This is a genomic window from Nocardioides sp. P5_E3, from assembly GCF_054049275.1.
In genome coordinates this window covers 1-57,099 of the sequence record NZ_JBFUMR010000006.1, presented here as the reverse complement: position 1 = coordinate 57,099, position 57,099 = coordinate 1, and the positions used below count along the sequence as shown (strand labels likewise).

The following is a 57,099-nucleotide window of genomic DNA, read 5'->3' as shown; positions in this document are numbered from 1 at the left end:
ACCGCCAAGCAGATCCTCGACCAGGACGTCGACGTGATCCTGCCGGTCGGCGGTCCGATCTACCAGGGCGCGATCACCGCGATCGAGGACTCGGGCAACGACATCGCGATGGTGGGCGTCGACGCCGACCTCTTCGAGACCGACCCGAGCACCCAGGACTACGTCATGACCTCGATCCTCAAGGGCATGAAGGTCTCCACCTACGAGGCCATCATGGCCGCGGGCAACGACGAGTTCGACTTCGAGCCCTACATCGGCACCCTCGAGAACGACGGCGTCGGCATCGCGCCGTTCCACAACTTCGAGGACAAGGTCAGCCCCGAGCTGGCCGGCGAGCTCGACGAGGTGAGGGCCGGCATCATCGACGGCTCCATCAAGGTCAAGTCCTACCTGGGCTGATCACCAGCACGCTCCACGATGGAGGGAGGCCGACGGTTTCGTCGGCCTCCCTTCTCCGTGTCGAGGCAGGCTCGCGGCCGACTCCCGGCCGCCCCGTACCAGACCCCCGGTCCAGACCTCCGGACCATCCCGACCCCTAGGATGCGATGCCATGAGACTCGTCCTGCGAGGCATCACCAAACGCTTCGGCAGCGTGGTGGCCAACGACTCGATCTCCCTCACGGTGGAGCCCGGTGAGATCCACTGCCTCCTCGGCGAGAACGGTGCCGGCAAGTCGACGCTGATGAACGTGCTCTACGGCCTCTACAAGGCCGACGAGGGCGAGATCGAGCTCGACGGCGAGGTCCAGCACTTCACCGGTCCCGGCGACGCGATGGCGGCCGGCATCGGCATGGTCCACCAGCACTTCATGCTCATCCCCGTCTTCACCGTGGCCGAGAACGTCATGCTCGGCAACGAGACCACCGGCTTCGCCGGCACGCTGGACCTCGCCGAGGCCAGCAAGCGCGTCACGGAGATCTCCGAGCGCTTCGGCTTCCACGTCAACCCCGACGCCGTGGTCGAGGACCTCCCCGTCGGCGTTCAGCAGCGCGTGGAGATCATCAAGGCCCTCTCCCGCGACGCCGAGCTGCTCGTCTTCGACGAGCCCACTGCGGTGCTCACCCCGCAGGAGACCGACGAGCTGATGGACATCATGCGCCAGCTCAAGGAGGCCGGGAAGGCCATCGTCTTCATCACCCACAAGCTCCGCGAGGTCCGCGAGGTCGCCGACCGGATCACCGTCATCCGCCTCGGCAAGGTCGTCGGCGAGGCCGACCCCAAGGCCAGCAACGCCGAGCTCGCCTCGATGATGGTCGGCCGCCCCGTCGAGCTGGTCGTCCACAAGGACGCCGCGACGCTCGGCGACGACGCGCTGGTGGTCAAGGACCTCCGCGTGGTCGACCTGGCCGGCCACACGCAGGTCGACGGCCTCAGCTTCACCATCCGCGGCGGCGAGGTCCTCGCCGTCGCCGGCGTCCAGGGCAACGGCCAGACCGAGCTGACCGAGGCCATCCTCGGCCTCCAGGAAGACGTCAGCGGCTCCATCAACCTCGACGGCGTCGAGCTGGTCGGCCGCTCGACGCGCAAGATCCTCGACGCCGGTGTCGGGTTCATCCCCGAGGACCGGCAGGTCGACGGCCTCGTGCCCGGCTTCACCATCGCCGAGAACCTCATGCTCAACCGCAGCTTCAAGTCGCCGTTCGTCAGGAACGGCTCGCTACGCATCGGCGCCCTGCGCGAGTTCGCCCAGAAGAAGCTCACCGAGTACGACGTCCGCGCCCGCGACATCGACTCGCTGGCCGCCAACCTCTCCGGCGGCAACCAGCAGAAGGTCGTCGTGGCCCGCGAGCTCTCCCGCGACCTCCGGCTGCTCGTCGCCGCCCAGCCCACCCGCGGTGTGGACGTCGGCTCGATCGAGTTCATCCACAAGCAGATCGTCGCGACCCGCGACAGCGGCATCCCGGTCCTGGTGGTCTCCACCGAGCTCGACGAGGTGGTCGCGCTCGCCGATCGGATCATGGTGCTCTACCGCGGCAAGGTCGTCGGCATCGTCGCGGCCGACACGCCCCGCGAGACCCTCGGACTCATGATGACCGGCGAACGCCCGAAGGACCTGAAGGACGTGGTCGCGTGAATGACACCCCCCAGCCCCAGCCCGAGAAGCCCGAGGCGCCCGTGACGGACGACGAGGCGACCCGGGGGGCGACGGCCACGGACACGACGACCGAGGCTCCCGAACCCGACCCCCACGACGCGCGGGCCGAACGCTCGCGGTCCGTGCTGCGCGAGATCGCCTCCGGCGACGTCCTCGCCGGCGTGCTGGCGGTGTTCCTCGCGGTCTTCGTCGGCTCGGTGATGATCGCGGCGACGGACGACGTGGTGCGCGAGACCGCCGGCTACATCACTGCCCGACCCTCGGACTTCTTCACCGCCGTGTGGGAGGCCATCTCCGGCGCCTACAGCGCGATGTTCCGCGGCGCTGTCTACAACTACAACCTCACCGAGCCGGCCCAGCAGTGGCGCCCGCTGACGGAGACGTTCAAGTTCGCCGGCCCCCTGATCCTCGGCGGCCTCGGCGTCGGCCTCGCCTTCCGGGCAGGACTGTTCAACATCGGTGGCCGCGGCCAGATGCTCATCGCCGGTGGCGCTGCCGGCTGGGTCGGCTTCAACTTCGACCTGCCACTGGTCATCCACCTGCCGCTCGCGATCCTCGTCGGCATGGCGTTCGGCGCACTGTGGGGCGGCATCGCGGGTGTGCTGAAGGCCCGCACCGGCGCGCACGAGGTGATCGTCACGATCATGCTCAACTACGTCGCCTACTACCTGCTCTTCTGGGCCCTCACCAAGGAGTGGCTGCTCAAGACGCCCGGCTCGGTGAACCCGAAGTCACCGCCGATGAAGGACTCGGCGACGCTGCCCAAGGTGCTCGGCGACCAGTTCAACCTCCACCTCGGCTTCGTGATCGCGCTCGCCGCGGTCGCTGTCGCATGGTGGCTGCTCAACCGCTCCACCCTCGGCTACCGCATCCGCGCCGTCGGTGAGAACCCGCACGCGGCGCGCGCCTCCGGCATCAACGTCGGCAGGATCTACATCGTCGTGATGATGATCGCCGGCTCCCTGCTCGGCCTCGCAGGCGTGAACCAGGTGCTCGGCACCGTGTCCAGCGGCGTCTCGCTCGACCTCGACGCATCGATCGGCTTCGACGCCATCACCGTGGCGCTGCTCGGCCGCTCCCGCCCGCTCGGCATCCTGGCCGCCGGGCTCCTGTTCGGAGCCTTCAAGGCCGGTGGCTTCACCATGCAGACCTCGGAGAACATCTCGGTGGACCTGGTGCTCGTGGTGCAGTCGCTGATCGTCCTCTTCCTCGCCGCCCCTCCCCTGGTGCGCGCGATCTTCCGGCTCCCCGCCCAGGAGGCCAAGTGAGCATCGTGACCGACCTGCCCACCCCCGAGAGCGGCGGCCTGGCTCCCGACGGCGCCGTGACGCACAGTCGCGGCTCGGGCGCACGCAAGCTCCCGATCGTGCTCGGCGTGCTGACCCTGCTCCTCGCCGGCATCCTGCTCCGCTCGAGCCCGTCGGGTGACACGACGTTCCAGCTCTCGACGGTGACCGACTTCGTCACCCTTCCCGACATCGTGGTGCCGTCCGGCCCCACCGCCTGGCTGATGGTGGTGATCTGCCTGGGGCTCACCGCGGAGGCCGTGCGCCGCATGCTCACCCGCGTGAGCCAGCCGATGTGGATCCCGATCAGCTTCGCGATCGTCTGGATGATCGGCTTCCTCAGCTGGGCGGCCGCCGGCGACCGGATCCGGGTCGTCAGCCTGCTCGGCGGCGCTGTGGCGCTTGCGATCCCGCTCGTCTTCGGCGCGTTGGGCGGCGTGCTCGGCGAGCGCGCAGGCGTGGTCAACATCGCCATCGAGGGCCAGCTGCTCCTCGGCGCGTTCGCCGCTGCCGTCACCGCCTCGATGACCGGCTCGCCGTGGGCCGGCGTGGCGGCTGCCGCGGTGGCCGGTGCCCTCGTCGCGCTGATCCTCGGCCTGTTCGCGATCACCTACTTCGTCGACCAGGTCATCGTCGGCGTGGTCCTCAACGTGCTCGTGGTCGGCCTGACCAACTTCCTGTTCCGCCAGGTGCTCACGCCCAACGCCGAGTCGCTGAACTCCCCCGAGCGCCTGCGCGCAGTGCCGATCCCGATCCTCGGCGACATCCCGCTCATCGGCCCGATCTTCTTCCGGCAGACCCCGCTCGTCTACCTGCTCTACGTCGTCGTCGCGGTCGTGGCCTTCGCGCTCTACCGCACCCGCTGGGGCCTGCGGGTGCGTGCGGTCGGGGAGCACCCGAAGGCCGCCGACACCGTCGGCATCAAGGTCAACCGCACCCGCTACCGCACGATCCTGCTCGCGGGTGCGATCGCGGGCCTCGGCGGCGCCTACTTCAGCCTCGTCTCGGTCGCCGGCTTCAACCGCGAGATGACAGGAGGCGCCGGCTACATCGCGCTGGCCGCCGTCATCTTCGGCAAGTGGGACCCGATCCGCGCGACGCTGGCGGCGCTGCTCTTCGGCTTCGCGACCAACCTGCAGGGAGTGCTCTCGGCCATCGGCTCGCCCGTGCCGAGCCAGTTCATGCTGATGCTCCCCTACCTCGTCACCATCTTCGCGGTGGCGGGCCTGGTGGGCCGCTCCCGGCCGCCGGCCGCGGACGGCGTGCCCTACCGACAACAGTAGGTCAGCTCGAGGAGGGCCCGGCGCCGTGCGCCGGGCCCTTCTTGCTCATCCGGCGACGCGGGGCACGTCGTCCTCGACGAACCGCGGCTGGCAGGCGAACCAACCGGCGAGCACCCCGGGCACGGCGGTGGCGGCGAGCACCACGAGCGGCGTCGTCCACGACCCTGTCGCCTCGCGGAGCAGGCCGAGGCCGATCGGCCCGAGGCAGGCCAGCCCGTAGCCGATGCCCTGGACGAAGCCCGACACGGTCGAGGCGGACTGCGGGGTCCGGGTCCGATGGTTGATGAGCGTCATGCAGAGCGGGAACGTGCTCACGCCGATGCCCAGCGCGCACACCCACAGCACGGTGCCGTCGAGCGGCGAGACGGCCAGGCCGACGTACCCGAGGACCAGGACGACCGAGCACGCCACGACGACCACGAACGGGTTGCGCATGCGGGTGGCGACCTGAGGGACCACCAGGGCTGCGAGCACGCCCCACGCCGAGTAGAGGCCGACCATCGTCCCGCCGAGCGACGCGCTCCCACCGGCATCGGTGAGCACCGCCGGCACCCACGTGATGATGCTGTAGTTGGAGAGCGACATCATGGCGAACAGGACCACCAGCCCCCAGACCGTCGACGACCGACCGACCTTCAGCTTGTCGGCGGGCGTCGCGGCCACGGCCGGCACGTGGTGGTCGGCGGGCAGCTTCACCGCGAGAACGAACCAGACCACCGCGGCCACCGCGGCCGGAACTGCCCAGATCCCCACCGAGACCCGCCAGCCCGCTGCCTCGGCGACGGGCACGGCCAGGAGGGGTGCCACGAACTGACCGGTCTGCATCAGCAGCAGGTACGACGACGTCCACAGGGCGATGCGATCGGCGAACCACGCCTTGATGAGCGGCACGAGCACCACGTTGGCGGCGCCGATGCCCGCCAGCGCCAGGACGGTCGACGCGACCAGCGCTGCGGGCGTCGGCGAGAGCGCCCGCAGCACGAGGGAGAGCGCCGAGAGGCCGAGGGCGGCAGTGGCGGTTCGCTCGAGCCCGTACCTCCTCGTCACGACCGGGGCCAGGAAGCCGAAGACGGCGAACGTGGCCGCCGGCACGGTTCCCAGCAGGCCGGCGAGGGCGAGTCCGAACCCCAGGTCCGACCCGATGATCTCCAGCAACGGCGTGATGCCCGTGACCGCCGTCCGCAGGTTCAGCGCCGTGAGGGCGATCGCGAGCCCGGCCCACAGGGCAAGACGTCCGCGGGTGGCCGGGCCAGATCCTCCGGGGGTGGGTGCGGTGGCGGTGGGGATGGTCAAGACTTGCTCCGAGGTCGCGACGAATGATGGGATCATGGGATGAATCACCCGGAGTCTGGCACACCCCCGCCGGTGCGTCGAGTGGGGCTGATCGACCAGGTCGCCGCGCTCTTCCAGGAGGAGATCACCTCCGGCCGGTGGCCGGTCGGCGAGCGGATCCCCGTCGAGGCCGACCTGGTGGCGGCCTTCGGGGCCGGCCGGAACACCGTCCGCGAGGCGTTGCAGTCGCTCGTCCACGCGGGTCTCCTCAGCCGGGAGCAGGGCCGCGGCACGTTCGTGATCTCGACCTCCGAGCTCAGCGGGTCGCTCGCCCGGCAGCTGGCCGGCGGCAGCAGGCACCACTACCTCGAGCTGCGCCTGGCACTCGACAGCACCGCCGCCTCGCTCGCGGCGCTGCGGCGCACGGACGCCGACATCGAGCAGCTCCGCGAGCTGAGGAACCGGCGCGAGGAGAGCTGGTCGTCCGACGACCCCGACGTACGGGCAGGTGCGGACCTCGCGCTGCACCGCGCGATCGTGGCGGCGACTCACAACCCTCTCTACCTGCAGCTCTACTCGAGCATGACGGACGTCTTCGCGAGCCACATGCGCCACGAGGAGTCCGGGGACGACGCCGCGTCGCACCGCCACCACCACGACCTCGTCGAGGCGGTCGCCGAGGGGGACGCGGACCGCGCGTCCGCTCTCGTCCGGTCGATCTTCGACCCCTTCATGCACTGACGCGGCAGCCCCCCGCCCGGTGCATCCGGGGTCGTCGGATCGGGGTACGGTGCCCTGCACCCGACGGACACTCGGAGGTTCTGATGGTTTCCCACGACGGCGAGCGCTCCTGGCCCGCGGGAGGGGCCCTTGGGGACGGCGCCCGTGACCAGAGCAGCGAGCGCTACTCCTCGATGTTCACCCACCACCCCCACGCCACCTACTCGGTCGACCCGCGGGGCTACTTCACCGACGCCAACGCGCGGTCGCTCGAGATGACCGGGCTGAGCCTCGAGGAGATGCGCCAGACCCACTTCGGGCAGGTCATCCACCCCGAGGACCTGCACCTCATCCAGGACGGCTTCGACCGTGCCATGGCGGGTGATCCGCAGGTGGTCGAGGCGCGGGTCGTGCGCATCGACGGCGAGGTCGTCGACATCCGCTGCACGGCCATCCCGGTCATCATCGGCGACGAGGTCGTCGGCGTGCACGGGGTCACCGAGGACGTCACCGAGGCCAAGCGCGTGCTGCGCGAGCTCGAGGAGGCCAACGCCGCCAAGACGCTCTTCCTGGCCACCGTGAGCCACGAGGTCCGTACGCCGCTCGCCGCGCTGGTGGGCGCGTCCGAGCTGCTGATCGACACCGACCTGCCGCCCGAGCCCGAGCACTTCGCCCGGATCGTGCACCGCTCCGGCGAGCGCCTCATGCACCTGGTGCAGGAGATCCTGGAGTTCTCCGGGCTCGAGGCGCGCCAGACCGTGCTGCGGAGGGTTCCGGTCGACCTGCGCGCGATCATCGACGACGTGGCGTCGTGGGCGGTCCCGCTCGCCGAGTCGCAGGGCCTCGCCATCACCCTGGCCGTGGACGAGGGGGTCCCCGCGACCGGCCTCGGCGACACCCGGCGCATCACGCAGGTCGTCACCAACCTCGTCCAGAACGCCATCGCCTACACCGAGCACGGCTCGGTCGACGTGCGCGTCAGCGGCCGCCCCTGCTCGGCGGACGGCCCGGGCGTCGGCAGCTGGGTGGACGTCCGCGTCCGCGACACCGGGATCGGGATCGCGGACGAGGACCTCCGCACGCTCTTCGACCCGTTCGTCCAGGCCGACCCGCAGTCCGCGGGCGACCGCCTCGGCGTCGGACTCGGCCTGGCCATCTGCCGCGAGCTGGTCGACCTGATGAGCGGTCACCTCGGCGTCGAGTCCACCCTCGGCGAGGGCAGCACCTTCACCTTCGGCCTGCCGCTGCCGCCCGCCTGACGCGTCAGTCGCTGAGCGCCGTCACCGCGGCCTCGGCGAGCACCCGGGCCGCGATGCCGGTGGCCGCCTCGTCGATGCGGAGGTTGCCCTGGTGGAGGTCGTACGTCGGTCCGCCGGGCGTGCGGGTGCCGAGGCGGGCCATCGCCCCGGGGACGGAGTCGAGGTACCACCCGAAGTCCTCGCCACCGAGGCTCTGGGCGGTGGAGACGTGGCCGTGCGGGCCCAGGACGTTCTCGACCGCGGTGCCGAGCAGGCGGGTGGACTCCGCGTGGTTGACGACCGGCGGCACGCCGCGCTGGTAGGTCACCTCGGCGGTCACGCTGTAGGGCGCCACGATGGAGGTGATCAGCTGGCGGATCAGGTGCTCGGCGTCGGCCCAGGCGACCGCGTCGAGCATCCGGACCGTGCCGGCCACCACGCCGCCGTGAGGGATGACGTTGTGGGCCGAGCCCGCGCGCACCATGCCCCAGACGACGCTGACGCCCGCACGAGGGTCGAGACGGCGGCTCAGGATCGCGGGGAGCTCGGTGATGACCTTGCCCAGGGCGAAGGTGAGGTCCTCCGTGAGGTGCGGCCGCGAGGTGTGGCCGCCCTTGCCGATCAGCCGCACGGTCAGCGCATCGGCGGCACCGGTGAGCGGGCCCTCACGCAGGCCGAGGCGGCCGACGTCGAGGCTCGGGTCGCAGTGGAGTCCGAAGACGTGGGAGACACCCTCGAGCGCACCGGCGGAGATCAGCTGCAGCGCTCCACCGGGCATGACCTCCTCGGCGGGCTGGAACAGCAGTCGCACGCGTCCGGGGAGCAGGCCGCGGGCGGAGACCTCCGCCAGCGCGAGCCCTGCCCCGACGAGCCCAGCCGTGTGGACGTCGTGGCCGCAGGCGTGGGCGACTCCGGGGCTGGTGCTCCGCCACGGGTCCGAGATGAGGTCGTCCACCGGCAGCGCGTCGAGGTCGGCGCGCAGGGCGACCAACCGGCCACCGTGGCCGATCTCGGCCAGCACCCCGCCGCCCTCGGGTCGCCGCACCGTCCAGCCGACTCCCTCCAGCGCGGTCACGACCGCGTCGGAGGTGCGCTCCTCGGCCCAGCTCAGCTCGGGGTGGGCGTGGAGGTCGCGGCGGAGGGCGACGAGCTCGTCGGCGTACTTGTCGACGACCTCGGCGATGACGTGGGTGGCAGGGAGTTCGGGTGGCATGACCGACCCAGTCTACGGGCGCGGCCCCTCCCCCGGGCCGGTTGCGCACGGCTCGGGACGGCCCGCGAGCCGTCGGTACGCCTAGGCCGTGCGTCCGTCGTAGGCCGCGAGCAACCGGTCCGCGGCCAGCGGCGCCGGCAGCTCACCGGACAGCACGGCACGTCGTACGTCGTCGCGCACGGCGGCGACCCCGGGCGAGGAGCGCAGCCGCTGGTCGAGCTCGTCGCGCACCAGGGCCCAGGTGAACTCGAGCTGCTGCCCCGCGCGCTTGTGGGCCAGGCCGTCGACGCCGAGGTGCTCGCGGTGCGCCCCCACGCGCTGCCACACGTCGTCGACCCCGGCGCCGGTCAGCGCGGAGCAGGTGACGACGGGCGGGGCCCACTCGGCGTGCCCGCGGACCATGCGCAGCGCACCGGACAGCTCGCGCGCGGCCACGCGGGCGTCGGTCTCGTGCTCGCCGTCGGCCTTGTTGACCGCCACCACGTCGGCGATCTCGAGGATGCCCTTCTTGATGCCCTGCAGCTGGTCGCCGGTGCGGGCGAGGGTGAGGAACAGGAACGTGTCGACCATCCCGGCGACGGTGACCTCGGACTGCCCCACGCCGACCGTCTCGACGAGCACGACGTCGTACGCCGCCGCCTCGAGCACCAGCATCGCCTGGCTGGTCGCCCGGGCCACGCCGCCCAGCGTGCCGGCCGAGGGCGAGGGTCGGATGAAGGCGTCGGGGTCGACCGAGAGCGTCGCCATGCGGGTCTTGTCGCCGAGGACCGAGCCGCCGGTGCGCACCGACGAGGGGTCGACGGCGAGGACGCCGACACGGTGGCCCGCACCGGTCAGCCGGGTGCCGAGCGCCTCGATGAACGTCGACTTCCCGACGCCGGGGACACCCGAGATGCCGACGCGGGTCGCCATCGGTCGCTCGGCCGCCGCGAGCTCGGTGAGCAGCTCGCGCGCGGCCATGCGGTGCTCGGGACGCGACGACTCCACGAGCGTGATGGCGCGCGCGACCGCGGCCCGCTGGCCCGCGCGCACCCCCGCGACCAGCTCGGGGACGTCGATCGGCCGCGGCATCAGTCGGCGTGCTGTTGCCGCAGGCGCGCGATCAGGTCGAGGGCCGACTCCGCGATGACGGTGCCCGGCAGGAAGACCGCCGCGGCTCCCATCTCGCGCAGCGTCGCCACGTCGTCGGGCGGGATGACGCCGCCGATCACGATCATGATGTCCGGCCGACCCTGGTCGGCCAGCGCCTGCTTGAGCGCCGGCAGCAGGGTCAGGTGGCCGGCGGCCAGCGAGGAGACACCGACGATGTGCACGTCGGCGTCGATCGCCTGCTGGGCGACCTCCTCGGGCGTGGAGAACAGCGGCCCCACGTCGACGTCGAAGCCGAGGTCGGCGAAGGCGGTGACCACGACCTTCTGACCGCGGTCGTGGCCGTCCTGGCCCATCTTGGCCACGAGGATGCGCGGGCGGCGCCCCTCCTCCGCCTCGAACTCCTCGGTCGCCTCCAGCACGGCGGCGACGGCACTGCCCTCGGCGGCGCCTGCCTCGTCGCGGTACACGCCGCTGATCGTACGGATCACCGCCTGGTGACGGCCGTAGACCTTCTCCAGCGCGTCGGAGATCTCCCCGACGGTCGCCTTGGCGCGGGCCGCGTCGACGGCCAGCGCCAGGAGGTTGCCCTCCAGGGAGCCTCCGCCGACCGGGCCGCGCTCGGCGGAGGCCGTCAGCGCATCCAGGGAGCGGCGTACGGCGTCGTCGTCGCGCTCGGCACGCAGTCGCTCGAGCTTGGCCACCTGCTGGCGGTAGACGTCGTCGTTGTCGACACGCAGCACGTCGAGCTTGTCCTCGGCGGCGAGGCGGTAGGTGTTGACGCCGATGACCTTCTGCGCCCCCGAGTCGATGCGTGCCTGGGTGCGGGCGGCCGCCTCCTCGATGCGCATCTTGGGGATGCCCTGCTCGATCGCCGCGGCCATGCCCCCGGCCCGCTCGGCCTCCTGGATGTGGGCCCAGGCGCGCTCGGCGAGGTCGTGGGTGAGCTTCTCGACGTAGTAGGAGCCGGCCCACGGGTCGATGACCTGCGTGGTGCCGCTCTCCTGCTGCAGCAGCAGCTGGGTGTTGCGGGCGATGCGCGCCGAGAAGTCGGTCGGGAGCGCGATCGCCTCGTCGAGCGCGTTGGTGTGCAGCGACTGCGTGTGGCCCTGAGTCGCGGCCATCGCCTCGATGCAGGTGCGGCCCACGTTGTTGAAGACGTCCTGCGCGGTCAGCGACCAGCCCGAGGTCTGGCTGTGCGTGCGCAGCGACCGCGACTTGGGGTTCTGCGGCTCGAAGTCGTCGACCAGCCGAGCCCACAGCGCGCGGGCCGCGCGCATCTTCGCGACCTCCATGAAGAAGTTCATGCCGATCGCCCAGAAGAACGACAGCCGCGGCGCGAACTGGTCGATCGTCATGCCCGTGTCGAGGCCGGCGCGGATGTACTCCACACCGTCCGCGAGCGTGTACGCCAGCTCGAGGTCGGCCGTCGCCCCGGCCTCCTGGATGTGGTAGCCGGAGATCGAGATGGAGTTGAAGCGCGGCATCTTCTGCGAGGTGAACGCGAAGATGTCGCTGATGATCCTCATGCTCGGCGACGGCGGGTAGATGTAGGTGTTGCGGACCATGAACTCCTTGAGGATGTCGTTCTGGATGGTCCCCGCCAGCTGCTCCGGCTTCACCCCCTGCTCCTCGGCCGCCGCGATGTAGAGCGCGAGCACGGGCAGCACGGCGCCGTTCATCGTCATCGACACCGACATCTCGTCGAGGGGGATGCCGTCGAAGAGCGTGCGGGTGTCGTAGATCGAGTCGATCGCCACGCCCGCCATGCCGACGTCGCCGCGCACCCGCGGGTGGTCGGAGTCGTAGCCGCGGTGGGTGGCGAGGTCGAAGGCGACGCTCAGGCCCTTCTGGCCCGCCGCGAGGTTGCGGCGGTAGAACGCGTTGGACTCCTCGGCCGTCGAGAAACCGGCGTACTGCCGGACCGTCCACGGCTGGGTGGTGTACATCGTCGGGTAGGGGCCGCGCAGGAACGGCGCGAGGCCCGGCCACGTGTCGAGGCCGTCGAGGCCCTCGAGGTGCTCGGGGCCGTAGACCGGGAGGACGTCGATCCCCTCCGGGCTGCTCCACGGCGTCCCCTCGCTGGTCGAGGAGGGACGACGTCCTGTCACGAGACCCTCGCTGAGAGGCACGTCGGCGAAGTTCTTCGGGATGCTCATCGGGCGAGCTCCTCTCGGATCCGGCCGAGGAAGCCGAGTGCATCGACTCCCACGGCACACGAGTCGTCCACGTCGGTGACGGTCCGCTCCCCCGGCTTCCCGGCCAGGACGACGTACGACGCCCCTGCCGCGCGCAGCGCCGCCACGAGGTCGGCGCCCCACTCGGCGTAGGCCGCGTCGGGGCCCGCGAGGCACACGACGGGCTGGCCCGCGTAGGCCTCGAGCACCGAGGCGACGTCGGCGGTCGCTCCGGCGGCCTCGACGGCGACACCGCCGGCAGCGAACAGGTTGGTGGCGAAGGTGGCGCGCGCGGTGTGCGCGGCGATCGGGCCCATCGTGGCGAGGAAGACCGGGCGCTCGACGGGCTCGGTCCGCATGTCCTGGAAGGCCCAGTCGTAGTGGCGGGCGTAGCGGTGCGGCATGTCCTCGCGCTCGGGCAGCACCTCGCCGAGGTTCGGGAACTCCGAGACGCCGGTGAGCGGGCGGGAGCGGTCAGCCACCTGGGCGTCGCGGGCGGCGCGGACCGCCCGGGAACGCTCCTTGACCCCGGCGCGGGCCTCGTCGGCGAGCGCTCCACCGGCCGCCTCGATGCGGCCGAGCTCGGCCCAGCCGGCGACGGCGAGGTCGTCGGTGAGCTTCTCCACGGCGTAGGAGCCGCCGGCCGGGTCGGTGACCGCGGCGACGTGCGACTCCTCGATCAGGAGCGAGGAGGTGTTGCGGGCGATCCGGCGGCCGAACGCGTCGGGCGCCCCGAGCCGCTCGTCGAACGGGACGACCGTGACCGCGTCGGCGCCCCCGACCCCGGCGGCGAAGGCGGCGATCGTGCCGCGCAGCATGTTGACCCAGGGGTCCTGCTTGCTGGTCATCGGCCGGCTCGTGACCGCGTGCAGCGCCATCTCGCCGGTGGCCCCGGACGCCTCGAGCACGCGGGCCCACAGCCGGCGCGCCGCCCGGAGCTTGGCGATGGTCGGGAACTGCTCGTCGGTGGCCGCGAGGCGGAACTCGACCAGTCGCGCGCCGTGCTCGGCGGAGAAGCCGGCGTCGGCGAGGAGGCGGAGGTAGGCGACGCCGGTCGCCATGGCCCAGCCCAGCTCCTGCGCGTCGCTGGCTCCCTCGTCGTGCAGCGCCGTGCCGTCGACCACCAGCGCGCGGACGCCGAGCTGGAAGCCGCGACGGGCGACCGGCGCGAACAGGTCGCGGGCCGTGACGCCGTCCTCGCGCACCCGGGAGGGCAGCATCTCGATCGTCTGGAGGTCGAAGGAGAGGTTCGTGGCGGGGTGCAGCGCACCCTCCACGCCCTCCAGGAAGTCGGCGAAGGCCTCCACCTGCTCGGTCGAGGGACGGTCGAGGACGACGGGCGCCAGGTCGAGCAGCACGCCGTCGAGCAGCGTGGCCCAGTCGTGCTCCGTCGCCTCGGAGAGGTGCAGCGCGAGCGACGTGGCGCCGTTCTCGAGGTCCTGCAGCACCGCCTCGTTGGCGGCCTTCGCGTCGACGACCTCGACCTGCGTCCGCACGTCCCACGCACCGGTGCGCGACGGTCGCCCCGAGGTGGTGAGCCCGTCGAGGTCGGAGGGCTGCCCGATCGGGGCGACGTCGATGCCGTCGAGCGTCGTACGGCTCAGGGCCGCCCAGACGTCGGAGTCGGGCGCGTCGTCACCGAGGCGGCGGGCCTTGCGCAGCACGGCGGCCGTGGCCGCCTCCCAGGCCGCTGCGTCGTACGTGTCGCCGTCGCCGACGAGCCGGAGGGAGCCCTCCGCGGGCTGCAGCTCCTCGGGCTCGTCGAGTCCACCGTCGAGGCCACCAGGGAGGTCGGTCATGCTGCGCAGGATAGGCCCGCACAGTGGCGAGGGTCACTGGCGCCGGCTATGGGATAGGTCACCGTCCCGGCCCACGTGCCGGAGATTCCCGGCCGGCCGGGACGTCGGCCCCATGTGCTCGCCGCCGCTGGTTCCTAGCGTCGTCGTCATGCCGGACGTCTTCCTCCACGTGGGTCTCTACAAGACAGGGACGACCACGATCCAGGGCGCCCTCGCGGCCACGGCGGAGCAGCTCGCCGCCGCGGGGGTGCTCTTCCCGGGGGGCCACCGTGCCCAGCGTCTCGCGGCCTACGACCTGCTCGGCCAACGTGTGGGCGGCGAGCAGCGCGGCGAGGCCGCCGGGGCGCTGGGCCGGCTGGTCGACCTCGTCGACTCCCACGACGGTCCGACCGTGGTCGTCTCCGAGGAGGAGCTGTCCCTGGCGCGACCGCGCCAGGCGCGCCGACTGGTGCGTGCGCTCGCGGGCCACCGGGTGCACGTCGTGATCGGTGCGCGCGACATGGCGCGGACGCTGGTGTCGGCCTGGCAGCAGACGATCGTCAACGGCGGCACCACCACCTGGGCAGACTTCGTGGCGTCAGTGCGGGGACAGGAGGGCGCGCCACCGAGCGAAGGCGTGTCCTTCCACTGGCGCCACGACCTCCTCCGCGTGGTCGACACCTGGTCGGCGGTGGTGCCGGCCGAGCGGATCCGGTTGGTCACCGTGCCGCCACGGGGCACACCGGGCACCGCCCTCCTGACCCGCTTCGCCGCCGCGGCGGACCTCCCCGCCGGCTGGCCCGGCGAGCGCCAGGTCGTCCGCAACGTCTCGCTGGGCGCGGCCGAGCTCGAGGTGGTGCGCCGGCTCAACGAGGCGGTGGGCGGGACGTTCAACGCCACCCAGCACCGGTTCGTGATCGAGGCCGGCATCCGGTCACGGCTCGCCGGAGCGACCGCCCGGCCGCTGGAGCTGCCGCCCGAGCACCTCGCCTGGACGCGGTCGTACGGCGACCGGCTGGCGGCCGAGCTCGGACGCCGTGACCTCACCGTCCACGGCGACCTGTCCGACCTCGTGCCGGCCGATGTCGCGGCCACCGGCCCCGCCCTCGACGTCGTCACGGACGCCGAGCTGCTCGCCGCCACGCGTGAGGCGCTGGTGTCGGTGGCCCTCGACCACGGGAAGCTGTTCCGCCGCTACCGGCGCGCGTTCGTCGAGCGCGAGGGTCGACTGCCGGGGCCCGCCGAGGTGCTGACCAGCCAGCTCCGGGCCGGCGGGTTCTGGGTGCGCAAGCGGGCCGTCCACCACGCCGACCGGCACCCGCTCGTGGCGCGCGCCTCGAGCCTCTACGTGCAGCGGACCTCGCCGACGTCGCGCTGGTGACACCGCTCAGACCCGCTCAGACCTCCGTGCGGCCCTCGTTGTCCTTGTTGCGCATCCCGATCTTGTTGCCGAGCCACACGAGCGGGTCGTACTTGCGGTCGACCACGCGCTCCTTCATCGGGATGATCGCGTTGTCCGTGATGCGGATGCCCTCCGGGCACACCTCCGTGCAGCACTTGGTGATGTTGCACATCCCGAGGCCGGCCGCGCCCTGCGCGAGCGCGCGACGGTCGTGGGTGTCGAGCGGGTGCATGTCGAGCTCGGCGTAGCGGATGAAGAAGCGCGGTCCGGCGAAGTGCTGCTTGTTGTCCTCGTGGTCACGCACGACGTGGCAGACGTCCTGGCACAGGAAGCACTCGATGCACTTGCGGAACTCCTGGCCGCGCTCGACGTCGACCTGCGCCATCCGCCGCTTGCCGTCGGCGTCACGGGGACCCAGCTCGGCGTACGGCAGCTCGCGGGCCTTGCGGTAGTTGAACGACACGTCGGTGACGAGGTCGCGGATCACCGGGAACGTCCGCATCGGCGTGACCGTGATCGACTCGGACGGCTCGAAGTCGGAGAGCCGGGTCATGCAGAGCAGTCGCGGACGGCCGTTGATCTCCGCGCTGCACGAGCCGCACTTGCCGGCCTTGCAGTTCCAGCGGATCGCGAGGTCGCCGGTCTGGGTGGCCTGGAGCCGGTGGAGCGCGTCGAGCACCACCTCCCCCTCGGACACCTCGACGGTGTAGTCGGTGAGCTCACCGCCCTCGATGTCTCCGCGCCAGACACGCAGCTTCAGGTCGTAGGCCATCAGGTCTCCTCGAAGTACGTCTTGAGCTCGTCGGGCATCTCGGGCAGCGCCTGCTCGGCGAGGGTCACGCCGGTGCCGGCGTCGTCGAGGCGGACGACGAGGTTCTTGTGGCCCCACACCTCGTGGTCGGTCGCGGGGAAGTCGTCGCGCGTGTGCCCCCCGCGGGACTCCTGCCGCGCGAGGGCCGCCTTCGCGATCGACTCCGAGACGACCAGCATGTTGCGCAGGTCGAGGGCGAGGTGCCAGCCGGGGTTGTACTGCCGGTGGCCCTCCACCGACATCTGCTGCGCCCGCTGCTTGAGCTCCTCGATCCGCACCAGCGCCTGCTCGAGCTCCTCGGCGGTGCGGATGATGCCGACCAGGTCGTTCATCGTCTGCTGGAGCTCCTGCTGGATCGTGTAGGGGTTGTCACCCCCCTCGACCTGGAACGGCGTCAGCGCCGACCACTCACCGGCCCGGACCGACTCGTCGGTGATCTCGGGTCGCTGCGCCAGGCCGGCGACGTACGCCGCTGACGCCTCGCCGGCGCGCCGGCCGAAGACCAGCAGGTCGGAGAGGCTGTTGCCGCCCAGCCGGTTGGAGCCGTGCATCCCGCCCGAGCACTCGCCGACCGCGTAGAGGCCGGTGACGGAGCTGAGCTCGGTGTCGGGGTCGACCTCGATGCCGCCCATGACGTAGTGGCAGGTGGGTCCGATCTCCATCGGCTCCTGGGTGATGTCGACGTCCGCGAGCTCCTTGAACTGGTGGTACATCGACGGCAGCCGCTTGCGGATGAAGTCGGCGTCGCGGCGCGAGGCGATGTCGAGGTAGATGCCGCCGTGCGGTGATCCACGGCCCGCCTTGATCTCGGAGTTGATGGCCCGCGCGACCTCGTCGCGCGGCAGCAGCTCGGGCGGGCGGCGGTTGTTCTTCTTGTCGTCGTACCAGCGGTCCGCCTCCTCCTCCGTGTCGGCGGTCTCCGCCCGGAAGAAGTCGGGGATGTAGTCGAACATGAAGCGCTTGCCCTCGGAGTTCTTCAGGATCCCGCCGTCGCCGCGCACCGACTCGGTGACCAGCAGGCCCTTGACCGACGGCGGCCAGACCATCCCGGTCGGGTGGAACTGCACGAACTCCATGTTGATCAGGGACGCACCTGCCCGCAACGCCAGCGCGTGGCCGTCGCCGGTGTACTCCCACGAGTTGGAGGTCACCTTGAACGACTTGCCGATCCCGCCGGTGGCGAGCACGACCGCCGGCGCCTCGATCGTCACGAAGCGGCCGGTCTCGCGCCAGTAGCCGAAGACGCCGGAGAGGGCGCCGGCATCGTCCTTCAGCAGGTCGGTGACGGTGCACTCCATGAAGACGTCGATCCCGACCTGCACCGCGCGCTGCTGCAGCGTGCGAATCATCTCGAGGCCGGTGCGGTCGCCGACGTGGGCGAGCCGGGCGTACTTGTGGCCCCCGAAGTCGCGCTGGCTGATCAGCCCGTCCTCGGTGCGGTCGAACAGGGCCCCCCAGTCCTCGAGCTCCATCACCCGCTCGGGCGCCTCCTGGGCGTGCAGCTGCGCCATCCGCCAGTGGTTGAGCATCTTTCCGCCGCGCATGGTGTCGCGGAAGTGGACCTCCCAGTTGTCCTCCGGCCACCGGTTGCCCATCGCCGCGGCGATGCCGCCCTCGGCCATCACCGTGTGCGCCTTGCCGAGCAGCGACTTGCACACGATCGCGGTCTCCGCGCCCGCCTCGTGCGCGGCGATCGCGGCCCGCAGGCCCGCCCCACCGGCGCCGACCACCACGACGTCGTACCGGTGGCGCTCGATGCCGCCCTCGGCGTAGTAGGACATCTCGTTGCCGGTCATCGGATGCCTGGATTCGTTGATCATCGGAAGCCTTCCGGGGTCCCCGCGGAGTTGTCAGCGGAGGAGCGCAGCGGGGGAGATGAGAACTTCGTGGGGTGGTTCAAAAGAACCTCACGTCCTGGATCCTGCCGGTGGCGAGCAGGAAGATGTAGAAGTCGACGATCGCGACCGAGAACAGCGAGTACCACGCCCACTTGCCGTGGCTGGTGTTGAGCCGTGACACCCAGGTCCACAGCCGGTAGCGCACCGGGTGCTTGGAGAAGTGCCGCAACCGCCCGCCGACGACGTGGCGGCAGGAGTGGCACGAGAGCGTGTAGAGCCAGATGAGGACGACGTTGGCGATCATCAGCAGCGTGCCGAGGCCCATGTGGATGCCGCTGGTCTCACCGTCGCCGAGGGCGTACTCCGCCGGCATGGGCCGGAAGGCCAGCACCGTGTCGTAGGTGAGCACCAGGCCGACCAGCACCGCGGCGTACCAGAACCAGCGATGCACGTTCTGCAGGATCAGCGGGAACCGCGTCTCGCCGGAGTAGGACCCGTGGGGCTCGGCGACACCGCACGCGGGCGGGCTCAGCCAGAAGGCGCGGTAGTAGGCCTTGCGGTAGTAGTAGCAGGTCATCCGGAAGCCCAGCGGGAAGATCAGGATGATGAGCGCCGCGGACAGCGGCCACCAGGCGAACGGCTGGCCGAAGTCGGAGGCGCCCTCCACGCAGTCGCCCAGGCACGGGGAGTAGAACGGCGACAGGTAGGGCGTGGCGTAGTAGTCGCGACCCATGAACGCGCGGACGGTGGCGAAGACGACGAACCCCGAGAACACGACGAACGTCGCCAGGGGCGAGAGCCACCACCGGTCCTGGCGCAACGTCCGCGCATCGATGCGCGCGCGGGTCGGACTGGTCACGCCGCGGTCGGTTGTCGCCATGCGTCCTCCGTGAAGGTCCCGGCAATCCGGGAGGCGGTCCCGGACGACGGTCCCGACTATGACCTGTGTCACGCCTGAGCGGAAGACACCGCGCCCAGCAAAACGTCACACGCCCTCGGCGCGTCGTGCGTCGCAGCGCCGCGATAACGTGGCCGCGTGGCAACCCAACTCAATCCCCCTCGGCTCGTGAAGGGCGCGCGGGCCTCGCGCACCACCATCGCGCTCAAGCTGGGCATGGCGGTCAGCGGCTTCATCTTCCTCGGCTTCGTGCTCGCGCACATGTACGGCAACCTCAAGGCGTTCGCCGGACACCACGCGTTCAACGAGTACGCCCACCACCTGCGCGTGCTCGGCGAGCCGATGCTGCCGCACGAGGGCGCGCTCTGGATCCTGCGACTGGGCCTGATCCTGTCGCTGGTGGTGCACGTCTACTGCGCCGTCGTGCTGTGGCGCCGCGCGGCTCGTGCCCGCACCACCAAGTACGTCATGAAGAAGGACACCGGCGCGACGCGGGCCAGCCTGATGATGCGCTGGGGCGGCGTGACGATCCTGGTCTTCCTGATCTGGCACCTGCTCAACTTCACCATCGGCAAGGTCAACCCGCAGGGGGGCGCGACCAACGACCCCTACCTCCTGATGGTCGACACCTTCGACCTGTGGTGGATGACGCTGATCTACATCGTCGCGATGCTCGCCCTCGGCGCGCACCTCCACCACGGCATCTGGAGCGCCGCGCAGACCCTCGGCTGGACCGGCACCGCGGCCAAGCGCCAGCGCGCCAAGGTCTTCGGCTTCGTCATCGCGCTGATCGTCTCGGTCGGCTTCTCACTCGTCCCGCTCGCCGTGCTCGCGGGCATCATCACCAAGTAAGGGGTCACCGCACGTGAGCCACGACAGCCACGACATGGACATGCCCGACACCGTCACCGCGACGGAGGCCTCACCCTCGGGGGCGCTCGACGGCGAGTACGACGACGCCATCGACTACTACACGCCGGGCGAGCCGCTGGTCGACGGGAAGGCGCCCTCGGGCCCCATCGCGGACCGCTGGCAGAACCGGAAGTTCGAGGCCCGCCTCGTCAACCCGGCCAACCGCCGCAAGCTCTCGATCATCATCGTCGGCACCGGCCTGGCCGGCGCCTCGGCGGCGGCCACGCTCGGCGAGGCCGGCTACAACGTCAAGACGTTCTGCTACCAGGACTCCCCGCGCCGCGCGCACTCGATCGCCGCGCAGGGCGGCATCAACGCCGCGAAGAACTACAAGGAGGACGGCGACTCCGTCCACCGCCTCTTCTACGACACCGTGAAGGGCGGCGACTACCGCTCGCGGGAGTCCAACGTCTACCGCCTCGCCGAGGTCAGCACCAACATCATCGACCAGTGCGTCGCGCAGGGCGTCCCGTTCGCCCGCGAGTACGGCGGCCTGCTCGACAACCGCTCCTTCGGTGGCGTCCAGGTCTCGCGCACCTTCTACGCCCGCGGCCAGACCGGCCAGCAGCTGCTGATCGGCGCCTACCAGGCCCTCGAGCGCCAGATCGCCGCCGGCACGGTGTCGATGTTCACCCGCCACGAGATGCTCGAGCTGATCGTCGCGGACGGCAAGGCCCGCGGCATCATCGCCCGCGACATGGTCACCGGTGAGGTCCAGACCCACCTCGCCGACGTCGTCGTGCTCGCCTCCGGCGGCTACGGCAACGTGTTCTACCTGTCCACCAACGCGATGGGCTCCAACGTCACCGCTGCGTGGCGTGCGCACCGCAAGGGCGCCTACATGGCCAACCCCTGCTACACGCAGATCCACCCGACCTGCATCCCCGTCTCCGGCTCGCACCAGTCCAAGCTGACGCTGATGTCGGAGTCGCTGCGCAACGACGGCCGCATCTGGGTGCCGAAGAACCAGGCCGACTGCGACAAGGACCCGCGCGACATCGCCGAGGAGGACCGCGACTACTACCTGGAGCGGATCTACCCCTCCTTCGGCAACCTGGTCCCCCGCGACATCGCCTCCCGGGCCGCGAAGAACGTCTGCGACGAGGGTCGTGGGGTCGGCCCCGAGGTGGAGGGCGTACGACGTGGCGTCTACCTCGACTTCGCCGACGCGATCGACCGCCTCGGCCGCGACGCCGTCGCCAACAAGTACGGCAACCTCTTCGACATGTACGCCCGCATCACCGGCGAGGACCCCTACTCGGTGCCGATGCGGATCTACCCGGCCGTGCACTACGTCATGGGCGGCCTGTGGGTCGACTACGACCTGCAGTCCACGATCCCCGGCCTGTTCGTCACCGGTGAGGCCAACTTCTCCGACCACGGCGCCAACCGCCTCGGTGCCTCGGCGCTGATGCAGGGCCTCGCCGACGGCTACTTCGTGCTGCCCCACACGATCCGCGACTACCTCGCCGACGGCCCGTTCGAGGCCATCGCCGAGGACCACCCGGCGGTCGTCGAGGCGCGTACGTCGGTCACGGAGCGCATCGACCACTTCCTGACGGTCAACGGCACCCGCAGCGTCGACTCGTACCACCGCGAGCTCGGCAACATCATGTGGGAGTACTGCGGCATGGAGCGCACGGAGCCCGGCCTGAAGAAGGCGATCGACCTGATCCGCGGGCTGCGCGACGACTTCTACCGCAACGTCAAGGTGCTCGGCACCAGCGAGTCGCTCAACCAGTCGCTCGAGAAGGCCGGCCGCGTGGCCGACTTCTTCGAGCTCGGCGAGCTGATGTGCATCGACGCGCTCAACCGGCGCGAGTCATGTGGCGGCCACTTCCGTGGCGAGTCGCAGACCGAGGACGGCGAGGCGCTGCGGCACGACGACGAGTTCGCCTACGTCTCCGCCTGGGAGTGGGCCGGCCTCGACGAGCGGCCCGTCCTGCACAAGGAAGACCTCACCTACACGGCCATCGAGATGAAGCAGCGGAGCTACAAGTGATGTCACCCCACGACGTTCTCTCGCTCCTCCGCTCCGCTCCCCCGCTCGACGACGCCGCGGGGACCCCGACACTCACAAGGACCAACCGATGAACTTGACGTTGAAGATCTGGCGTCAGCCCGACGCCGTGACCGCCGGTGCGATGCACACCTACCAGCTGGCCGACGTCTCCCCCGACATGTCGTTCCTCGAGATGCTCGACGTGCTCAACGAGCAGCTCAACGACCAGGGCGAGGACCCGATCGCGTTCGACTCCGACTGCCGCGAGGGCATCTGCGGCATGTGCGGCCTGATGATCAACGGCGACGCGCACGGCCCGGAGGTCACCACGACCTGCCAGCTGCACATGCGCTCGTTCAGCGACGGCGAGACGATCACGATCGAGCCGTGGCGCTCCGACGCCTTCCCCGTCATCAAGGACCTCGTCGTCGACCGCGGGGCCTTCGACCGGATCATCCAGGCCGGCGGCTACGTCTCGGTCAACACCGGCTCGGCCCCCGAGGCCCACTCGGTGCCGGTCCCCAAGGACGACGCCGACCGCGCCTTCAACGTCGCGACCTGCATCGGCTGCGGAGCCTGCGTCGCCGCCTGTCCCAACGGCTCGGCCTCGCTCTTCATGGGCGCCAAGGTCACCCACCTCGGCCTGCTCCCCCAGGGCCAGCCCGAACGCGACGAGCGCGTGGTCAACATGGTCGCCCAGCACGACCACGAGGGCTTCGGCGGCTGCACCAACATCGGCGCCTGCACCGCCGCCTGCCCCAAGGAGATCCCGCTCGACGTGATCTCGCAGCTCAACAGGGACCTGCGCACCGCGATCAAGCACGGTCACTGAGCGACGTACTGCTGCACCGACGAGGGCCGGGGGTCTCCCCCGGCACTCGTCGGCGTCTCCTGGCGGTGTGTCGCTGCTTCGAGCGGTGTCCCACCCACATTTCGCGCGTCCTGAAATTGGGTGGCGCACCGCTCGGGCGGCGACACGCCGAGTGCCTCAGCCGGGCGGTGTCCGACCCACATTCCGTGCGACGCGAATGTGGGTGACCCACCGCTCGGGCGGCTCACGCTGCGCGGGGCCGGCGTACGAGGTGGGCGAGCGGCTCGAAGAGTGACGACCACTGCGCCCCGAAGACCGGCGGCGGCCCGGTGTAGCCCTCCGCCACGAGCGCGGCGTGGACCATGCGGACGGTGGCCTTCGGCGACCGCATCCGCTCCTTGGTGACCTGTTCGTAGGGCACGTCGTGGCGGCGGTAGAGCGCATAGCGGTCGATATCCGCGTTGTACTGCCCGCGATCATCCTGGTGCTGAATGCCCTCGTACTCGACCACGAGACCGTAGTCCTCGAACCAGAGGTCCGGCGTGAGCTCGACGCCCTCGACGACCTCGATCCGCCGGTTGACCGCCGGCACCGGCAGTTCCGCGAACACGACGTACGCGAAGAGCTCGGCCTCCGGCATGGACCGGCAGCGCCCCTCGAGGTGAGGGAGGGCGTACGCCGTCTCGGACACACCGTGCCGCCACCTCTCCTCGCGCAGGATCTCCTCGAGGAGGCCGAGGTCGAGCGCCCCCCGGTTGAGCAGGACCGAACCGACCGTGATGGCGTCGAGCAGTCGTGCCTCGGCACAGAAGGCGACGAACGCCGCCTCGATGCTGACGGCGTCGTCATCGTTCGGCGGCATCTTGACCGTGCGGTGCAGGAACACTCCGTCGAGCACCAGGTGCAGGTCGCCCTGGACGACGAAGTGGAGCGGCCACCTGTCGCCCGCGTCGAAGCCTGCCTGCCGCAGTCGGGTCGCGCCCGTCGTACGCGCCATCGGTGGAAGCGCCAGACGCGCCGCCTCCACGTGGTCTGCCCACGTCATCTCGCGGCTCCGGTGGACGTAGACGCCCTGATGGAGGCGCCGGAACTGGACGCCTTCGAGCACGCGGGCAGGCACGCCCAGCGCCAGGGCGTGCTCGCGTGTGAACGGACCGTCAAGGAGCTCCGTGGCGACGTCGTGCATGACGCCATGGCGCCACACGCCGGCTTGCCTGCGCCCGCTGTCGTCGTACGACCTGTGGAAACGCCGTCATGCGCACCTGCTGTGGAGACCTCGTGGCCGAGGTTGAGCCCGTCCGACTCGCCGCGGTGCCGTGCCGTGCGGTGCCCCACCCACATTCCGGCGGCCGCAATTGCGGCTGGGCCACCGCCCGGACAAGCGACACGTGCGACACGCCGGCGGGCGGTGCCGGAGCCACCTGCGACGTCGACGGAATGTGGCTCACGCACCGCTCGGGCGGCGGCAAGCGGCGCGGCGGCGCACGGCGAGCCGCGGCGAGCGGGCGCTCAGCTCCGCCGGCGGAGGAGGGCGACGAGCCCGAGCATGGTGGCGGCGCCGGCGGCGAAGGCGGCCTTCGGGGAGGAGGCAGGAGAGGAGGAGGCAGCCGAGGCGGAGCGTACGCCGGGCGCTGCCGCGGCAAGGTCGATGCGGGGTCCCTCGGGCAGTGGGTCGGCGACCCGGTTCGCGTCGCGGAGGGCGCGCGCCTCGGGCGAGGTGTGGGCCCACGCAGCGGAGAGGACGACGACGCGGGAGGTGTAGTTGATCCACACCATCAGGATGAGCGCGATGCCGAAGGCCTGGAACGCCTCGGAGTTGGCCGTGGCCTTGAGCAGGAAGGTGGAGAGCTGCTTGAGGACCTCGAACACGACGGCCCCCAGGAACGAGCCGGACCAAAGCGACCGGCTGGGGGTGTTCGGCTGCGCGAGCAGGCGGAAGAAGGCGAAGAAGAGCAGCGTGCTGGCCGCCAGGCCCAGGCACAGGGCCAGCACCCAGAGGAAGCCCTCCGCGACCACGCCCAGGTCGAGCGCCTCCATGATCGGGGTGAGCACCTTGGTCGCGACGCCGGACACCGCCACGCTCGCGACGAGCACCGAGCCGAGCGCCATCAGGGCGAGCACGTCGCGCAGCTTGCCGACGAGGAAGCTGGGCTGCTCGCGCTCGGGCTCCTCGAAGATCGCCGTCAGCGCGGAGCGCATGCCCGAGAGCCACCCCAGGCCGGAGTAGAGGGTGAGGACGATGCCGACGCTGAAGATCCCCGGGGCCGCGGCCTGCAGGGTGTCGAGCGGGACCCCGCTCTCGCCGCCGACGAGGCCGGGGAGGACGGAGTTGGCCGCGTCGACCAGGGTGTCCTGGGCGTCCTCGTAGACCTTCGTGACCTGGCCGAAGATCGCGAAGGCGAGCGCGAGGATCGGGAAGAACGACAGGAAGGCGAAGTAGGTCACCGCGGCCGCGAGCGCGCTGCCGTTGACCTGTCCGTAGTGCTCCAGGGCGCGCACGAGGTGGTCGACGACCGGACGCCGCTCGCGGAGGTCGGAGGCGCGCTGCTTCACGCTGTCGAGGACGGACACCCGGTCAGCCCAGCGCGAAGTGGTCGGTGGCCCGCCAGCCGGTGTCGGAGTCGTGGACGTAGAGGCTGAACTCGCCGACGGGGAAGCGGCACTCGAACTCGGCGAGCTCCGCGAACGCCCGGTCGAGCGTCTGGTCGTCGAGGTGGTGGGCGATGGTGACGTGCGGGTGGTAGGGGTAGTGCAGATCGACCTCGAGCGGCCCCTGTCGTACGGCGCCCGCGAGCACCTCGCAGCCCGAGATCCCCTCGGCCAGGGTGACGAACACGACCGGCGAGACCGGGCGGAACGTGCCGGTGCCGCGCAGGTGGATGTCGAACCGCGGGACGGAGGACGCCGCCTCGGTCAGGTGCGCGCACACGGCCTGGAGGTCGGCGCCCGGCACCTCGGTCGGCGGCACCAACGTGATGTGGGTGGGGATCTGCGTCGCCGTCGTGTCGCCGACGCTGGTCCGGTAGTCCTGGAGCTCGCTCGCCCAGGGCTCGGGAATCGCGATCGCTACTCCGATGGTGGGCACCTCCGAAACCCTACAGAACCCGATCGCGGCGCCGATCGCCCCCGTGAAAGGATCGACCGCGTGAGTGACACCTTCCGCGCCGCACAGGCTCGCAGCGACGCCATCGAGGAGCAGATGGCGAAGGACCCGGCCTCGCTGCGCATGCTGACCGGGGACCGTCCGACCGGGGCGTTGCACATCGGCCACTACTTCGGCTCGATCCGCAACCGCCTCCGCCTCCAGGACAGCGGCGCCGAGATCTGGCAGCTGATCGCGGACTACCAGGTGATCACCGACCGCGAGGTCGCCGGCGACATCGCCGGCAACGTGCGCAACCTGCTGGTCGACAACATCGCCGCGGGCCTCGACCCCGAGAAGGCCACGATCTTCACGCACTCCTCGGTGCCCGCGCTCAACCAGCTGATGCTGCCGTTCCTCAGCCTGGTCAGCGTGGCCGAGCTGCAGCGCAACCCCACCGTCAAGGACGAGGCCAAGTCGGCCGGCATCACCTCGATCGGCGGGCTGCTGCTCACCTACCCCGTCCACCAGGCCGCAGACATCCTGTTCTGCAAGGCCAACGTCGTCCCCGTCGGTCGCGACCAGCTCCCCCACCTCGAGCAGACCCGTGTCGTCGCGCGCCGCTTCAACGACAGGTACGCCGCCGTGTTCCCGGAGCCGGGTGCGCTGCTGTCCGAGGCGCCGCTGATCCTCGGCACCGACGGCACCAAGATGAGCAAGTCCAAGGGCAACGTGGTCGAGCTGCGGATGACCGCCGACGAGACCGCCAAGAAGCTCAAGGGCGCCAAGACCGACAGCGACCGGGTCATCACCTACGACCCCGACGCCCGGCCCGAGGTCGCCAACCTGCTGACCCTCATCGGCCTTTGCGAGGGCGTCGACCCGGCGGCGGTCGCCGAGGAGATCGGCGACGGCGGCGGCGGCGCGCTCAAGGGTCGCCTGACCGACGCCATCAACACCGAGCTCGCCCCGCTCCGCGCCCGACGCGCCGAGCTCGAGGCCGATCCCGGCTATCTCGACGAGGTCCTCCGCCGCGGCAACGCCAAGGCCAACGAGGTCGCCGAGGCGACCCTCGACGAGGTCCGCGCGGCGATGGGCATGGTCTACGGCTGGGCCTGACGGCGTGACGCAGGTCACACTGACGAGCGATGTGACTCACCAGTAGGTTCCCCTCATCGGCTGGTCCGGGTCCAGCCCAGGAGGGAACCGCCATGCACGTCACCGCGCTCCGCCGCGCGAGCACTTTGCTCGTCGCCCCGCTCGCCGTCCTGCTCACCGCCACGATCGGCGCCGTGGTCGGTACGACGCCGGCGCACGCCGTCGTCGACGAGCCGCCCCGGCCCGCGTTCTACGCGGCCCCCGCGACCCTGCCCAGCGGCAACGGGAACGTCATCCGCAGCGAGCGGATGACGTTCCTGCTCGACCCGCTCGACGCGACGAGCCTGGTCCGCAACGCCCAGCGGGTGCTCTACACGACCACCAACCGCCGCGGCACGGCCATCGCCGTCTCCGGCACCGTCCTGGTGCCGAGCTCGCCATGGGTCGGCGTCGGCTCGCGGCCGGTCATCGGCTACGCGCCGGGCACGCAGGGCATGGCCGACCGGTGCGCCCCCTCCCGCCAGTTCTCGGAGGGCATCGAGTACGAGGGCATCGGCATCGAGGGCCTGCTGCTGCGCGGCTACGCGGTGGCGATGCCCGACTACGAGGGCCTCGGCACCGCCGGCATCCACACCTACATGGACCGGGTCTCGCAGGGTCACGCCACGCTGGACGTCGTACGCGCTGCGCAGCGCCTGACCGGCACCGGGCTCAGCAGCACCAGCCCGGTCGGCCTGATGGGCTACTCCCAGGGCGGTGGTGCGGCCGCGTCCGCCGTCGAGCTCGCCCCCACCTACGCCCCCGACCTCCGGGTGCGCGGCGCGGTCGTCGGCGCGGTGCCGGCCGACCTCGCCAAGGTGGCCACCAACCTCGACGGCGGGCTGTTCTCGGCGTTCGCCTTCTTCGCCCTCCGCGGACTGGCCGCCAGCCACGACGTCGACCTGACGCCGTACCTCAACGCCGCCGGCCGCGCGGCGATGGACGGTGTCGAGCAGGACTGTGTCTTCGACCTGCTCGACAACGCCTTCGTGCGGTCCTCGACGTTGAGCGCGGACGGCCGGCCGATGTCGGAGCTGATGAAGCAGGAGCCGTTCGCCTCGATCATCGAGTCGCAGCGCATCGGCACCATCAGGCCGAGGGTGCCGGTGCTGGTCACCCACTCCGCACTGGACGACACCATCCCCTACGGCGTCGGCCGGGCGATGGCGCGGTCGTGGTGCGCTGCCGGGGCCGACGTCCGCTTCTCGACCAACGTCGCGCCGCTCCACGTCGGCGGCATGGTGCCGCACCTGGCCGAGGCGCTGCCGTTCTTCGAGGCCCGCTTCGCCGGCCTGCCCCAGATCGGCAACTGCTGGTCGCTCTGAGGCTCAGGCCGGCCGGCTCACACGGCCCAGCCGACGTTCTCGGCGACCAGGTCGGCCGCGGGGTAGATGCCCTTCAGCTCCTCGCGTCGCCTCAGCAGGTCGACCACCGCGCCCACGTTGCGGTCGGCCAGCTGGCGGCGGCGCTCCATCTGGCGCGCGATCTTGTCCTCGTCCATGACTCCCCCATCCGGAGATCCTGTGGCGGCTGACCCGCCCTTCATGGATTGGATCGTTACAAGGCTGGGCTACGCAACAGTTCCGCCCGTGTTAACACCACGCAACATCGTCGGAAAAGGCGTGCACGGTTCTGCGCGCAAGGCAGCGCAGATCAGGCGGGTACGGCGTCCCGCTGGCGCACGTGGAGCGCGGCCGAGAGCAGCAGGATGGCCACCCCGGCGATGGAGAGGCCGAGCCCGACGAGGGCCGGGGCGCGGAGTCCCCAGCCGGCGGCGATCACGAGCCCGCCGAGCCACGCGCCGAGCGCGTTGGCGATGTTGAGCGAGGCATGGTTCATCGCGGCGCCGAGGGTCTGGGCGTCGCCGGCCACGTCCATCAGCCGCAACTGGAGGTTGACGACCAGCACCGAGCCGAGCGTCGTGATGAGGAAGACGACGGGCAGGGCGGCCCAGCCGTGCGGGGCAGCGACCCAGAAGGCCAGCATCGTGGCGGCCATGCCGACGCCGCCGATGATGAGCGAGCGGAAGATCGACCAGTCGGCCATGATCCCGGCGAGCCCGGTGCCGGCGACCATGCCGAGGCCGAAGGCCAGCAGGAAGACCGCGACCGACCGCTCCCCCAGCCCGGCGACGTCGGTGACGACGGGCGCGATGTAGGAGTAGACGGCGAACATGCCGCCGAAGCCGACAGCGCCGGCCAGCAGGGTCAGCCACACCTGCGGCACCCGGAACGCCGACAGCTCGCGGCGACCGCTCGCCCCGGGGTCTCCGGGGCAGGACGGCACGAACCACACGACGAGGGCGAGGGTCACCACCGCCAGGCCGCCGGCGGCCCAGTAGGCGGCACGCCAGCCCAGCTCCTGGCCGAGCACCGTGGCGGCGGGTACGCCGATCACGTTGGCGACCGAGAGCCCGAGCATCACCAGGGCAACCGCGCGGCCCTTGCGCGAGGGCCGGGCCATGCTCGCCGCCACGAGGGAGGCGACGCCGAAGTAGGCGCCGTGCGGCAGCCCGGCGGCGAAGCGGGCCACCATCAGCTGCTCGTAGGAGTTCGCGAGCGCGCTCAGGCCGTTGCCGACCGCGAAGGCAGCCATCAGGGCCACCAGGAGGCCGCGCCGCGGGAGACGGGCGCCGAGGAAGGCCAGCACAGGCGCGCCGACGACCACCCCGACGGCGTACGCCGAGATGACGTGGCCGCCGGTCGGGATCGAGACGTCGACGCCGCTGGAGATCTGCGGCAGCAGCCCCATCGTGACGAACTCGGTGGTGCCGATGGCGAAGCCGCCCATCGCGAGCGCGAGCACCGCCAGGCCGAAGTGGCGGGCGGTCACCGACGGGACGTCGAGGTCGGCCGACGAGGGGTCGGCGGGCAGGGCGGAGGTCTCGGCGGTCGTCGTCATCACCTGGCGCAAGGAGGGACGGAGCCGGTTTTGTTCCCCCGGCGCCGTCGGCCGCGGCGTTTCGTGGGCGGGATCACTCCGCCCACGGGGGCAGGAGGTTGACGAGGACCAGCCAGACCGAGGAGAGCAGGGGCGCGCGCGGCAGCCCCTGCTCTCCCGTGGTCATGTCGTCGTCGTGCGTGCGCTCAGCCCAGCGAGGCGATGGCCTCGTTGAACGTGGCGGACGGCCGCATCACCGCGGCGGCCTTCTCGGCGTCGGGGCGGAAGTAGCCGCCGACGTCGGCCGGCTTGCCCTGCACGGCGAGCAGCTCCTCGACGATCACCTTCTCGTTGTCGCGCAGGGTGCTCGCGAGCGAGGCGAACGCGGCCGCGAGGTCGGCGTCCTCGGTCTGCTTCGCGAGCTCCTCGGCCCAGTAGAGGGCGAGGTAGAAGTGCGAGCCGCGGTTGTCGATCGTGCCGAGCTTGCGCCCCGGCGAGCGGTCCTCGTTGAGGAACGTCTCGGTGGCCCTGTCGAGCGTGTCGCCCAGGATCCGGGCGCGCGCGTTGTCGTCGTAGCCGGCGAGGTGCTCGAGCGAGGCGGCCAGGGCGAAGAACTCACCGAGGCTGTCCCAGCGGAGGTAGTCCTCCTTGACCAGCTGCTGCACGTGCTTGGGCGCCGAGCCGCCGGCGCCGGTCTCGAAGAGGCCACCGCCGTTCATCAGCGGGACGATCGAGAGCATCTTGGCGCTGGTGCCGAGCTCGAGGATCGGGAACAGGTCGGTGTTGTAGTCGCGCAGCACGTTGCCGGTCACCGAGATGGTGTCCTCGCCGCGGCGGATCCGCTCGAGGGAGTACGTCGTCGCCTCGGCCGGCGCCATCACCTGGATGTCGAGCCCGTCGGTGTCGTGCTCCTTCAGGTATTCCGTCACGAGCGCGATGAGGTTGGCGTCGTGCGCCCGCGTCTCGTCGAGCCAGAAGATCGCCGGCGTCCCGCTGGCGCGGGCCCGGGTCACGGCGAGCTTGACCCAGTCGCGGATCGAGGCGTCCTTGGTCTGGCAGGCGCGCCAGATGTCACCGGCCTCGACGTCGTGCGACATCAGCACCTCACCGGCGGCGTTGCGGACCTCGACCTTGCCGGCGGCGGGGACCTCGAAGGTCTTGTCGTGGGAGCCGTACTCCTCGGCCGCCTTCGCCATCAGACCGACATTGGGCACGGAGCCCATCGTGGACGGGTCGAGGGCACCGTTGGTCCGGCAGTCGTCGATCGCCGCCTGGTAGACGCCGGCGTAGGAGGAGTCCGGGATGACGGCGAGGGTGTCCTGCGGCTCGCCGTCGGCGTTCCACATCTGGCCCGACGTGCGGATCATCGCCGGCATCGAGGCGTCGATGATGACGTCGGACGGGACGTGCAGGTTGGTGATGCCGCGGTCGGAGTCGACCATCGCGAGCGACGGCCCGTCGGCCAGGCCCTTCTCGAAGGCGGCCTTGATCTCCGCACCGCCCTCGACCTTGTCGAGGCCCGACAGGATCGCGCCGAGGCCGTCGTTGGCGGACAGGCCGGCCGCGGCGAGCTGCTCGCCGTACTGGGCGAAGACGTCGGCGAAGTAGGCGCGCACGACGTGGCCGAAGATGATCGGGTCGGAGACCTTCATCATCGTGGCCTTGAGGTGGGCGGAGAACAGGACGCCGTCGGCCTTGGCCTTGGCCACCTGCTGCTCGAGGAACTCGTCGAGGTGGGCCGCACTCATGAAGGTCGCGTCGACGACCTCGCCCTCGAGGACCTTCAGGCCCTCCTTGAGGACCGTCTCCTGGCCGTCGCTGCCGACGTGGACGATCGAGAGGGTGTCGTCGGACGGGAGGACCACGGACTTCTCGTTGCTGCGGAAGTCGTCGTGGCCCATCGTCGCGACGGACGTCCTGGACTCGCTGCTCCACGCGCCCATCGAGTGGGGGTGGGCCTTCGCGTAGTTCTTGACCGAGGCGGGCGCGCGGCGGTCGGAGTTGCCCTCGCGCAGCACCGGGTTGACCGCGGAGCCCTTGACCTTGTCGTAGCGGGCGCGGGTCTCGCGCTCCTCGTCGGTCTGCGGGTTCTCCGGGTAGTCGGGCAGGTCGTAGCCCTGCGACTGCAGCTCGGCGATGGTCGCCTTGAGCTGCGGGATCGAGGCGGAGATGTTGGGGAGCTTGATGATGTTGGCCTCGGGCCGCGTCGCCAGCTCGCCGAGCTCGGCCAGCGCGTCGTCGAGGCGCTGCTCGTCGGTGAGGCGGTCGGGGAACTGGGCGATCACGCGGCCGGCCAGCGAGATGTCACGGGTCTCGACGTCCACACCGGCGGTCTTCGCGTAGGCGGCGATGATCGGCAGGAACGAGTACGTCGCGAGCAGCGGCGCCTCGTCGGTGTGGGTGTAGATGATCTTGGCCATGGGTACGACAGCTCCTGTAGATCGCGATCTCATCCGGGCATAACTCTTGACGTCAAGATACCTGACGCCGGTGACGGGTGGCGACTCGCCTACCCTCGCACCCCTCCTGTCACGCCGCTAGGCTTCGCGTGGCCTACGAGGGGTACGGCCACCTTGACTCTGGAGGGACTCGCGATGAGCGACACCGTCGAAGACACACCGACCACCGGGCAGAAGTTCACCGCAGAGGTTCTGGGCACCTTCGTGCTCGTCTTCTTCGGCTGCGGCGCTGCCGTCTACAGCGGTGGCGACCTCGTCGCCACGGCGCTGGCCTTCGGTCTCACCGTGCTGGTGATGGCCTACGCCGTGGGTCGCATCTCCGGCGGTCACTTCAACCCGGCCGTGACGCTGGGCGCCGTCCTGAGCGGGCGCCTGCCGTGGAGCCAGGTCGGGATCTACATGGCCGCGCAGCTGCTCGGCGCCCTGCTCGCCGGCGCCGTGCTCTTCGGGCTCGGCCACGGCTTCGAGGGCTTCGTCGCCGAGGGCAACATGGGCCAGAACTTCTTCGGCGACCAGGGCTCCGGCTTCGCCTGGTGGGCGGCCCTGCTGCTCGAGCTGCTGATGACCGCCGTCTTCGTGTGGGTCATCCTCTCCGTCACCGACGCGCGCAACGAGGTCAACGTCGCGCTCGGTCCGCTCGCGATCGGCCTGTCGCTCGCGATGTTCCACCTCCTCGCGATCCCGCTGACCGGCACCTCGGTCAACCCGGCCCGATCGATCGGCGTCGGCGTCTTCGCCGGCACCGACGCGATCGTCCAGCTGTGGCTCTTCGTGCTCGCACCGTTCCTCGGCGCCGCGATCGCCGGACTCACCTACCCGGTCCTCTTCGGCCACGGCGCTGCGCCGGTGGCCGGCTCGGGCCTCAACTTCGGCGGCGGCCGGAAGGACCAGTTCGTGCCGGGCAACTACGAGGCGCAGTGGAACCAGGGCCAGCCGGCCAGCTGGGGACAGCCCGGGGCCGCGTGGGGCGCTCCCCCGCAGCAGCAGTGGGGCCAGCCTGATCCCTACCAGCAGCCGCAGCAGCAGCCCGACCCGGCCTACGGCGCACCGCAGCAGCAGCCCGGCCAGTGGGGCCAGCCGGCCCCGCAGCAGCCGGCCCAGCCCGCTCAGCCCCAGCCCGCTCAGCCCGGCCAGTGGGGCGCGCCCCAGCAGCCCGGTCAGCAGCCCGCTCAGCAGCCCGGCCAGCCGGGTCAGCCCGGCCACTGGGGCAACCCCGACGGCGACGACGACGGCCGCACCCAGGTGCGACGCCCCGACTGAGGCAGGACTGAGGCAGGACTCAGGCCCGTCTGACCGGCTAGCCCTTCACCAGCTGGGCGGTCCAGCCGGCGTCGAGGTCCTCGAGCCCCACGAGGCCGACACCCTTCTCGTACACCGTGCGGGTCGTGGTGTCGGCCTCGTTGCGCAGCTGCACCAGCTCGCTGGACTGGTCGTCGATGGTCGCGCTCGCGCGCGGCAGCCCGGGGACGTCGTACGACAGCCAGCCGTCGCCGAGCCGCGGGTCGGCGGGCATCGCGAGCCCCGCCTCCGCACCGTCCTCACCCGCCCGCCAGGACGCGTCGTCGGTGTCCGAGCCGACCAGCCAGACGTTGCCGGCCTCGTCCTGGGCGTACAGGCGGGTCGCGACGCTCGTCGTCCCGCCGCCGAGGTCCGTCGTGGTCTGCACGGCCGTGGCCTCCAGGCCCGCGACCGGCACCGTGCCGTCCTGCACCTCGACGTCGATGCGACCGCGCGTGCCGGCGTCCTCGGTGAGGTCGTACGTCCAGCGCGTCCCCGGCGCGAGGGCGAGCCAGGGGTTGTCGACACCCTCGACGAAGTCGGCGGGCGCCGGCGTCGGCGTCGGGATCACGAGGCCGTTGATGCCCGGGGAGTCGTACGGCGCGGGCTGGCCGATGCCCGCGCACCCGGTGAGGCCGAGGACGAGCCCGGTTGCCAGCGCAGCCGCCGTCCGCGGACGGCGTACGCCTCGGAGCCCCCTCGTCATGGGCGCCAGCATGCCAGCCGTAGACCAGAGGCCGGCGGCGGATCCGGCGCTGCTAGCGTCAGCCGGACAGACGTCCCGCCTCCCGCACACCTCACGAGGAGTACCACCGTGACCTCCGAACCCCTCAAGGTCGCCGTCACCGGCGCCGCCGGCCAGATCGGCTACAGCCTGCTCTTCCGCCTCGCCAGCGGCGCGCTGGCCGCGGACCGCCCGATCGAGCTGCGACTGCTCGAGATCGAGCCCGCCCTCAAGGCGCTCGAGGGCGTCGTCATGGAGCTCGACGACTGCGCGTTCCCGAACCTCGCCGGCGTCCAGATCGGCTCGGACGCCGAGAAGATCTTCGACGGCGTCAACCTCGCCCTCCTCGTCGGCGCGCGTCCGCGCGGCCCCGGCATGGAGCGCGGCGACCTGCTCTCGGCCAACGGTGCGATCTTCACCGCGCAGGGCAAGGCCCTCAACGCGGTCGCGGCCGACGACGTGCGCATCGGTGTCACCGGCAACCCGGCCAACACCAACGCCCTCATCGCGATGACCAACGCGCCCGACATCCCGCGCGAGCGCTTCTCGGCGCTGACCCGCCTCGACCACAACCGCGCGATCAGCCAGCTCGCGGCCAAGACCGGCGCGCCCGTCACCGACATCACCAGGATGACGATCTGGGGCAACCACTCCGCCACCCAGTACCCCGACCTCTTCCACGCCGAGGTCAAGGGCCAGAACGCCGCCGAGCTCGTCGGCGACCAGGCCTGGCTGGAGAACGACTTCATCCCGACCGTCGCCAAGCGCGGCGCCGCGATCATCGACGCCCGTGGCTCGTCCTCGGCCGCCTCGGCCGCGTCCGCCACGATCGACGCCGCCCGCGACTGGCTGTTCGGCTCCGCGAAGGACGACTGGGTGTCGATGGCTGTCGTCTCCAACGGCGAGTACGGCGTCCCCGAGGGCCTGATCTCCTCGTTCCCGGTCACCACCTCGGGCGGCGACTGGTCGATCGTCGAGGGCCTCGAGATCGACGACTTCTCCCGCGCCCGCATCGACGCCTCGACCGCCGAGCTCGCCGACGAGCGCACGGCTGTCACCGAGCTCGGCCTGATCTGAGCAACGACGAAGGGCCGGACCCGACGGGTCCGGCCCTTCGTGCTGTCTAGAAGCCGCCGGGCTGGTCGGGGATCGAGCCCGCGAGGAAGATCAGCGACCCGCCGAGCACGATGAGGATGGCCGCGTCGAGGACCTTGTGGCGTACGGCGAGCATGCCGGCGTCGCGTCGGCGCAGCACCAGCCGCACGGCGGCGGCGAAGATCAGCGCCCCGCCCATCAGCCGGACGCCGCTGCGCCACTCGTCGAGCGCCACGACCACCATCGCCACGGCGACGACGCCCAGGACGAGGAGGTAGAACGCGCCCCCGATCGTCGAGGGGTAGCGGCGCGGCTCGTCGGGGTCCTCCGGCGGTGGTTCCGCCGAGACCGGGGGGACCGAGTCGGGCGGCTCGGGAGGTTCGACCGGCGGGTCGGAGTGGTCGGGTTCGGCCATGTCAGGACCGGACGGACCTCTCGGCGATCTCGACGATGTTGGTCAGCAGCATCGCGCGGGTCATCGGCCCGACGCCCTTCGGGTTGGGCGAGACCCACCCCGCGACGTCCCACACGTCGGGGTGCACGTCGCCGGTGACCTTGCCGTCGACGCGCGAGACGCCGACGTCGAGCACGGCCGCGCCGGGCTTGACCATGTCGGCGGTGATGATGCCCGGCACGCCGGCGGCCGCCACGACGATGTCGGCGGTGCGGACGTGCGCGGCGAGGTCGCGGGTGCCGGTGTGGCACAGCGTGACGGTGGCGTTCTCGGAGCGGCGGGTCAGCAGCAGGCCGAGCGGGCGGCCGACGGTGATCCCGCGACCCACGACGACGACCTCGGCGCCGGCGATCTCGACGCCGTGACGGCGCAGCAGCTCGATGGAGCCGACCGGGGTGCAGGGCAGCGGTCCGGCCTCGCCGAGCACGAGCTTGCCGAGGTTGACCGGGTGCAACCCGTCGACGTCCTTGTCCGGGTCGACCCGCGAGAGCAGGGCGAACTCGTCCAGCCCGGTCGGCTGCTGGACGATGAAGCCGGTGCAGGCGTCGTCGGCGTTGAGCTCGTCGATGACGGCCTCCACCTCGGCCTGGGTGGCAGAGGTGGGCAGGTCGCGGCGGATCGAGGTGATGCCGATCTCCGCGCAGTCCTTGTGCTTGGCACCGACGTACCAGTGCGAGCCGGGGTCGTCACCCACGAGCACGGTGCCCAGGCCGGGGACGACGCCCCGCTCGCGCAGGGCGGCGACGCGCTCGGCGAGCTCGGCCTTGATGGTCCGCAGCGTGGCTGCTCCGTCGAGGGTCTGTGCGGTCACGCGGTCATCCTAGGGAGGTGGGGTGGGGCTCGGGTGGCTGGTCACGACGATCGGGTCTCGGTACGCGCCGTCGCGACCTCCTTCGTCGGTCGCGGGCGAACTCGACCTCTTCACTCGCGGAGTCGCTTCGCTCCTAGTGAAAAAAGTGCCGCGCGCCGGTGAGGTACATCGTCACGCCGGCGGCCTCGCAGGCCGCGACGACCTCGGCGTCGCGCACCGAGCCGCCGGGCTGGACGATCGCCTTCACACCGGCGTCGATGAGGATCTGCGGGCCGTCGGCGAAGGGGAAGAACGCGTCGGAGGCGGCGACCGCGGACGAGGCCCGCTCCCCCGCCCGCTCGACGGCGAGGCGGCAGGAGTCGACGCGGTTGACCTGGCCCATGCCGACGCCGACGGAGGCGCGGCCGGCGGCGAGCAGGATCGCGTTCGACTTCACGGCGCGGCAGGCGCGCCACGCGAACGCCAGGTCGGCCAGCACCTCGTCGGAGGCGGCCTCCCCGGTCGCGAGGGTCCAGGTGGAGGGGTCGTCGCCCTCGGCGGAGATGACGTCGCGCTGCTGCAGCAGCAGCCCGCCGGAGATCGACCGCACCTCGGCGCCACCGCGGGCGAGCGGCGGGCACTCGAGGATGCGGATGTTCTTCTTGGCCTGCAGGACCTCGATCGCACCGTCCTCGTAGCCCGGCGCGACGACGACCTCGGTGAAGATCTCGGCCACCTGCTCGGCCATCGCGACGGAGACCGGGACGTTGGTGGCGATGACGCCGCCGAAGGCGCTGACCGGATCGCACTCGTGGGCCTTGCGGTGCGCGTCGGCCACGTCGTCGCCGACGGCGATGCCGCACGGGTTGGCGTGCTTGATGATCGCCACGGCCGGCTCGTCGAAGTCGTACGCCGCCCGGCGGGCCGCGTCGGCGTCGACGTAGTTGTTGTAGGACATCTCCTTGCCGTGGTGCTGCCTCGCCTGGGCGAGACCGGGACCCTCGGGCAGGTAGCCGTTGCTGTAGAGGGCGGCGGACTGGTGCGGGTTCTCGCCGTAGCGCAGCACCGCCTCCTTGTTCCACGTGGCGCCCATCCACGCCGGGAAGCCGGACCCCTCGCTGCTGTCGGTGAGCACGTTGCCCATCCACGACGCGACGTGGACGTCGTAGGTCGCGGTGTGCACGAACGCCTCGGCGGCGAGGCGCTGCCGCTCGGCGAGCGTGAACCCGCCGGCGGCGACGGCGGCCAGCACCGCGTCGTACGTCGCGGGCGAGGTGACGATGGCGACGCTCGGGTGGTTCTTGGCCGCGGCGCGCACCATCGAGGGCCCGCCGATGTCGATCTGCTCGACGCACTCGTCGGGACCGGCACCCGAGGCGACGGTCTGGGTGAAGGGGTAGAGGTTGCTCACCACGAGGTCGAACGGCTCGACGCCGAGCTCCTCGAGCTGCGCCACGTGGGACTCGAGGCGGCGGTCGGCCAGGATCCCGGCGTGCACGCGCGGGTGTAGCGTCTTGACGCGGCCGTCGAGGCACTCGGGGAACCCGGTGAGGTCCTCCACCTTGGTGACGGGCAGGTCGAGCGACTCGATGAGCGCGGCGGACCCGCCGGTGGAGACGAGCTCGACGCCGGCCGCGTGCAGGCCGCGGACCAGGTCGTCGAGACCGGCCTTGTCGTAGACGGAGACGAGCGCGCGCTTGATGGCGATCTGGTCGGGGGTGCGGTCAGCAGAGGTCGGGGACACGGGACTCCTCGGTTGCGAACGAGTGCGAGGGCACCCAGGCGTTCGATGCTCTCGCGCGTCACTCCCTGGTGGTGGCCCACCTGCGCCAGTCGTGTGGCGCCAGACTACCGAGCAGCGGCGCCGATGCGAACCCGGCGGCCCTCCACCGCGATCCCCTCGCGGGCGATGCGACCCACGGCGTCGACCAGCATCGCGCGCTCGGCGGTCTTGATCCGCTCGTGCAGCGACGCGACGTCGTCGTCCTCGGCGACCACCACGGGCACCTGCGCCACGATCGGTCCGGTGTCGACGCCCGCGTCCACCACGAACAGGGTCGCGCCAGTGACCTTGACGCCGTGCTCGAGGGCGTCGCGCGGGCCGTGCATCCCGGGGAACGCCGGGCACAGCGCCGGGTGGGTGTTGAGGGTGAGGAACCGGTCGAGGAACTCGGTCGACAGCAGCTTCATGAAGCCCGCCGAGACCACGAGGTCGGGCTCGAAGCGCTCCACGACCGTCGCCAGCGAGGCGTCCCAGCCCTCACGGGTCTCGAAGTCCGACACCTGGCGCACGAAGGTCGGGATCCCGGCGCGCTCGGCGCGGGCGAGGCCCTCGATTTCCTCGCGGTCGGCGCCGACCGCGACGACCCGGGCGCCGTACGACGGATCGGCGCAGGCGTCGAGCAGGGCCTGCAGGTTGGTGCCGGATCCCGAGACGAGGACGACGAGGCGGGTGGGCTGGTGCACGCGCGGAAGTCTAGGGCGTGGTCTAGGCGCGATGGGACGGAGCGCCTGCGTGCGTCCGCTCGCGGAGGAGACGGCCGACGACCAGCGCCGCGATCGCCGTGGTCACCGGGACCGCGGCGATGATCCCGAGCCCGCCGACGAGCCCGCGGACCACCTCCTGCGCGACCACCTCCTGGCTGACCGCGACCCCGAAGGGCAGCGACAGCGCGGAGAAGACCAGCATCAGCGGCAGCGTGGCGCCGACGTAGGCCAGCACGAGGGTGTTGACGGTGGACGCGGCGTGCGAGCGCCCGATGCGCATCGCGCGGGTGAAGAGCGAGCGCGTGGTGGCGTCGGGGTCGACGTCGGCGAGCTCCCACACCGCCCACGTCTGGGTGACGGTGACGTCGTCGAGGACGCCCAGGGCACCGATGACGAGGCCGGCGAGCAGCAGGCCGCGGAGGTCGACCTGGGCGGCGATGCCGGAGATGTACTGGCTGCCCTCGTCGACGAGCCCGGTGAAGTGGCCGACCTCGGTGAACACCCACCCGACGCCGCCGATCACCACGAGCGACACCAGGGTCCCGAGCATCGCGACCGTCGTGCGGACGGTGAAGCCGTGCGAGAGGTAGAGCGTGACCAGCATGATCGAGGCCGCGGTCGTGACCGCGACGAGGAGCGGCGAGGCGCCCTCCATGATCGCGGGCAGCGTGAACCCCGCGATGAGGATCAGGGAGTACGCCAGGCTGGCGAGGGCACCGATGCCACGCCAGCGCGACAGCGCGAGGACGGCCACCGCGAACAGGATCAGCAGCACGAGCAGGGGTGGGCCGCGGTCGAAGTCCTGGAAGGCGTACTGCTCGCCGTCGGGCGCCTGCTCGGTGAACGACACGATGATGCGGTCCCCCGCCACCACCTCGGGCGCCTGCGACCCGTAGGGCAGCAGCGCCTCCGCCTCGCCGGGGGCGCCCGGACCGCTGAGCAGCTCGACCTGGGCGAGCTGGCAGCCCTCGACCTGCTGGCGGCACGGGCCGACCGACTGCACCTCGGCGGTGCCGCGCTCGACGTCGACCCCCGGACCGCTGACCTCCAGGTCGCCGTCGGGCCAGAGCGTGACGAGCCCGACCAGCGTCGCCAGCACGAGCGGCGCCACCAGCGCCGCCATCAGCACCCTGATCTGCCGCGGCGCGGGCCCGAGGGACGGGCGCTCGCCGTGGCTGTGTCCAGCCCCCACCGATCAGTCCTCGGCGGGCGAGTCGGGACCGGGACCCTCCTCGGGCGCGACGGACCGGGCCGCGCGCCACGCGAACCAGGCCAGCACGGATGCGCCGAGGAGCGCACCGATGCCGCACGCGGTGACCGAGTGGACCAGGACGTCACGGGTGAAGGGACCCACGAACCGCATGCGGCCAGGACCGGCGGCACCACCCGACAGCGAGGCGAGCAGCGCGAACCCGACGCCGGCCGCCAGCCCGCCGCCGCACCCGGCGAGGGCGATCCGGTCCCAGGTCAGGGGGCGGCCGCGCAGCACGCGGTGCGCCGAGAGGGCAGCGACCAGCGGCGGGAGGACCATGAGGGCGCCCATCCAGCCGGGAGGTGTGCCGACCGCCGGCAGCGCTGCGAACAGCGGGACGACCGGCAGCGGGCCGAGCACGACCGCGCCCGGCGACACGAGGGTCGCGCCACCGACGGCGAACCCGGGCCCGAGGAGCCACGACCCGGCGAACAGGGCGGCGTTGGGGGCGTACGCGGCGTTGACGAGGGCGTAGAGACCGGCCTCCGACGGGCTGAGGTGCAGCCGCGAGGTCATCGTCGCGGCCTCGCCGAAGGAGGCGACGAAGGAGACGAGGAAGATCAGGGCGGAGACGGCCAGCAACCGCGCGAGCACGGAGCCGGCGACCGCGGCGCCCGCCCGGACGGAGGCCGGGAGGAAGGCCGCCCAGATCGCCGCGCGGCCCGAACCGATCGCGATGGCCGGCGCGGCGACGAACGCCGTCAGGAGCACGGTCCAGCCGAGCACCCGCGGCAACGAGGGGTCGGCCGTGCTGCCGGCGGCGAGGGTCGCGACGACCACGGCCACGACGGCGTAGGCCGCGAAGAACAGGGCGACGGCGGTGGGCACGGTGAAGTCGCGCTCGCCGTCGGAGATCCGGTCGGCGTCGGGACCGTGACCGGAGACCGAGTCACCGACGCGGTGCCCGAGCCGCCACATGGACCACGCCGCGACGGCCGTGACGCCGAGCGGGACGATCGTGACCCGTGCGCCCATGACGGTGACGCCGGAGCCGTGACCGGCCAGCCAGGCGAGGGCACCCACCCGCATGCCGTCGCGGGGCACGCCGTGGACGCCGGCGTCGGAGGCGAACCAGCCGATGACCCCGATCGCCAGCAGCACGACGAGGGGTCCCAGCGCCGCGAGCGCGCCGCCGAGGGTCGCGATCAGCACCAGCGGACGCGGCCGGGGAGCCTCGGTCCGCGCGTGGTCGGGTCGGGTCAGGAGCGACGTCATGGCCGCCCCATCATCACCCGACCCCCGGGGCAGATCGCGCTCCCACGCCGCCCGTCCCGACCGCGACGACCGGGGTCAGGGATGTGCGCCGCAACGCCCCCTCCCGTACCGTGGAGCGGTCATGAGGAGCCCCGAGACCTTCGACGCCTACTACGTCGAGACCCGCACCCGTCTCCTGCACGAGGCGTACGCCCTCACCGGCGACGCGCCGGCCTCCCGGGCCGCCGTCCGCGACGCCTTCGTGGTCGCCTGGCACCGCTGGCGCAAGGTCGGGCAGCTCGAGGACCGCGACGGCTACGTCCGCCCACTGGCCCTCGGTCGCGCCCGCCGGCGGCACACCGCCCGCATCTGGCACCGCGACAAGTCGCTCGACCCCGAGGTGCGCAGCACCCTCGACGCACTCTCCAAGCTCACCGCGCGGCAGCGCGAGCTGCTCGTCCTCAACGGCATCTCCGCGCTCTCCCTCGGCGAGGTGGCCCGCACCGTCGGCCTCCCCCGCGCCGACGCCGAGCGTGAGCTCCAGACCGCGAGCTCGCAGTTCTCGCTTCACCGGGACGCCCAGACCACCGACATCCCGCGGCTTCTCCACGCCCTCAACGGCCCCCTCGAGGACATCCGCTGGCCCCGCGCCACCGTCATCCGTCGCGCCGGCGCCGCGCGACGTCGCACGCACACCGTGATCGGGGCCGGCCTCGCCACCGCCGCGCTGCTGGCCTCCGGCTCCCTGGTCGCCACCGGCGCCGGCGCCGAGCCCACGAGCCTGAGGGAGGAGAAGGCCACGCCCGGCGTCACGGTGCACGCACCCGTCGACGACGACGCGGGCGCCGAGATGATCAGCGCCGACTCGCTGCTCTCCCAGGACCAGCTCACGCGCTACGGGTCCGGGCTCGACTGGACCGAGACCGCCACCACCGACAACCTCGACGGCGACGGCCTGCTGGCGCCGTGCCAGCGCGAGCGGTTCGCGGACCCCGACGGCGTCACCGCCCTCGCCCGCACCTGGGAGGGCACCGAGACCCGCGTCGAGCGGAAGAAGGTCGGCAAGGGCGACGGCCAGCGCACCCGCAAGCGGGAGGTGACCGACGTGCGGGCGACCGCCGTCCAGATGGTCGAGATGTCGCGCAACGAGCGCCAGGCGGCGCAGGGCTTCGAGACCGCGTCGCTGTGGTTCGCCGGATGCATCGACCCGCGCACCCAGCTCATGGGCACCCGCACCGTGAAGCGCGTCGGCGACGAGGCACGCGTCTTCCGGCTGCGGTCCTGGGGCAAGCAGCCGGCCACCCTCACCGTCGGCACGGCCCGCACCGGCAGCCTCGTGGTCACCCAGGTCGTGCGCAGCCGCGGCCGGGCCGTCCCCGACAAGGCGGTGCTGACCGGGCTCTCCGCCGCCGTCAACGGCGTGTGCGGGTCCGAGGGCGCCGGCGCCTGCGCTGGCCGCGCGCGGGACAACGCCACCCCGCCGCTCGGGATCGGTACGCCGCCGGGGCTGCTCTCGGTGGTCGACCTGCCGCCGGTCGCCGCCGTCCGCGGCCCCTGGGTCGGCACGGAGCCCGAGCGGGCGCGCAACAACTACGCCGCCACCCGCTGCGACCGGACCACCTTCCAGGGCAAGGGCATCAGGAAGGCGTTGACCCGCACCTTCCTCTTCCCCGAGACGGCGAACGCCAACCAGCTCGGCCTCACGCAGACCGTCGGCGCGATGAAGCCCGGCCGGGCCGGCACCTTCGTCGACCAGGTCCGCGACCGCATCCGCCAGTGCGGGCAGGCCAACCTCGGCACCAACGTGACCCAGCTGGCCTCGTCGTCCTCGAAGTCCGGCGACCTGAGCGTGTGGGCGCTGACGTTCGAGATCAACGACAGCCAGTCGTTCCCGTTCCTGATGGCGATCGTGCGCGACGGCGGTGCCGTCTCCCAGCTCGGTTTCGCCCCCGACCGCACCATGACGATGTCGCGCGACGACTTCGTCGCCCTCGCCCGGCGCGTGGCGGAGCGGCTCGGACCGCTCGATCCCTCGAACTGAGCCCCGAGTCCGGGGCTGACGCAACCTTTTCGCCCTCTCGGGTGTCTCACCGGTCATGAGGCACCGCGCACGGCTCGTCACCGCCGCGCTGGCCTGCACCCTCGCGCTCGCCGCCGGGTGCGGGGACCAGTCGGCGGGCGGACCGACGACAGGTGGCTCCTCGGACGGCTCCGTCGCGTCGGCGAGCGACGGGACGAACCCGGGCACCGCGATCCCCGACGACTTCCCGCTGTCCTCGGGCATGGGCGGTCCCGCCGACACCGTCCCGACCTCCCGGAGCGGCACCGGCCTGCGTGACCTCGAGCTGTGCGGCACTTCCCCGCTGCGCGGACTGGGCACCCGTGACCGGATGGTGGCGGACAACAGCGGCGGCGAGTCCGCCGACACCCGCGAGCTGCTGGTCCTCGGGGCTCCCGACGACGCGCGCCGCCTCGCCGACCGCCTGGCCGGCCTCGTCGCGGACTGCGCCGAGCCCGACGCCAGCCGCGACATGGAGACCCGCACCGAGGTGCTGGCGTCGCCGTTCGGTCCCGGGCCGGCCACCACGCTGCTGCAGACCTACAGCTTCGACGGTGAGCCCGGCACAGGAGCGACCATCGTGCACGTGGTGCCCGTGGGTGCCGCGCTCCTCGTCACGTCGACGTACGGGCGGTGGACCCGCGAACGCGCCCGCGACGCCGTCGAGGCGACCGTCGCGCCGCTGCGGAGCACGGTCGACGCACTGGCGATGTTCGGGGAGCTCCCGTCGGCCACGCCGGTCCCGACCGAGACCCCGAGCACGACTCCGACCGAGTCCCCCTCCGAGTCCCCCACCACGCCGTCACCGTCCGCTCCCTCGTCCTCCCCGCCGTCACCCGCGCCATCGGCGCCGCCGTCGTCGACTCCGACGACCGACCCGACCGGGACACCCGAGACCCCTGAGCCCACCGAGACCCCCGAGCCCACCGAGATCCCGGCGGACTTCCCGCTCGACGTCGGCCTGCCCGAGGACGGCGGCGACAACGCCGTCACGCCACCCACGGACGACGTGGGCATGGACCCGGTCGAGATGTGCGGCCGCGACGTCTGGCCCGCCGCCGACGCGGCGAGCACCCGCCACCTCTACTCCTTCGTGCTCGGCCCGGAGTACTACGACGGGCGCGAGCTCGTCGTCCACGCCGACGCCGGCGCGGCGGTGGAGGCCATGACGGAGGTCCGTCGGGCCGCCCGCGACTGCCGGCGCTCCGGCAACCAGGTGTGGACCGTCCTGCCCCGCGACACCGGCTACGACACGGTGACGATGGGCCTGACGTACGCCGACGGGCTCGGCAGCTCGGTCTTCCAGGTGACCCGCGTCGGTTCGGCACGACTGATGGTCCAGACGTACGGTGAGGGCTCGCTCGCGTCACTGGACCGACAGGCCGACGAGGTCACGGGGACCACCAAACAGATCGTCCAGTCGATGTGCGCGTTCACGAAAACGGGGTGCTAGAACCATGTCCATTCCATCGACGCTGGCCAGCTCGGCCTGCCCGACCCTGCCGTCCCCGCGACGGCTGACCGCCGTCGCGCCGGTGCGCCTGCTGGGCGCCCACGTCGTGTGGCGGCTGCTGTGGGAGGCCCACCCGCCGACCCGCCACGACCGGCACGCGAAATCCACGACGGCCCCGCAGGTGGACCTGCGAGGCCGTCTGGAAAGTGCTCTGGACCAGAGCGCCTGAGGACTAGATCTCCTTCAGGACGGCCCGCATCAGCTCAGCGGTCTCCGACGGCGTCTTGCCGACCTTGACCCCGGCGGCCTCGAGGGCCTCCTTCTTCGCCTGGGCGGTGCCCGAGGAGCCCGACACGATGGCGCCGGCGTGGCCCATGGTCTTGCCCTCGGGAGCGGTGAAGCCAGCGACGTAGCCGACGACCGGCTTGGTCACGTGCTCCTTGATGTAGGCCGCGGCCCGCTCCTCGGCGTCTCCGCCGATCTCGCCGATCATCACGATCGCCTTGGTCTCCGGGTCGTTCTCGAAGGCCTCGAGCGCGTCGATGTGGGTGGTGCCGATGATCGGGTCACCGCCGATGCCGATCGCGGTGGTGAAGCCGTAGTCCTTCAGCTCGTACATCATCTGGTAGGTCAGCGTGCCCGACTTCGACACGAGGCCGATGGGGCCCTTGCCCGCGATGGTGTGCGGGGTGATGCCTGCCAGCGACTCCTCCGGCGTGATGATGCCGGGGCAGTTGGGGCCGATCATCCGGGTGGACTTGCCCTCGAGGTACTGCACGATCTCGGCGGTGTCGAGGACCGGGACGCCCTCGGTGATCACGACGAGGAGCGGGATCTCGGCGTCGATGGCCTCGATCGCGGCGTCCTTGGTGAACGCGGGCGGCACGAAGGCGACGGACACGTTGGCGCCGGTCTCCTTCATGGCCTCCTCGACGGTGCCGAAGACGGGGAGCTCCTTGCCGCCCAGCTCGACCTTCGTGCCGGCCTTGCGGGCGTTGACGCCGCCGACGATGTTGGCGCCCGACTCGACCATGAGGGTGGTGTGCTTGGCACCCATGCCGCCCGTCATGCCCTGGACGATGATCTTGGAGTCCTTGTTGAGGTAGATGCTCATTGTTCAGTTCTCTCTCTCAGGCCTGGTGGGCGAGCTCGGCGGCCTTGTCGGCCGCGCCGTCCATCGTGTCGACCTGGGTGACCAGCGGGTGGTTGAGCTCGTCGAGGATGCGACGACCCTCCTCGACGTTGTTGCCGTCGAGGCGGACGACGAGGGGCTTGGAGGCCTCGTCGCCGAGGATCTCCAGCGCGCCCTTGATGCCGTTGGCGACCTCGTCGCAGGCGGTGATGCCGCCGAAGACGTTGACGAAGACGCTCTTGACCTGCTCGTCGTTGAGGATCACGTCGAGGCCGTCGGCCATCACCTGGGCGTTGGCGCCGCCGCCGATGTCGAGGAAGTTCGCGGGCTTCACGCCGCCGTGCGCCTCACCGGCGTACGCGACGACGTCGAGGGTGCTCATCACGAGACCCGCGCCGTTGCCGATGATGCCGACCTGGCCGTCGAGCTTGACGTAGTTGAGGCCCTTGTCCTTGGCCTTCGCCTCGAGCGGGTCGGCCTCCTCGCGGATCTCGAACTGCTCGTGGTCGGGGTGGCGGACCTCGGAGGCGTTGTCGTCGAGCGACACCTTGCCGTCGAGCGCCTCGAGCTTGTCGCCCTCCAGGCGCGCGAGCGGGTTGACCTCGACGAGGGTGGCGTCCTCCTCGACGTAGACCTTCCACAGCTTCTGGACCATCTCGATGGCCTGGTCGCGCAGCGCGGCGGGGAACTTGGCCTCGTCGACGATCGCGGCAGCCTTCTCCGGCGTCACGCCCTCGAGGGCGTCGATGCGGATCTGCTTGACGGCGTCGGGGTTGGTCTTGGCGACCTCCTCGATCTCCACGCCGCCCTCGACCGATGCGATGCACAGGTGCGAGCGGTTGGATCGGTCGAGCAGGAAGGAGAAGTAGTACTCCTCCACCGGCGGCGTCGCCGGCGTCACCAGGACGCGGTTGACGCGCAGGCCCTTGATCTCCATGCCGATGATGTCGCGGGCGTAGGACTCGGCCTCGTCAGCGGTCTTGGCGATCTTCACGCCGCCGGCCTTGCCACGGCCGCCGGCCTTGACCTGGGCCTTGACGACGGTCACGCCGCCCATCTCCTCGGCGGCGGCACGCGCGGCCTCCGGGGTCTCGGCGACGACACCCAGGGTGGTCGCTACTCCATGCTTGGCGAAAAGCTCCTTCGCCTGAAACTCCATCAGGTCCACGAGAGTGACCATTCCTTTTCGTCTGCGAACAGTGCGGGGGAAATCCCTCTCGGCACCCTAGACCTCCGAGCGGGGTCGGGCGAGATCGGGTGAGCGTGGTGGTGCTCACTCCCGGGCTAGGTTGAGGAGCATGCCCACCCCCCAGCGAGGCCCGAACCGGGGCGCGACCTCAGCGGTGATGTGGTTCCGTCGCGACCTGCGGGTGCGCGACAACCCGGCCCTCCTCGCCGCGCTCGACGAAGGGTCGGTGACCGCGCTCTTCGTCGTCGACCCGGCCATCTGGGCCACGGCGGGCCCGGCCCGAAGGGCGTGGCTGGCCGCCAACGTGCTCGCGCTCGCCGACCGCATCCCGCTGACCATCCGCCACGGTGACCCCCGCGAGGTCGTGCCGCAGGTGGCCGACGGGCGGCGGGTGCACGTCGCCGCCGAGACGACGCCGTACGGCCGGCGCCGCGACACGGCCGTGGCCGAGCAGGTCGAGCTCGTCGCGACCGGGTCGCCGTACGCCGTGGGGCCGGGACTGGTCCGCAACGGCAGCGGCGGGCCCTACCAGGTGTTCAGCGCCTTCGCCCGCGCCTGGCGCGAGCACGGCTGGTCCGAGCCCGCCCACACGCCCCGCTCCCCCGATCTCAAGCCGGCCGACTCCGACCTGGAAGCACTGGACCTGCTGGAGAAGGCGGTGACCCAGGCGCCGTTCGAGCTGCCCGGCGCCGGCGAGGACGCCGCCTGGCGCCGCTGGCGGTCCTTCCGCGACGACGGCCTGCGCGACTACGGGGACGAGCGCAACCGCCCCGACCACGACGGCACCTCGCGGCTCTCGCCCTACCTCCATCTCGGGGTGCTCCACCCGCGCTCGCTCCTCGCCGAGGTCCCCCACACGTCGACGTACGCCACCGAGCTGGCGTGGCGCGACTTCTACGCCGACGTGCTGTGGCACGAGCCGTCCTCGGCGTGGTCGGACCTCAAGCCCGCGCTGGAGGGGATGACGTACGACGACCCCGACGACGCGATCGAGGCGTGGCGCACCGGCACCACCGGCTACCCGATCGTCGACGCCGGGATGCGCCAGCTGATGCACACCGGGTGGATGCACAACCGGGTGCGGATGATCACCGCCTCCTTCCTCACCAAGGACCTGCACGTGTGGTGGCCGGTCGGGGCGCGGCACTTCCTCGACCTGCTGATCGACGGCGACGTGGCCTCCAACAACCACGGGTGGCAATGGGTGGCCGGCACCGGGACCGACGCGTCGCCCTACTTCCGCGTGTTCAACCCCGTGACGCAGGGGCTCAAGTTCGACCCGCAGGGCGACTACGTACGCCGCTGGGTGCCCGAGCTGGAGCACCTGCCGGGCAAGGCGGCCCACGAGCCGTGGAAGTCCGACGTGGGCTACGAGAAGGACTACCCCCTGCGCATCGTCGACCACGCCGACGAGCGCCGGGAGGCGCTCGAGCGCTACCAGGCGGCGCGCGGCTGAGGGCTGCGTCACCTCGCAGCGTCCGTTTATCGGCCGCCCAGCGGGGTACATGAACTTATTTGGTCGAGGGTTGCACTTTCCCGTGATCCTTCCGTTACAGTCGTGCGCGGTCTAGCCGACCCGACCCCCCTGACGACCCGGCAGATTGGTAACTCCTCCATGGGCAACCACCGAGCGGAGCGCGCTCCCCAGCGACGCACCTCGGCAACGCCTGCACCCGTGAGCGGCAAGCGACGTGCCTCCACGCCGCCTCGACGCTCCGTGGTCCGGCTCCCGTCCCTGCCCCTCGTCGCCGGTGTCGCCGTGCTGGCGGTCTCCGCCGGCGCTGCCCTCAGCGGGTCCGGCTCGGGCGTCACCGCGCTGACCTCGACGGGTTCCGCGGTCGAGGCCACGCAGGCCATCGGCTCGGTCGCCGGCCAGGCGATCTCCCGCCGCGGCGTCGTCGTGAGCCGCGACCACACCCGCGACTCGGGCAACGAGGAGACCGACCCCGAGCTCGTCGCGCTCGCCGAGAAGCAGATGGCCGAGCGGGCCGCCAAGCTCCAGGAGATGCGCAACGCCGCGGAGAAGCAGGCGGCGAAGATCAAGGAGAACAAGTGGGTTCTCCCCCTCGCGCACTACGGCATCACCGCCACCTTCGGCCAGTACGGCCTCTGGGCCAGCTACCACACCGGCCTCGACTTCAACGGTGACTCCGGTGACCCGATCCTGGCGATCGCCAACGGCACCGTCACCGAGACCGGCTACGACGGGGCCTACGGCAACAAGACCGTCGTCACCCTCGATGACGGCACCGAGATCTGGTACTGCCACCAGACCGCGATCTACGTCTCCGTCGGCGACCGCATCAACGGCGGCGAGAACATCGGCACCGTCGGCGCCACCGGCAACGTCACCGGCTCCCACCTCCACCTCGAGGTGCGCCCCGGCGGCGGCGGCCCGGTCGACCCCTTCCAGGCGTTCGTCGAGCACGGCATCGTCCCCTGACCGACGCGCGGAGCGCGTCGGCAGTCAGGGGAGATCGAGTAGCGCCCGCGACCGAGCTTGCGAGGTCGCGACGGCGCGTATCGAGATCTCGTTGATCAGTGCGGGTAACCACCTGAGCCGCGCGACGCGCGGCTGAGGAACGAAGCCGCGGCGAGCGCGACGCCCAGCGGTGCGTCGTACGCCGACACGCGCCCGGCGGTACGTCGTACGCCGACACGCGCCCAGGCGGTGCCTGAGCCACATCCCGGCGCCCCGGAATGTGGCTGACTCACCGCCAGGTGCGGCGTACCAGCCTCAGAGCTTCTCGACCGGCGCGTAGCGGAGGAGGAGGCGCTTGACGCCTTCGGAGCCGAAGTCGATGGAGGCGACGGACTTCTCGGCCGCGCCCTCGACGGCGACGACGGTGCCCAGGCCGAAGGAGTCGTGGGCCACCCGGTCGCCCGGGGAGAGGCTCGGGATCTCGCGGGCGGGCTTGGCCTTGGAGGCGGCGTCGGCGCGGAGGGCGGCGGAGCTGAAGTTGCGGCGGCCGGCGTCGGTGGGGATGCCGAGGCGCGTGGAGCCGCCGCTGAGGTCGCTGCGGCCCCAGCGGGTCTGCTCGGCGGCCGTGCGGCGCCAGTCGACGAGGTCGACCGGGAGCTCGTCGAGGAAGCGGCTGGCCGGGTTGTGGCTGGGCGCGCCCCACGCGGAGCGGACGAGGGCCCGGGAGATGTAGAGGCGGCTCTGCGCGCGGGTGAGGCCGACGTAGGCGAGGCGGCGCTCCTCCTCGAGCTCGGGCTGGTCGCCGAGCGAGCGCTGGTGGGGGAAGACGCCGTCCTCGAGGCCGGTGAGGAAGACGACCGGGAACTCGAGGCCCTTGGCCGTGTGGAGCGTCATCAACGTGACGACCCCGGAGTCGTCGCCGTCGGGCGAGTCGGGGATCTGGTCGGCGTCGGCGACCAGGGCGACCCGCTCGAGGAAGTCGCCGAGACCGACGGCGACCGTGCCGGCCTCGACCTCCGCCGGGTCGGCGCTCGGCCCCGGCTGCGGGTCCTCGGCGAACTCGCGGGCGACCGCGACGAGCTCGGCGAGGTTCTCCACGCGGGTGCCGTCCTGCGGATCGTCGCTCGCCTCGAGCTCGGTGAGGTAGCCCGAGCGCTCGAGCACGGACTCGAGGATGACGTCGGGGCGCTCGTCGGCCTCGACCATCGACTGCAGCTCCTGGATGATCGCGACGAACGCCTCGATGTTCTTCAGGCTGCGGGTGGCCAGGCCCGGGGCGTCTGCCGCCCGCGTCAGCGCCTCCCAGAAGGTGATCCGGTCGCGCTCCGCGAGGGCGGCGATGCAGGCCTCGGCCCGCTCGCCGATGCCGCGCTTGGGGGTGTTGAGCACCCGACGCAGTGAGATCTCGTCGGCGGTGTTGACCAGCATCCGGAGGTAGGCCAGCGCGTCGCGGACCTCCTTGCGCTCGTAGAAGCGCACCCCGCCGACGACCTTGTAGGGCTGGCCGGTGCGGATGAACACCTCCTCGAAGACGCGTGACTGGGCGTTGGTGCGATAGAAGACGGCCACGTCGGCAGGGCGTACGCCGGCGTCGTCGGTGAGCTTGTCGATCTCCTCGCTGACGAACCGGGCCTCGTCGTGCTCGTCGTCGGAGACGTAGCCGACGATCCGCTCGCCCGCCCCTGCGTCGGTCCACAGCCGCTTCGGCTTGCGGCCGCGGTTGTTGCCGATGACCGAGTTCGCGGCGGACAGGATGGTCTGCGTCGAGCGGTAGTTCTGCTCCAGCAGGATCGTGGTGGCGTCGGGGAAGTCCTGCTCGAAGTCCATGATGTTGCGGATGTCGGCGCCCCGGAAGGCGTAGATCGACTGGTCGGCGTCACCGACCACCATCAGCTCGCTCGGCTCGACACGCTCCGCTGCCTCCGCACCCTGTTCTTCCAGCGCAGTGTCGATCTCGAAGGACTGGCCGCACAGCTGCTGGATCAGGCTGTACTGCGCGTGGTTGGTGTCCTGGTATTCATCGACGAGCACGTGGCGGAACCGGCGGCGGTAGTTCTCCCGCACGTCGGGGAAGGCCTGCAGCAGGTGGACCGTGGTCATGATCAGGTCGTCGAAGTCGAGGGCGTTGGCCTCGCGCAGCCGGCGCTGGTAGTTGCTGAACGCCTTGGCGTAGGCCTCCTCGAAGGAGTTGCGCGCCTCCTTGGCGGCGTCCTCCGGGTCGCGCAGCTCGTTCTTCTGGTCCGAGACCCAGTGGAGCACCGCATTGGGCTGGTACTTCTTCGGGTCGAGCTCGAGGTCGCGCAGCACCAACGTCATCAGCCGCTTGGAGTCGGCCGCGTCGTAGATCGAGAAGTTGGACTTGAAGCCCACCCGGTCGATCTCCTTGCGGAGGATCCGGACGCAGGCGGAGTGGAAGGTCGAGACCCACATGATCCGGGCCCGCTTGCCGACGAGGGCCTCGACGCGCTCCTTCATCTCGGCCGCGGCCTTGTTGGTGAAGGTGATCGCCAGGATCGAGCCCGGGTGCGCCTTGCGCTCGTTGATCAGCCAGGCGATGCGACGCGTCAGGACCCGGGTCTTGCCCGAGCCCGCGCCGGCGACCACGAGCAGCGGGGCACCGGCGTGCGTCACAGCCGCCCGCTGGGGCTCGTTGAGCCCGGCGAGGAGCGGGTGGTCGCGGTGCTCGAAGAGGGCCTGGTCGGCCGGTGCGTCAATGGGGCTCATGTCGCCCCCAGCCTATGCGCCGGGTGCGACAGACCGGTCAGCCCCGGTCAGCCCCGGTCAGCCCCGATCGGGGCCCGGTCGGCGTCGGTCAGGCGTGCACGGGCGACCAGAAGACCGCCACCGCGATGTTGGCGATCGTCAGCGCGAGCAGGCCGAGGTAGAGGCCCTGCGGGATGCTCGGCTTGCGCATGTTGACCATCACGAGCACCAGGATCACCAGGCCGATGGCGAACTTCACGCCGATCTTGGCGTGGTCGGGCGAGCCGAGGTTCTCGAGCACGCCGACGAGCAGCAGGCCGGCGACGAAGGCCGTCCCGGCGCCGTCGCGCATCAGCGAGTTCACGCTCTTCGTGTCGTCGCGCACCTGCACGAGGAGGCCTCCGAGGAGGGCGGCGTAACCGAGGATGTGGACGAAGAGCAGCACCAGCCGCAGGGTCTCCATGCGGACACCCTAACGATCAGGAGCGGCGCTTCCTCGGCTTGGGTGCGGGGCGTACGACGAGCACCGGGCAGGGCGCGTAGTGCTGCACGCGCTGGGCGGTGCTGCCGACGAGGACGCTGTCGCTGAGCCCGCGCCCGCCCGCCGCGACCACGACCAGCCCCGCGTCGTACTGCTTGGCGGCCTTGATGATCTCGTTGGCTGCCGATCCGCTGCGGATGCGCTTGTTGACCTTGGGTCCCCAGCCGTCGAACACGGCCGCGATCGTGTCCACGGCGCTCTGCGCGGCATCGCGGAACGACCCGTCGAAGCCGTCCTCGGACAGGTCGTCGGCGAACGCCACCGAGGCCAGCGGCCGGATCACCGCGACGACGGAGATCTCGGTGACCTTGGTGGGATCGGCGAACGACTTCAGGTGCTTGGCGGCGGCCAGCGACTGGCGGGAGCCGTCCGTGGCGACGATGACGTGCATGTCAGGCCTCCTGGCTGTCGAGGTCGGGGGTCCGCGACCCGGTGCCCTTGCTGCCGAAGAAGTACTCGGCGAGGAACAGGACCAGGCCGACGCCGAGGAGCCCGGCGCACCAGATGAGCGAGTGCGGGTCGTCGTAGATCGTGAAGTAGAGGATCGCGAGGTTGCCCACGAGGCCGACGAACAGCAACGGGGTGTTGGCGCGGAAGAACGGGTTCTCCTCGTCCTGGCCGCGCAGCCTGAGGCACGCCACGATCACGATCGCGTAGATCGCCAGGAGCAGCACCACGGTCACCGTGGCGAGCCGGCCGACCAGGTCGATGCCGCCGCCGGCCTCGGTCACGAGGGTGCCGATCACCAGCAAGGACCCCACCACGGCGCCCGAGAAGATCAGGCCGACCCAGGGGCTGCGGCGGACCGGGTGGATCTTGGCGAAGATCCCGGGCACGACGTCCTCGCGGGCCATGCCGTAGAGCACGCGCGGCTGCGTCACGATCGTGACGAGCGTGGTGTTGGTGATCGCGATCAGTGCGATGACGGAGAAGAGCTTCGTCATGAACTCGGTGGAGAACGGCAGGATCCCCTGCTTGACGACCTCGAGCAGCGCAGCGTCGGAGTTCGCCAACGTCTCGACCGGCACGGTGAGGGCCGCGGCCATCGAGACGAGCACGTAGACCAGGCCGGCCACCACCATGCCGCCGACGAGCGAGCGCGGGAACGACTTGTAGGGGTCGATGGTCTCCTCGGCGACGTTGGCGGTGTTCTCGAAGCCGGTCATCGCGAAGAAGGAGAACGAGATGCCGGCCAGCACGGCGAGGGCCGGGCTGCCGTAGTCACCGCTGGTGTCGATCTGGGTCAGCACACCGAAGTCCGCGTTGCCCTGGAAGATGTAGACGATGCCGATGACCAGCACGATCAGCAGGCCCGCGACCTCGACGAAGGTCATCAGCATGTTCATCCACACCGACTCGGTGATGCCGATGAAGTTGACGACGACGAGCAGCGCCACGAACACCAGCGACACCAGCAGCGCCGGCGGACCGGACCACAGGGTGTCGAAGTAGGAGGCGAAGCCGACCGCCAGCGATCCCGACGCCGCCATGCTGGCGGCGAGGAAGGACACGGTGACCAGGAAGGTCAGCGGCCGGTTGCCGAAGGCCTTGTTGACGTAGAGCGAGGCGCCGGCGGCCTGGGGGTACTTGGTGACCAGCTCGGCGTACGCCGCCCCGGTGATGGCCGCGACGGTGACGCCCAGCGCGAAGGCGATCCAGAACGCGCCTCCGACGGCCGCGGCGACGAGGCCGATGAGGACGTAGATGCCCGACCCCAGCACGTCTCCGAGCGTGTAGAAGAAGAGGAGGCGTCCGGTGATGGAGCGCTTGAGCTCGCCGTCCTCCTCGTCCTGGTGCGGGATGGTGGCGGCGTCAGCCATCGTGCCTCGCTTCCCGAGAGGGGTGGGGATGTGCCCCGACCCCACCGGTTCTGCGCGGCGTTGTCAATCGACGCCCACCCGGACGGGCGCGGTGCGCGCCTCAGAGCAGGCGTCGGTCGGAGGCCCACTTCGTCAGCTCGTGACGACTGGAGAGCTGGAGCTTGCGGAGCACCGACGACATGTGTGTCTCCACGGTCTTGACCGAGATGAACAGCTCCTTCGCGACCTCCTTGTAGGCGTAGCCGCGGGCGATCAGCCGCATCACCTCCCGCTCGCGCTCGGTGAGCCGGTCGAGGTCCTCGTCGACGGCGGCGACGTCGATCGACCCGGCGAAGGCGTCGAGCACGAAGCCGGCCAGTCGCGGCGAGAACACTGCGTCTCCCCCGGAGACGCGGGTGATCGCGTCGACGAGCTCGGGGCCGGTGATGGTCTTGGTGACGTAGCCGCGCGCGCCCCCGCGGATGGTGCCGATGACGTCCTCGGCGGCGTCGGAGACCGACAGGGCGAGGTAGAGCGTGTCGGGCGAGGGCTGGCGCCGCATGACCTCCACCCCTCCCCCGCCGGGCAGGTGCACGTCGAGCAGGACGACATGGGGCTGCTGCTCGCGCACGACCGCGATGGCCGCATCGGCGTCGGCCGCCTCGCCCACGACCTCGACCACACCCGCTCCGCTGGCGGCGAGCTCGGCGCGGACCCCCGCGCGGAACATCGCGTGGTCGTCGACCAGGACGACCCGCACGGGACGCTCGGGGATGGCCTGGGTCATGGGGTCTCCTCGTGGTGGGACTCGTGGTGGGGCTCGGGGTGGGACTCGTGGCGTGACTCGGCGTGGCCGGTGCGCGGCATGTGGAGGCGGACCTCGGTGCCCTCGCCGGGAGCCGAGCGTACGTCCGCGCTGCCGCCGTGGCGCGCCATCCGGTCGACGATGCTGTTGCGGACGCCGTGGCGGTCGCCGGCGACGCCACCCAGGTCGAAGCCGGCGCCGCGGTCGCGGACGAACACGTCGACGGCTCCCCCGGTGGTCTCGGCGTAGACGTCGGCGCGCTGCGTGCCGGCGTGCTTGGCGACGTTGACGACGGCCTCCCGCGCGGCGAGGACGAGGGGCCGCAGCGACTCGTCGAGGTCGCAGTCGCCGACGGTGACGACGTCGACGACCACCGGGTGCTGCGACTCGACGTCGGCCGCCATCTCCTTCAGCGCTCCCGCGAGGGTCGTCGCGTCGGGGGTGTCGGCCTCGAACAGCCACTGGCGCAGGTCGCGCTCCTGGGACCGCGCGAGGCGGGCGACGGTGGTGGAGTCGTGGGCGTTCTTCTGGATCAGCGCCAGCGTCTGCAGCACCGAGTCGTGCAGGTGCGCGGCCATGTCGGCGCGCTCCTGGGTGCGCACGCGCTCGGCCCGCTCGGCGCCGAGGTCGTTGACGAGGCGCAGGGCCCACGGGCCGACGACGATGGCGAGTCCGAGCAGCCCGAGCAGGCCCGCGACCAGCACCGGCACGGCGAAGGTGGCCTGGCCGGCGGCGACGGCGAAGACGATGAGGGCGGTGACGATCAGCCCGAGGCCGGCGGCGATCCGGGCGTAGGCGGCCCACCCGCCGCTGCCGAAGATCGCGCGGAACGGGTCGATGCGCCCGGAGGAGTCCATCCAGCGCTCACGCTGGGCCTCGTCGGCCTGGCGCCACAGCAACCCGATGCCCGCGACCGCGAGGACGACCGGCCAGAAGAGCACCCCCTGGCCGAAGATCCCCTCGACGCCGAGGACGACACCGAAGAACAGGGCCCCCAGGGCGATCGCCGGTCCGGCGTCACGCAGGCGCGATCGCCGACCGGGGCGCTTGCCGGTGCGGGTCGCGCTCTCGAGGCCGGGGGCGCCGACCTCGAAGTGCTGGTCGGCGGGCATGAAGACCCACAGCCCGGCGTAGAGCATCAGCCCGAAGCCGCCGAGGAAGGCTGTGGCCACGAAGAAGCCACGCACCCACAGCACCGGCACCGCAAGGTGTCGGGCGAGCCCGGCCGCGACGCCGCCCGCGATCGGCGCCGAGATGTCGCGGTAGGCGCGACGCGGCGCGCCCGGGCGCGGCGGGCGGGCAGCCGCGTGGGCGGCCGGGTGTGCGGGGGGCGTGGGGG

At 71.5% G+C, this 57,099-nt stretch carries 48 protein-coding genes and 1 riboswitch (1 of these 49 only partly in view); of the genes, 19 read left to right on the top strand and 29 right to left on the bottom strand.

The features are described 5' to 3' along the window. The 4 genes from ACXJKB_RS05060 to ACXJKB_RS05045 all read left to right on the top strand — a co-directional run. Positions 1 to 399, top strand: the 3' portion of a protein-coding gene (locus tag ACXJKB_RS05060) for a BMP family lipoprotein (RefSeq protein WP_457186022.1). The gene continues 720 nt to the left of window position 1, outside the view; the window shows 399 of its 1,119 coding nt (coding positions 721–1,119); the start codon falls outside the window, past its left edge; it ends in the stop codon at positions 397 to 399. Between the two features lie 151 nt (positions 400 to 550). Beyond that, entirely contained in the window at positions 551 to 2,074 is a 1,524-nt protein-coding gene (locus tag ACXJKB_RS05055) for an ABC transporter ATP-binding protein (protein WP_457186020.1), read from the top strand. Beyond that, positions 2,071 to 3,363 carry an ABC transporter permease gene (locus ACXJKB_RS05050; RefSeq protein WP_457186018.1) on the top strand — a complete coding sequence of 431 codons (1,293 nt, stop codon included), beginning with the start codon at positions 2,071 to 2,073 and terminating at the stop codon, positions 3,361 to 3,363. Before ACXJKB_RS05055 ends, ACXJKB_RS05050 begins: the two co-directional genes overlap by 4 nt. Beyond that, on the top strand, positions 3,360 to 4,664 hold the full coding sequence (locus tag ACXJKB_RS05045) for an ABC transporter permease (protein ID WP_457186016.1): 1,305 nt from the start codon (positions 3,360 to 3,362) through the stop codon (positions 4,662 to 4,664). The genes ACXJKB_RS05050 and ACXJKB_RS05045 overlap by 4 nt, the downstream gene beginning before the upstream one ends. Positions 4,665 to 4,709: 45 nt before the next feature. Here ACXJKB_RS05045 and ACXJKB_RS05040 read toward each other — a convergent pair whose 3' ends face one another. Beyond that, positions 4,710 to 5,957, bottom strand: coding sequence for an MFS transporter (locus tag ACXJKB_RS05040; RefSeq protein ID WP_457186014.1), 1,248 nt, complete (start codon positions 5,955 to 5,957; stop codon positions 4,710 to 4,712). Between the two features lie 72 nt (positions 5,958 to 6,029). Between ACXJKB_RS05040 and ACXJKB_RS05035 the strand changes: the two genes are divergently transcribed. Together ACXJKB_RS05035 and ACXJKB_RS05030 are read left to right on the top strand one after the other, a co-directional pair. After that, complete coding sequence (locus ACXJKB_RS05035; protein WP_457186012.1) at positions 6,030 to 6,677, top strand: FadR/GntR family transcriptional regulator; 648 nt, start codon at positions 6,030 to 6,032, stop codon at positions 6,675 to 6,677. Positions 6,678 to 6,760: 83 nt separating this feature from the next. After that, complete coding sequence (locus ACXJKB_RS05030; protein WP_457186010.1) at positions 6,761 to 7,915, top strand: sensor histidine kinase; 1,155 nt, start codon at positions 6,761 to 6,763, stop codon at positions 7,913 to 7,915. Positions 7,916 to 7,919: 4 nt separating this feature from the next. Here ACXJKB_RS05030 and ACXJKB_RS05025 read toward each other — a convergent pair whose 3' ends face one another. The 4 genes from ACXJKB_RS05025 to ACXJKB_RS05010 all read right to left on the bottom strand — a co-directional run bounded on the left by ACXJKB_RS05025 (position 7,920) and on the right by ACXJKB_RS05010 (position 14,172). Continuing rightward, positions 7,920 to 9,107, bottom strand: coding sequence for an amidohydrolase (locus ACXJKB_RS05025; protein ID WP_457186008.1), 1,188 nt, complete (start codon positions 9,105 to 9,107; stop codon positions 7,920 to 7,922). An 81-nt stretch (positions 9,108 to 9,188) separates the two neighbouring features. Further along, complete coding sequence (gene meaB, locus ACXJKB_RS05020) at positions 9,189 to 10,178, bottom strand: methylmalonyl Co-A mutase-associated GTPase MeaB (protein ID WP_457186006.1); 990 nt, start codon at positions 10,176 to 10,178, stop codon at positions 9,189 to 9,191. Further along, positions 10,178 to 12,355: a methylmalonyl-CoA mutase gene (gene scpA, locus ACXJKB_RS05015; RefSeq protein WP_457186004.1), complete on the bottom strand. Its 2,178-nt coding sequence runs from the start codon at positions 12,353 to 12,355 to the stop codon at positions 10,178 to 10,180. Before scpA ends, meaB begins: the two co-directional genes overlap by 1 nt. Beyond that, positions 12,352 to 14,172, bottom strand: coding sequence for a methylmalonyl-CoA mutase family protein (locus tag ACXJKB_RS05010; protein WP_457186002.1), 1,821 nt, complete (start codon positions 14,170 to 14,172; stop codon positions 12,352 to 12,354). Before ACXJKB_RS05010 ends, scpA begins: the two co-directional genes overlap by 4 nt. A gap of 148 nt (positions 14,173 to 14,320) precedes the next feature. On the opposite strand from ACXJKB_RS05010, the gene ACXJKB_RS05005 reads away from it, so the two are divergent. Next, complete coding sequence (locus ACXJKB_RS05005; RefSeq protein WP_457186000.1) at positions 14,321 to 15,532, top strand: hypothetical protein; 1,212 nt, start codon at positions 14,321 to 14,323, stop codon at positions 15,530 to 15,532. Positions 15,533 to 15,548: 16 nt separating this feature from the next. Here ACXJKB_RS05005 and ACXJKB_RS05000 read toward each other — a convergent pair whose 3' ends face one another. The 3 genes from ACXJKB_RS05000 to ACXJKB_RS04990 all read right to left on the bottom strand — a co-directional run bounded on the left by ACXJKB_RS05000 (position 15,549) and on the right by ACXJKB_RS04990 (position 19,082). Next, on the bottom strand, positions 15,549 to 16,325 hold the full coding sequence (locus tag ACXJKB_RS05000; RefSeq protein WP_457185998.1) for a succinate dehydrogenase/fumarate reductase iron-sulfur subunit: 777 nt from the start codon (positions 16,323 to 16,325) through the stop codon (positions 15,549 to 15,551). Then, positions 16,325 to 18,184, bottom strand: a complete 1,860-nt coding sequence (locus tag ACXJKB_RS04995; RefSeq protein WP_457185996.1) for a fumarate reductase/succinate dehydrogenase flavoprotein subunit — start codon at positions 18,182 to 18,184, stop codon at positions 16,325 to 16,327. The genes ACXJKB_RS05000 and ACXJKB_RS04995 overlap by 1 nt, the downstream gene beginning before the upstream one ends. 76 nt (positions 18,185 to 18,260) lie before the next feature. Continuing rightward, positions 18,261 to 19,082, bottom strand: coding sequence for a hypothetical protein (locus ACXJKB_RS04990; RefSeq protein WP_457185994.1), 822 nt, complete (start codon positions 19,080 to 19,082; stop codon positions 18,261 to 18,263). A gap of 156 nt (positions 19,083 to 19,238) precedes the next feature. Here ACXJKB_RS04990 and ACXJKB_RS04985 point away from each other — a divergent pair, with 156 nt between their 5' ends. From ACXJKB_RS04985 to ACXJKB_RS04975, 3 genes are all read left to right on the top strand, one after another. Beyond that, positions 19,239 to 19,952, top strand: coding sequence for a succinate dehydrogenase cytochrome b subunit (locus ACXJKB_RS04985; RefSeq protein WP_457185992.1), 714 nt, complete (start codon positions 19,239 to 19,241; stop codon positions 19,950 to 19,952). A 40-nt stretch (positions 19,953 to 19,992) separates the two neighbouring features. Next, positions 19,993 to 22,014: a fumarate reductase/succinate dehydrogenase flavoprotein subunit gene (locus ACXJKB_RS04980; RefSeq protein WP_457186216.1), complete on the top strand. Its 2,022-nt coding sequence runs from the start codon at positions 19,993 to 19,995 to the stop codon at positions 22,012 to 22,014. Positions 22,015 to 22,102: 88 nt separating this feature from the next. Then, the gene (locus tag ACXJKB_RS04975) at positions 22,103 to 22,846 is read left to right on the top strand and encodes a succinate dehydrogenase/fumarate reductase iron-sulfur subunit (RefSeq protein WP_457185990.1); all 744 of its coding nucleotides are present in this window, start codon (positions 22,103 to 22,105) and stop codon (positions 22,844 to 22,846) included. 223 nt (positions 22,847 to 23,069) lie between these two features. On the opposite strand, the gene ACXJKB_RS04970 is transcribed toward ACXJKB_RS04975, so the two are convergent. The 3 genes from ACXJKB_RS04970 to ACXJKB_RS04960 form a co-directional block, all read right to left on the bottom strand. Further along, positions 23,070 to 24,011, bottom strand: coding sequence for a hypothetical protein (locus ACXJKB_RS04970; protein WP_457185988.1), 942 nt, complete (start codon positions 24,009 to 24,011; stop codon positions 23,070 to 23,072). A gap of 323 nt (positions 24,012 to 24,334) precedes the next feature. Next, the gene (locus ACXJKB_RS04965) at positions 24,335 to 25,396 is read right to left on the bottom strand and encodes a YihY/virulence factor BrkB family protein (RefSeq protein WP_457185986.1); all 1,062 of its coding nucleotides are present in this window, start codon (positions 25,394 to 25,396) and stop codon (positions 24,335 to 24,337) included. Between the two features lie 4 nt (positions 25,397 to 25,400). Then, a complete protein-coding gene (locus ACXJKB_RS04960) occupies positions 25,401 to 25,910 on the bottom strand; it encodes a 2'-5' RNA ligase family protein (RefSeq protein WP_457185984.1) in 510 nt (169 codons plus the stop codon). Positions 25,911 to 25,961: 51 nt separating this feature from the next. Between ACXJKB_RS04960 and trpS the strand changes: the two genes are divergently transcribed. Further along, positions 25,962 to 27,026 carry a tryptophan--tRNA ligase gene (trpS, locus tag ACXJKB_RS04955; RefSeq protein ID WP_457186214.1) on the top strand — a complete coding sequence of 355 codons (1,065 nt, stop codon included), beginning with the start codon at positions 25,962 to 25,964 and terminating at the stop codon, positions 27,024 to 27,026. Positions 27,027 to 27,118: 92 nt separating this feature from the next. Beyond that, positions 27,119 to 28,369, top strand: coding sequence for a lipase family protein (locus ACXJKB_RS04950; RefSeq protein ID WP_457185982.1), 1,251 nt, complete (start codon positions 27,119 to 27,121; stop codon positions 28,367 to 28,369). Between the two features lie 17 nt (positions 28,370 to 28,386). Here ACXJKB_RS04950 and ACXJKB_RS04945 read toward each other — a convergent pair whose 3' ends face one another. From ACXJKB_RS04945 to ACXJKB_RS04935, 3 genes are all read right to left on the bottom strand, one after another. Next, on the bottom strand, positions 28,387 to 28,545 hold the full coding sequence (locus ACXJKB_RS04945) for a hypothetical protein (RefSeq protein ID WP_300050248.1): 159 nt from the start codon (positions 28,543 to 28,545) through the stop codon (positions 28,387 to 28,389). 152 nt (positions 28,546 to 28,697) lie between these two features. Then, positions 28,698 to 29,945, bottom strand: coding sequence for an MFS transporter (locus ACXJKB_RS04940; protein WP_457185979.1), 1,248 nt, complete (start codon positions 29,943 to 29,945; stop codon positions 28,698 to 28,700). A gap of 185 nt (positions 29,946 to 30,130) precedes the next feature. Continuing rightward, complete coding sequence (locus ACXJKB_RS04935; protein WP_457185977.1) at positions 30,131 to 32,344, bottom strand: NADP-dependent isocitrate dehydrogenase; 2,214 nt, start codon at positions 32,342 to 32,344, stop codon at positions 30,131 to 30,133. Positions 32,345 to 32,518: 174 nt separating this feature from the next. Here ACXJKB_RS04935 and ACXJKB_RS04930 point away from each other — a divergent pair, with 174 nt between their 5' ends. After that, entirely contained in the window at positions 32,519 to 33,643 is a 1,125-nt protein-coding gene (locus ACXJKB_RS04930) for an aquaporin (protein ID WP_457185975.1), read from the top strand. A 37-nt stretch (positions 33,644 to 33,680) separates the two neighbouring features. On the opposite strand, the gene ACXJKB_RS04925 is transcribed toward ACXJKB_RS04930, so the two are convergent. Next, a complete protein-coding gene (locus ACXJKB_RS04925; protein ID WP_457185973.1) occupies positions 33,681 to 34,367 on the bottom strand; it encodes a hypothetical protein in 687 nt (228 codons plus the stop codon). Between the two features lie 108 nt (positions 34,368 to 34,475). Between ACXJKB_RS04925 and ACXJKB_RS04920 the strand changes: the two genes are divergently transcribed. Continuing rightward, positions 34,476 to 35,462, top strand: a complete 987-nt coding sequence (locus tag ACXJKB_RS04920) for a malate dehydrogenase (RefSeq protein ID WP_457185971.1) — start codon at positions 34,476 to 34,478, stop codon at positions 35,460 to 35,462. A 46-nt stretch (positions 35,463 to 35,508) separates the two neighbouring features. Here ACXJKB_RS04920 and ACXJKB_RS04915 read toward each other — a convergent pair whose 3' ends face one another. The 6 genes from ACXJKB_RS04915 to ACXJKB_RS04890 form a co-directional block, all read right to left on the bottom strand. Then, positions 35,509 to 35,895, bottom strand: a complete 387-nt coding sequence (locus ACXJKB_RS04915) for a DUF3017 domain-containing protein (RefSeq protein ID WP_457185969.1) — start codon at positions 35,893 to 35,895, stop codon at positions 35,509 to 35,511. A 1-nt stretch (position 35,896) separates the two neighbouring features. Next, on the bottom strand, positions 35,897 to 36,745 hold the full coding sequence (locus ACXJKB_RS04910) for a bifunctional methylenetetrahydrofolate dehydrogenase/methenyltetrahydrofolate cyclohydrolase (protein WP_457185967.1): 849 nt from the start codon (positions 36,743 to 36,745) through the stop codon (positions 35,897 to 35,899). A gap of 133 nt (positions 36,746 to 36,878) precedes the next feature. Continuing rightward, the gene (purH, locus tag ACXJKB_RS04905) at positions 36,879 to 38,468 is read right to left on the bottom strand and encodes a bifunctional phosphoribosylaminoimidazolecarboxamide formyltransferase/IMP cyclohydrolase (RefSeq protein ID WP_457185965.1); all 1,590 of its coding nucleotides are present in this window, start codon (positions 38,466 to 38,468) and stop codon (positions 36,879 to 36,881) included. A 25-nt stretch (positions 38,469 to 38,493) separates the two neighbouring features. Continuing rightward, positions 38,494 to 38,571: riboswitch (ZMP/ZTP riboswitch) on the bottom strand. A 1-nt stretch (position 38,572) separates the two neighbouring features. Next, a complete protein-coding gene (purN, locus tag ACXJKB_RS04900) occupies positions 38,573 to 39,190 on the bottom strand; it encodes a phosphoribosylglycinamide formyltransferase (RefSeq protein ID WP_457185963.1) in 618 nt (205 codons plus the stop codon). Positions 39,191 to 39,212: 22 nt separating this feature from the next. Beyond that, positions 39,213 to 40,403 carry a YibE/F family protein gene (locus ACXJKB_RS04895; RefSeq protein ID WP_457185961.1) on the bottom strand — a complete coding sequence of 397 codons (1,191 nt, stop codon included), beginning with the start codon at positions 40,401 to 40,403 and terminating at the stop codon, positions 39,213 to 39,215. 3 nt (positions 40,404 to 40,406) lie between these two features. Further along, a complete protein-coding gene (locus tag ACXJKB_RS04890) occupies positions 40,407 to 41,678 on the bottom strand; it encodes a cell division protein PerM (RefSeq protein WP_457185959.1) in 1,272 nt (423 codons plus the stop codon). Positions 41,679 to 41,799: 121 nt separating this feature from the next. Here ACXJKB_RS04890 and ACXJKB_RS04885 point away from each other — a divergent pair, with 121 nt between their 5' ends. Genes ACXJKB_RS04885 through ACXJKB_RS04875 form a run of 3 tightly spaced genes read left to right on the top strand, consistent with a single transcriptional unit; the run spans position 41,800 to position 45,398 of the window. Then, positions 41,800 to 43,698 carry a hypothetical protein gene (locus tag ACXJKB_RS04885; RefSeq protein ID WP_457185957.1) on the top strand — a complete coding sequence of 633 codons (1,899 nt, stop codon included), beginning with the start codon at positions 41,800 to 41,802 and terminating at the stop codon, positions 43,696 to 43,698. 55 nt (positions 43,699 to 43,753) lie between these two features. Then, complete coding sequence (locus ACXJKB_RS04880) at positions 43,754 to 45,169, top strand: hypothetical protein (RefSeq protein WP_457185955.1); 1,416 nt, start codon at positions 43,754 to 43,756, stop codon at positions 45,167 to 45,169. 4 nt (positions 45,170 to 45,173) lie between these two features. Further along, entirely contained in the window at positions 45,174 to 45,398 is a 225-nt protein-coding gene (locus ACXJKB_RS04875) for a hypothetical protein (protein ID WP_191194787.1), read from the top strand. A 3-nt stretch (positions 45,399 to 45,401) separates the two neighbouring features. Here the strand turns inward: ACXJKB_RS04875 and sucD are convergent, their stop codons facing one another. Together sucD and sucC are read right to left on the bottom strand one after the other, a co-directional pair. Continuing rightward, on the bottom strand, positions 45,402 to 46,283 hold the full coding sequence (sucD, locus tag ACXJKB_RS04870) for a succinate--CoA ligase subunit alpha (protein WP_457185952.1): 882 nt from the start codon (positions 46,281 to 46,283) through the stop codon (positions 45,402 to 45,404). 16 nt (positions 46,284 to 46,299) lie between these two features. Next, entirely contained in the window at positions 46,300 to 47,469 is a 1,170-nt protein-coding gene (gene sucC / locus ACXJKB_RS04865; RefSeq protein WP_457186212.1) for an ADP-forming succinate--CoA ligase subunit beta, read from the bottom strand. Between the two features lie 130 nt (positions 47,470 to 47,599). Here sucC and ACXJKB_RS04860 point away from each other — a divergent pair, with 130 nt between their 5' ends. Next, positions 47,600 to 48,946: a cryptochrome/photolyase family protein gene (locus ACXJKB_RS04860; RefSeq protein WP_457185950.1), complete on the top strand. Its 1,347-nt coding sequence runs from the start codon at positions 47,600 to 47,602 to the stop codon at positions 48,944 to 48,946. 219 nt (positions 48,947 to 49,165) lie between these two features. Beyond that, the gene (locus ACXJKB_RS04855) at positions 49,166 to 49,933 is read left to right on the top strand and encodes a M23 family metallopeptidase (protein WP_457185948.1); all 768 of its coding nucleotides are present in this window, start codon (positions 49,166 to 49,168) and stop codon (positions 49,931 to 49,933) included. A 294-nt stretch (positions 49,934 to 50,227) separates the two neighbouring features. Here ACXJKB_RS04855 and pcrA read toward each other — a convergent pair whose 3' ends face one another. The 6 genes from pcrA to ACXJKB_RS04825 all read right to left on the bottom strand — a co-directional run. Further along, entirely contained in the window at positions 50,228 to 52,636 is a 2,409-nt protein-coding gene (gene pcrA, locus ACXJKB_RS04850; protein WP_457185946.1) for a DNA helicase PcrA, read from the bottom strand. An 88-nt stretch (positions 52,637 to 52,724) separates the two neighbouring features. Continuing rightward, positions 52,725 to 53,078 (bottom strand): hypothetical protein, encoded by a 354-nt coding sequence (locus ACXJKB_RS04845; RefSeq protein ID WP_300050197.1) that lies wholly within the window; start codon positions 53,076 to 53,078, stop codon positions 52,725 to 52,727. A gap of 16 nt (positions 53,079 to 53,094) precedes the next feature. After that, entirely contained in the window at positions 53,095 to 53,547 is a 453-nt protein-coding gene (locus ACXJKB_RS04840; protein ID WP_457185944.1) for a universal stress protein, read from the bottom strand. 1 nt (position 53,548) lies between these two features. Beyond that, on the bottom strand, positions 53,549 to 54,976 hold the full coding sequence (locus ACXJKB_RS04835) for an APC family permease (protein WP_457185942.1): 1,428 nt from the start codon (positions 54,974 to 54,976) through the stop codon (positions 53,549 to 53,551). A 100-nt stretch (positions 54,977 to 55,076) separates the two neighbouring features. Next, on the bottom strand, positions 55,077 to 55,742 hold the full coding sequence (locus tag ACXJKB_RS04830; RefSeq protein ID WP_457185940.1) for a LuxR C-terminal-related transcriptional regulator: 666 nt from the start codon (positions 55,740 to 55,742) through the stop codon (positions 55,077 to 55,079). After that, positions 55,739 to 57,099 (bottom strand): PspC domain-containing protein (locus tag ACXJKB_RS04825; protein ID WP_457185938.1); only part of this gene is annotated, 1,361 nt, incomplete at its 5' end. The genes ACXJKB_RS04830 and ACXJKB_RS04825, both read right to left, overlap by 4 nt.

What these genes read in the sequence shown, in the direction of transcription:
- ACXJKB_RS04935 (WP_457185977.1), bottom strand. Translation starts at nt 32,344, where the DNA reads ATGGCCAAGATCATCTACACCCACACCGACGAGGCGCCGCTGCTCGCG.
- ACXJKB_RS04940 (WP_457185979.1), bottom strand. Translation starts at nt 29,945, where the DNA reads ATGACGACGACCGCCGAGACCTCCGCCCTGCCCGCCGACCCCTCGTCG.
- ACXJKB_RS04945 (WP_300050248.1), bottom strand. Translation starts at nt 28,545, where the DNA reads ATGGACGAGGACAAGATCGCGCGCCAGATGGAGCGCCGCCGCCAGCTG.
- ACXJKB_RS04930 (WP_457185975.1), top strand. Translation starts at nt 32,519, where the DNA reads ATGAGCGACACCGTCGAAGACACACCGACCACCGGGCAGAAGTTCACC.
- ACXJKB_RS05005 (WP_457186000.1), top strand. Translation starts at nt 14,321, where the DNA reads ATGCCGGACGTCTTCCTCCACGTGGGTCTCTACAAGACAGGGACGACC.
- ACXJKB_RS04835 (WP_457185942.1), bottom strand. Translation starts at nt 54,976, where the DNA reads ATGGCTGACGCCGCCACCATCCCGCACCAGGACGAGGAGGACGGCGAG.
- ACXJKB_RS04845 (WP_300050197.1), bottom strand. Translation starts at nt 53,078, where the DNA reads ATGGAGACCCTGCGGCTGGTGCTGCTCTTCGTCCACATCCTCGGTTAC.
- pcrA (WP_457185946.1), bottom strand. Translation starts at nt 52,636, where the DNA reads ATGAGCCCCATTGACGCACCGGCCGACCAGGCCCTCTTCGAGCACCGC.
- ACXJKB_RS04840 (WP_457185944.1), bottom strand. Translation starts at nt 53,547, where the DNA reads ATGCACGTCATCGTCGCCACGGACGGCTCCCGCCAGTCGCTGGCCGCC.
- meaB (WP_457186006.1), bottom strand. Translation starts at nt 10,178, where the DNA reads ATGCCGCGGCCGATCGACGTCCCCGAGCTGGTCGCGGGGGTGCGCGCG.
- ACXJKB_RS04915 (WP_457185969.1), bottom strand. Translation starts at nt 35,895, where the DNA reads ATGGCCGAACCCGACCACTCCGACCCGCCGGTCGAACCTCCCGAGCCG.
- ACXJKB_RS05000 (WP_457185998.1), bottom strand. Translation starts at nt 16,325, where the DNA reads ATGGCCTACGACCTGAAGCTGCGTGTCTGGCGCGGAGACATCGAGGGC.
- ACXJKB_RS04880 (WP_457185955.1), top strand. Translation starts at nt 43,754, where the DNA reads ATGAGGCACCGCGCACGGCTCGTCACCGCCGCGCTGGCCTGCACCCTC.
- ACXJKB_RS04990 (WP_457185994.1), bottom strand. Translation starts at nt 19,082, where the DNA reads ATGGCGACAACCGACCGCGGCGTGACCAGTCCGACCCGCGCGCGCATC.
- ACXJKB_RS04980 (WP_457186216.1), top strand. Translation starts at nt 19,993, where the DNA reads ATGCCCGACACCGTCACCGCGACGGAGGCCTCACCCTCGGGGGCGCTC.
- ACXJKB_RS04925 (WP_457185973.1), bottom strand. Translation starts at nt 34,367, where the DNA reads ATGACGAGGGGGCTCCGAGGCGTACGCCGTCCGCGGACGGCGGCTGCG.
- sucD (WP_457185952.1), bottom strand. Translation starts at nt 46,283, where the DNA reads ATGAGCATCTACCTCAACAAGGACTCCAAGATCATCGTCCAGGGCATG.
- ACXJKB_RS05010 (WP_457186002.1), bottom strand. Translation starts at nt 14,172, where the DNA reads ATGACCGACCTCCCTGGTGGCCTCGACGGTGGACTCGACGAGCCCGAG.
- ACXJKB_RS04975 (WP_457185990.1), top strand. Translation starts at nt 22,103, where the DNA reads ATGAACTTGACGTTGAAGATCTGGCGTCAGCCCGACGCCGTGACCGCC.
- ACXJKB_RS04860 (WP_457185950.1), top strand. Translation starts at nt 47,600, where the DNA reads ATGCCCACCCCCCAGCGAGGCCCGAACCGGGGCGCGACCTCAGCGGTG.
- ACXJKB_RS05025 (WP_457186008.1), bottom strand. Translation starts at nt 9,107, where the DNA reads ATGCCACCCGAACTCCCTGCCACCCACGTCATCGCCGAGGTCGTCGAC.
- ACXJKB_RS04875 (WP_191194787.1), top strand. Translation starts at nt 45,174, where the DNA reads ATGTCCATTCCATCGACGCTGGCCAGCTCGGCCTGCCCGACCCTGCCG.
- ACXJKB_RS04950 (WP_457185982.1), top strand. Translation starts at nt 27,119, where the DNA reads ATGCACGTCACCGCGCTCCGCCGCGCGAGCACTTTGCTCGTCGCCCCG.
- scpA (WP_457186004.1), bottom strand. Translation starts at nt 12,355, where the DNA reads ATGAGCATCCCGAAGAACTTCGCCGACGTGCCTCTCAGCGAGGGTCTC.
- ACXJKB_RS05055 (WP_457186020.1), top strand. Translation starts at nt 551, where the DNA reads ATGAGACTCGTCCTGCGAGGCATCACCAAACGCTTCGGCAGCGTGGTG.
- ACXJKB_RS04890 (WP_457185959.1), bottom strand. Translation starts at nt 41,678, where the DNA reads ATGACGTCGCTCCTGACCCGACCCGACCACGCGCGGACCGAGGCTCCC.
- ACXJKB_RS04995 (WP_457185996.1), bottom strand. Translation starts at nt 18,184, where the DNA reads ATGATCAACGAATCCAGGCATCCGATGACCGGCAACGAGATGTCCTAC.
- ACXJKB_RS04830 (WP_457185940.1), bottom strand. Translation starts at nt 55,742, where the DNA reads ATGACCCAGGCCATCCCCGAGCGTCCCGTGCGGGTCGTCCTGGTCGAC.
- ACXJKB_RS04970 (WP_457185988.1), bottom strand. Translation starts at nt 24,011, where the DNA reads ATGCACGACGTCGCCACGGAGCTCCTTGACGGTCCGTTCACACGCGAG.
- ACXJKB_RS05030 (WP_457186010.1), top strand. Translation starts at nt 6,761, where the DNA reads ATGGTTTCCCACGACGGCGAGCGCTCCTGGCCCGCGGGAGGGGCCCTT.
- ACXJKB_RS04885 (WP_457185957.1), top strand. Translation starts at nt 41,800, where the DNA reads ATGAGGAGCCCCGAGACCTTCGACGCCTACTACGTCGAGACCCGCACC.